Here is a 56938-nt window from a genome sequence, read left to right as displayed (position 1 = left end):
TGGCCGTGCACATCTTCCCGACGCTGAAGTCGCTGCAGAAGGAAGGCGAGTCCGGCCGCCGCAAGATCACCCAGTACTCGCGCGTGGGCGCGGTGCTGCTGTCGGTGGTGCAGGGTGGCAGTATCGCCATGGCGCTGCAGAACCAGGTCGCCCCGGGCGGCGTGCCGGTGGTCTACACCCCGGGCATCGGCTTCGTGCTGACCGCGGTGGTGGCGCTGACCGCCGGCACCATCTTCCTGATGTGGGTCGGCGAGCAGGTCACCGAGCGCGGCATCGGCAACGGCGTGTCGCTGATCATTTTCGCCGGCATCGTCGCCGGCCTGCCGGGCGCGGTGATCCAGACGGTCCAGGCCTACCAGAACGGCAGCCTGAACTTCCTGTCGCTGCTGCTGATCGTGGTGCTGGTGCTGGCCGTCACCTGGTTCGTGGTGTTCGTCGAGCGCGGCCAGCGCCGGATCACGGTCAACTACGCGCGCCGCCAGGGTGGCCGCAGCGCGTACATGAACCAGACCTCGTTCCTGCCGCTCAAGCTCAACATGTCCGGCGTGATCCCGGTGATCTTCGCCTCGAGCATCCTGGCGTTCCCGGCGACCCTGAGCATGTGGTCCGGGCAGGCGACCTCGGCCACCTGGCTGCAGCGCGTGTCCAACGCGCTGGCCCCGGGCGAGCCGCTGCACATGATCGTGTTCGCCGCGCTGATCGCCGGGTTCGCGTTCTTCTACACGGCGCTGGTGTTCAACTCGAACGAGACCGCCGACAACCTGAAGAAGTCCGGCGCGCTGATCCCGGGCATCCGCCCCGGCAAGGCCACCGCCGACTACATCGACGGTGTGCTGACCCGGCTGACCGCCGCGGGCGCCACCTATCTGGTCCTGGTCAGCCTGCTGCCGGAAGTGATGCGCACGCAGATGCAGACTTCGTTCTACTTCGGTGGCACCTCGCTGCTGATCGTGGTGGTCGTGGTGATGGACTTCATCGCCCAGATCCAGGCCCACCTGATGTCTCACCAGTACGAGAGCCTGCTGAAGAAGGCCAACCTCAAGGGCGGTTCGCGGGGTGGCTTCGCCCGGGGTTGACCCGGAGGTTCAAGAATCCAAGCCCGGCGGTCCCATTCCGTCGGCATCCGGCCCCCGAGGCCGGAACCATCCAGAAATGGGCGGCCCGTGCGACGTCTCGCGCGCGGGTGAGACGATGCGGTGCCGCGCTGGAGTAGCGCGGCCGGCGGGACCGGGCAACCGGGGCCGCCAGCAGAGTCCGGCGCCGGAGCATGGGCACACTCCCCATGCCGGGTCCAGGGCCTTCGGGCCATGGGCTTCCAAGTAATCCGAGACATTGATAGAATTCGCAGTTCACTTTTGAACCATCCTGTCGGGCGTGCCCTGGGCGCGTGCCGACCCTCAAGTTTGGAGATCGCGTCATGGCGCGTATTGCAGGCGTCAACCTGCCGACCCAGAAGCACGTCTGGGTGGGATTGCAGAGCATCTATGGCATCGGCCGCACCCGGTCGAAGAAGGTTTGCGAGGCCGCTGGCGTGGCTTCCAACACCAAGATCCGTGACCTGTCCGAGCCGGAAGTCGAGCGCCTGCGCGCCGAGATCGGCAAGTACGTGGTCGAAGGCGACCTGCGTCGCGAAATCGGCATCGCCATCAAGCGGCTGATGGACCTGGGCTGCTACCGCGGCCTGCGCCATCGTCGTGGCCTGCCCCTGCGCGGCCAGCGCACCCGTACCAACGCCCGCACCCGCAAGGGTCCGCGCAAGGCGATCAGGAAGTAAGGGACACCGATCATGGCAAAGCCCGCAGCATCAAAGACCAAGAAGAAGATCAAGCGCGTCGTCACCGACGGCATCGCGCACGTCCATGCTTCTTTCAACAACACCATCGTCACCATCACCGACCGCCAGGGCAACGCGCTGTCGTGGGCGACCTCGGGCGGCGCGGGCTTCCGCGGTTCGCGCAAGTCGACCCCGTTCGCCGCGCAGGTGGCCGCCGAGAAGGCCGGCAAGGCCGCACTCGACTACGGTGTGAAGTCGCTTGAAGTCCGCATCAAGGGCCCGGGCCCGGGCCGTGAATCGGCTGTCCGCTCGCTCAACAACGTGGGCTACAAGATCACCAACATCATCGACGTGACGCCTATCCCGCACAACGGGTGCCGTCCGCCGAAGAAGCGTCGCGTCTAAGGGGGCGATAAGAAATGGCTCGTTATATCGGTCCTACCTGTAAGCTCGCGCGCCGCGAAGGCGCCGACCTTTCCCTCAAGAGCCCGGCGCGTGCGCTGGACTCCAAGTGCAAGCTGGAGCAGAAGCCCGGCCAGCACGGCGCGACCGCGCGCAAGGGCAAGCTGTCCGACTACGCCACCCAGCTGCGCGAGAAGCAGAAGGTCAAGCGCATCTACGGCCTGCTGGAGCGCCAGTTCCGCAACTACTACAAGAAGGCCTCGACCAAGAAGGGCAACACCGGCGAGAACCTGCTGCAGCTGCTGGAAACCCGCCTGGACAACGTCGTCTACCGCATGGGTTTCGCGGTGACCCGTCCGTCCGCGCGCCAGCTGGTCAGCCACCGTGGCGTGCTGGTCAACGGCAAGCCGGTGAACCTGCCGTCCTACCAGGTCAAGGCCGGCGACGCGATCGCCCTGTCCGAGAAGGTGCAGAAGCAGCTTCGCGTCCAGGAGGCCCTGACCGTCGCCGAGCAGCACGACACCACCCCGTCGTGGATCGAGGTCGACGCGAAGAAGTTCGCCGGTGTGTTCAAGGCCGTCCCGGATCGGGCCGACCTGCCGGCCGACATCAACGAAGCGCTGATCGTCGAGCTGTACTCGAAGTAACAGTGGCTGGTCGCCGCGCCCTCCCGGGCGCGGCGCCGCATCCCACACCCCGGCCGGATCGCGTTGCCCCGCCTTCCGGCCGCCCCCGGATGACGGGGCCACACCCCAGAGCCGGCGGTTCCCCTGATCGTCGGCTCATTGCAGGAGAATCCGCAACATGACGGTTACCGCCAACCAGGTCCTGCGTCCCCGCGGACCGCAGATCGAACGCCTCACCGGCAATCGCGCCAAGATCGTGATCGAACCGCTCGAGCGCGGCTACGGCCATACGCTCGGCAACGCGCTGCGCCGCGTCCTGTTGTCCTCGATCCCCGGCTTCGCGATCACCGAGGTCGAGATCGACGGCGTGCTGCACGAATACACCACGGTCGAAGGCCTGCAGGAGGACGTGCTGGAAGTCCTGCTGAACCTGAAGGACGTCGCCATCCGCATGCACAGCGGCGAGAGCGCCACCCTGAGCCTGTCCAAGCAGGGTCCGGGCGTGGTCACCGCCGGCGACATCAAGACCGACCACAACGTCGAGATCCTCAACGTCGACCACGTGATCTGCCACCTCACCAAGGACACGGCGCTGAACATGCGCCTGAAGATCGAGCGCGGCTTCGGCTACCAGCCGGCCACCGCCCGTCGCCGTCCGGACGAGGAAACCCGCACGATCGGCCGCCTGGTGCTGGACGCCTCGTTCTCGCCGGTCCGCCGCGTCGCCTACGCGGTGGAAGCCGCGCGCGTGGAGCAGCGCACCGACCTGGACAAGCTGGTCCTGGACATCGAGACCAACGGCACGATCGACGCCGAGGAAGCCGTGCGCACCGCCGCCGACATCCTCAGCGACCAGCTGTCGGTGTTCGGCGACTTCACCCACCGCGACCGCGGTGCCGCCAAGGCGGCCCCGACCGGCGTGGACCCGGTGCTGCTGCGTCCGATCGACGACCTGGAGCTGACCGTGCGTTCGGCCAACTGCCTCAAGGCCGAGAGCATCTACTACATTGGCGACCTGATCCAGAAGACCGAGGTCGAGCTGCTCAAGACCCCGAACCTGGGCAAGAAGTCGCTGACCGAGATCAAGGAAGTCCTCGCCCAGCGCGGCCTGTCCCTCGGCATGAAGCTGGAGAACTGGCCGCCGGCCGGGATCGCACAGCACGGGATGCTGGGTTAAGAAGTTGCAACACCGTTCCCGCATCCATCGTGATGCGGGAACGCTCCAGCGCCGACGGGCCTGAAGGCCCGCGGCGACTCCCCGGCAAGGGAACGCCGGATCGGACCAGCGCAGTCCACTGCTTCAACGCCTGGATGGCGACAGCGAACCACAACCGCCACACCATTCCACAGGAACCACGACCATGCGTCACCAGAAAGCCGGCCGCAAGTTCAGCCGCACCAGCGCCCACCGCGAAGCGATGTTCAAGAACATGGCCGCCTCGCTGTTCAAGCACGAACTGATCAAGACCACCCTGCCCAAGGCCAAGGAACTGCGCCGCATCGCCGAGCCGCTGATCACCCTGGCCAAGGTCGACAGCGTCGCCAACCGCCGCCTGGCGTTCGCCCGCCTGCGCGACAAGGAAGCCGTCGGCAACCTGTTCACCATGCTGGGCCCGCGCTACCAGGCGCGTCCGGGCGGTTACCTGCGCATCCTCAAGTGCGGCTTCCGCGCCGGCGACAACGCGCCGATGGCGTACGTCGAGCTGGTCGACCGCCCGCAGGCGGCCGAATAAGCATCCGCGTCGCCGCCCAACGGGCGGCAACGTGAACGGAAACCCCGGCTTCGGCCGGGGTTTTTCGTTTCAGGCGGCACGATCGGTTACCGCTGGCGGCACGGATGCGGAATAATCGGCCCGATTCCCCATCGCAACCCGGGTCCACGTCGCCGATGAATCCCTTCCGTTGGAGTTTCCGCGCGCAGTTCCTCGCCGGCTTCCTCGGCTGCGCCGCCCTGATCGGCTATGCGATCTACACGCAGCTGTACCAGGGACTGGAGCCTTGTCCGCTGTGTATCTTCCAGCGCATCGCCTACGCGGCGCTGGCGCTGGTGTTCCTGGCCGGCGGACTGCACGCGCCGCGGTCGCCGGGCGGGCGCCGGTTCTACGGCGTGCTGGTGGCCATCGCCTCGCTGGTGGGCATCGGCATCGCCGGGCGCCACGTATGGCTGCAGACCCTGCCGCACGACCTGGTGCCCGCGTGCGGTCCGCCGCTGTCGTTCCTGCAGGAGACGCACGGCCCGATCGAGCTGGTGCGCAAGGTACTCACCGGCACCGGCGACTGCGGCACCGTCGACTGGACCCTGCTGGGCCTGAGCATGCCGGCGTGGAGCCTGATCGGCTTCGTGCTGCTGGCCGGGTGGGGCCTGCAGGCTGCCTTCCGCCGCCGCAAGGGCCGCAACCGGCTCTGATCCGACTCCCCCAGCGAGCCTCTCCCCCATGAGCACGCCCGAACGCAGCCTCCAACCCGTGAACCTGGCCGACGGCTGGTCGCCCGCCAGCTGGCGCGGGCGGCCGGCCTTGCAGATGCCGCAGTATCCGGATCCATCGGCGCTGGAAGCCGCGCTGGCCGAACTGCGCCAGCTGCCGCCGCTGGTGACTTCGTGGGAGATCTTCGCGCTGAAGAAGCAGATCGCCGAGGCGCAGGAGGGCCAGCGCTTCCTGCTGCAGGGCGGCGACTGCGCCGAGAACTTCAGCGACTGCGAGTCCGGCACCATCTCCAACCGGCTCAAGGTGCTGCTGCAGATGAGCCTGGTGCTGGTCCACGGCCTGCGCCTGCCGGTGGTGCGGGTCGGCCGCTTCGCCGGCCAGTACGCCAAGCCGCGCTCGACCGACCTGGAGACCCGCGGCGAGGTCAGCCTGCCCAGCTACCGCGGCGACGTGGTCAACGGGCCGGAGTTCACCGCGCAGGCGCGCGTGCCCGACCCGCGGCGCATGCTTACCGCCCACGCGCGCTCGGCGATGACCATGAACTTCGTCCGCGCGCTGATCGACGGCGGCTTCGCCGACCTGCACCACCCGGAGTACTGGAGCCTGAGCTGGGTCGGCTGCTCGCCGCTGGCCGAGGACTACCAGAAGATGGTGAACTCGATCGGCGACGCGGTGCGCTTCATGGAGACGCTGGCCGGGGTGGAGGTGCACAACCTCAACCGGATCGACTTCTACACTTCGCATGAGGCACTGCTGCTGCCGTACGAGGAGGCGCTGACCCGGCAGGTGCCGCGGCAGTGGGGCTGGTTCAACCTGTCCACGCACTATCCGTGGATCGGCATGCGCACCGCCGCGCTGGACGGCGCGCACGTGGAGTACTTCCGCGGCATCCGCAACCCGGTGGCGATCAAGGTCGGCCCGTCGGTGCAGCCGGACCAGTTGCTGCGCCTGATCGACGTGCTCAACCCGGACGACGAGCCGGGCCGGCTGACCTTCATCCACCGCATGGGCGCGGCGCAGATCGCCTCGAAGCTGCCGCCGCTGCTGGAGGCGGTGCGCCGAGACGGCCGCCGCGTGCTGTGGGTGTGCGACGCGATGCACGGCAACACCGAGAGCACCGCCAACGGCTACAAGACCCGCCGCTTCGCCAACATCCTGGCCGAAGTGGAGCAGTCCTTTGACCTGCACGCGGCCGCCGGCACGCGCCTGGGCGGCGTGCACCTGGAACTGACCGGCGAGGACGTCACCGAATGCACCGGCGGCGCCCGCGAGCTGACCGAGGTCGACCTCGAGCGCGCCTACCGCTCGACGGTCGATCCACGCCTGAACTACGAGCAGTCGCTGGAGATCGCGATGGCGATCGTGCGCAAGCAGGGCCAGCGCCAGGCGGACGCGCGGGTCTGAGCCGCGGCGCCCCGGGGACGGTCAGCGCCCGGCGTTCCCATCGGCGGCCGCCGGCGGCGTGTCGACGCTGGCGCGGAACGTGGGCGGGTGCCGCGCCCGGGTCAGCTGCTCGTAGGCGTGGCCGATCCGCAGCAGCCGCGCTTCACTCCAGGCCGGTCCGATGAACACCAGGCCCAGGGGCAGGCCGTCGCTGTGGCCCATCGGCACCGTCAGGGCCGGGTAGCCGGCGACCGCGGCCGCGCCGTAGCCGGCGCCCGGGAAGCGGTCGCCCTGCGCGGCATCGATCGGCCAGGCCACGCCGGTGGTCGGCGCCACCAGCACGTCGAACGGACCGTCGCGCAACGCCGCGTCGATGCCTTCCGGGCCGGCCAGACGGCGGGCGCGGGTGCGCGCGGCGATGTAGGCCGGTGCGGCCAGGCCCTGGCGTTCGGCGGCCTGCTCCAGCAGTTCCTGCCCGAACAGCGGCATGGTCCGTGCCGCGTTGCGGCGGTTGTACTCGATCAGTTCGTCCAGGCTCGCGACCGGCGCCTGGCGTTGCCGCAGGTAGCGCTCCAGCGCGGGCCGGAACTCGCTCAGCAGGACCTCGAGCTCGTCCGCGCTCCACTGGCCCTGGGTCGGGATCTGCGCGTCGGCCACGACCGCCCCGGCTTCGCGCATCGCCGCCACGGCGCGCTCGGTGGCCGCCGCCGCCTCCGGTGATATCGCCAACCGGTCGCGCAGCAGTCCGATCCGCACGCCGCGCAGGCTGGCACCACGCAGCTGCTGGGCGTAGTCGAAGGTGGCCAGCACGCGGTTGTCCATCGTCGCCGGGTCGGCGGGGTCGCGGCCGGCGATCGCGGCCAGCACCAGGGCCGCGTCCTCGACGCTGCGCGTCATCGGTCCGGCAGTGTCCTGGCTGGGGGCGATCGGCACGATGCCGCTGCGGCTGACCAGGCCGACGGTCGGCTTCAGCCCGACCAGGCCGTTCACGGCGGCCGGGCACAGGATGCTGCCGTCGGTTTCGGTGCCGACCCCGGCGACGGTGAGGTTGGCGGCCACCGCCACCGCGGTGCCGGAACTGGAGCCGCAGGGCGAGCGGTCGAGCGCGTAGGGGTTGCGGGTCTGGCCACCGACCGAACTCCAGCCCGAGGTCGAGCGGGTCGAGCGGAAGTTGGCCCACTCGCTGAGGTTGGCCTTGCCGAGCACGACCGCGCCGGCTTCGCGCAGCCGCTCCACCAGGAAGGCGTCACCGGCTGGCCGGAAGCCGGCCATGGCCAGCGAGCCGGCGGTGGTGGCCATCGGCGTGGCGTCGATGTTGTCCTTGAGCAGGACCGGGATGCCGTGCAGCGGACCGCGCACGCGGCCGGCGGCGCGCTCGGCGTCCAGCGCCGCCGCCTCGGTGCGGGCTCGCGGGTTGAGTTCGATGATCGAGTTGAGCCTGGGCCCGTTGCGGTCCAGGGCGATGATCCGCGCCAGGTAGGCCTGCACCAGCGCGTGGCTGGTGGTCTCGCCGCGCTCCATGGCGGCCTGCAGGTCGGCGATCCCGGCCTCTGCGTAGGGGAAGGAGGAGGCGGCCGGCGAGGGTGCCTGCGCCGGCGGCGCAGGCAGGGCAGGTTCCTCGCGACGGCAACCCGCTGCGCCCACGCACAGGAGCGCCGCCGTCAGCAGTGCGGCCAGGCGCATGCGTTTCCCCTCGGCGGACGGCCCGAGGCTACCGCCGCCCGTGGCGCTTGGCAACGAGGCCGCCAGGCGCCGCGCGGGGGTGGGCGTCGTCAGGCCGCGCGCGAGGCGCGCTTGCGGTCGCTCTCGGTCAGCATCTTCTTGCGCAGGCGGATCTCCTTCGGGGTGACCTCGACCAGCTCGTCGTCCTCGATGAAGTCCAGGGCCTGCTCCAGCGAGAACTTGATCGCCGGGGTCAGCTTGATCGCGTCGTCCTTGCCCGAAGCGCGCATGTTGGTCAGCGGCTTGGTCTTGATCGCGTTGACGGTCAGGTCGTTGTCCTTGGAATGGATGCCGACCAGCTGGCCCTCGTACACGTTGTCGCCTTCGGCGGCGAACAGGCGGCCGCGCTCCTCCAGCGGGCCCAGCGCATAGGCCGGCGTCGCGCCCGGCGCATTGGCGATCATCACGCCGTTGATGCGCTTGGCGATCGCGCCCTGTTCCTTCGGACCGTAGTGGTCGAACACGTGGAACAGCAGGCCCGAGCCCTGGGTCAGGGTCTTGAACTCGTTCTGGAAGCCGATCAGGCCGCGCGCCGGGATCTCGTAGTCCAGGCGCACGCGGCCCTTGCCGTCCGATTCCATGTTCTTGAGCTGGGCCTTGCGGGTGCCCAGCTTCTCCATCACGCCGCCCTGGTGGATCTCCTCCACGTCGACGACGAGCTGCTCGATCGGCTCCATCAGCTGGCCGTCGATTTCCTTGATGATCACTTCGGGGCGCGACACGGCCAGCTCGTAGCCCTCGCGACGCATGTTCTCGATCAGCACCGACAGGTGCAGCTCGCCGCGGCCGGAGACCAGGAACTTGTCGGCGTCTTCCAGCTGTTCGACCTTCAGCGCGACGTTGTGCACCTTCTCGCGGTCCAGGCGGTCCTTGAGCTGGCGGCTGGTCAGGAACTTGCCGCCCGACAGGTCCTTATTGCCGGCGAACGGCGAGTTGTTGACCTGGAAGGTCATCGAGATGGTCGGTTCGTCGACGGTCAGCGCCGGCAGCGCCTCGGGCGATTCCAGCGCGCAGATGGTGTCGGAGATGGTCAGCTCGGCGATACCGGAGATGGCAACGATGTCGCCGGCCTCGGCGGTGTCCTGCTCGATCCGCTCCAGGCCCATGAAGCCCAGCACCTGCAGTACCTTGCCCTGGCGCTTCTTGCCTTCGCGGTCGATCACCGCCACTGGCATGTTCTTCTTCAGGGTGCCGCGCTGGATGCGGCCGATGCCGATCACGCCGACGAAGCTGTTGTAGTCCAGCTGGCTGATGCGCATCTGGAACGGGCCGTCCAGGTCCACCTCGGGCTTCGGCGCGTGCTGCATGATCGCTTCGTACAGCGGGGTCATGTCGCCCGAGCGTGCTTCCGGGTCGAGCGAGGCATAGCCGTTCAGGGCCGAGGCGTAAACGATCGGGAAGTCCATCTGCTCGGCGGTGGCGCCGAGGCGGTCGAACAGGTCCCAGACCTGCTCGACGACCCAGTCCGGGCGCGAGCCGGGGCGGTCGATCTTGTTGACCACCACGATCGGCTTGAAGCCCATCGCGAACGCCTTCTGGGTCACGAAACGGGTCTGCGGCATCGGCCCGTCCATCGCGTCGACCAAGATCAGCACGGTGTCGACCATCGACAGCACGCGCTCGACCTCGCCGCCGAAGTCGGCGTGGCCGGGGGTGTCGACGATGTTGATGCGGTTGCCCTGCCAGGTGATGGCGGTGTTCTTGGCCAGGATGGTGATGCCGCGTTCCTTTTCCTGGTCGTTGCTGTCCATCACCCGCTCGGCCAGCACCGTACGCTCGGACAGGGTGCCGGACTGCTTCAGGAGCTGGTCGACGAGGGTGGTCTTGCCGTGGTCGACGTGGGCGACGATGGCGATGTTGCGCAGGTTTTCGATGGACATGGCGAATGACGCGCCGTCAGCGCGCAGGGCAGGGAAGAAAGGAAGCCGGTTATTATAGCCGGCCCACACGCCCGCCGGATGAACTCCGTACGGGCCCCGGTCCGGCCCCCGGGGATTCCCCGCCGCCGGCCTCCCATTACCCGCAGGAGCCCGTCCGATGTCCCTGATCGCCACCTTCGATACCGCCCGCGGCCCGATCCGGGTCGAACTGCTGCCCGACAAGGCGCCGCTGACCGTGGCCAACTTCGTCAACCTGGTCCAGCGCGGTTTCTACGACGGCCTGAGCTTCCACCGGGTGATCGCCGATTTCATGGTCCAGGGCGGCTGCCCGGAGGGCTCCGGCCGCGGCGGCCCGGGCTACCGCTTCGAGGACGAGACCAACAACGGCGTCGCCCACGAGCGCGGCGTGCTGTCCATGGCCAATGCCGGCCCGAACACCAACGGCAGCCAGTTCTTCATCACCCACGTGGCCACCCCCTGGCTGGACGGCCGCCATACCGTGTTCGGCAAGGTGGTCGAGGGCCTGGACGTGGTCGACAGCATCGCCCAGGGCGACGCGATCAATTCCGTGAAGATCGAGGGTGATGCCACCCCGGTGCTGGCCGCCAAGGCCGACCGCGTCGCCGAGTGGAACCGTTACCTGAGCGCCTGATCCGGCCTCCGGGCCATGTCCGGCGGGCAGCCCGCCGGACCGGCCAGTGCGGGGTCGCGTGATAAAATCACCGGCCCCCGACCAGGATTTCCCATGCGCATCCTCGGCCTCCTGCTGATCGTCGGCATCGCCGGCGGGCTGTATGCCTGGTGGTCGAAGGACCGCCAGCCGGACCTGCATCCGGACGACCCGCGCGTGGCCACCGGCGAGACCGGCATCGTGATGCTGGCCGCCGAGTGGTGCGGCTACTGCCGCAAGCAGCAGGGCGACTTCGAGCGCGCCGAGGTCCGCTACCGCGTGCTCGACATCGACACGCCGGCCGGCGACCGGGCGATGCGCGCGCTGGGCGCGCGCGGCGTGCCGGTGACCGTGGTCGGCCAGGCCGTGGTCCGCGGCTACGACACGGCGGCATTGGACGAAAGGCTGAGCCCGCTCGGTTACGACGTCTATTAACCTGCGCGGCGCCGCCCGGCCCGTACTTCCTCCCCACGCGACACACCGCACCCACCGAAGGACCCCCTCACCGATGAAGACCCCCGTTCGAGTTGCCGTCACCGGCGCCGCCGGCCAGATCGGCTACGCCCTGCTGTTCCGCATCGCCTCCGGCGAGATGCTCGGCAAGGACCAGCCGGTGATCCTGCAGCTGCTGGAACTGCCGCTGGACAAGGCCCAGGCCGCGCTCAAGGGCGTGATCATGGAGCTGGAGGACTGCGCGTTCCCGCTGCTGGCCGGCATCGTCGGCACCGACGATCCGGAAGTGGCGTTCAAGGACGCCGACGTGGCCATGCTGGTCGGCGCGCGTCCGCGCGGCCCGGGCATGGAGCGCAAGGACCTGCTGCTGGAGAACGCCAAGATCTTCACCGCCCAGGGCGCGGCGCTGAACAAGGTCGCCAGCCGCGACGTGAAGGTGCTGGTGGTCGGCAATCCGGCCAACACCAACGCCTACATCGCGATGAAGTCGGCGCCGGACCTGAAGCCGGAGAACTTCACCGCCATGCTGCGCCTGGACCACAACCGCGCGCTGAGCCAGCTGGCCGGCAAGGCCGGCGTGGCCGTGGGCGAGATCGAGAAGCTGATCGTGTGGGGCAACCACAGCCCGACCATGTACCCGGACTACCGCTTCGCCACCGTCGGCGGCGCCTCGCTGAAGGACAGGATCAACGACGCCGACTGGAACGCCAACGAGTTCATCCCCAAGGTCGGCAAGCGCGGCGCGGCGATCATCGAGGCCCGCGGCCTGTCCTCGGCCGCCTCGGCCGCCAACGCCGCCATCGACCACGTCCGCGACTGGCTGCTGGGCAGCAACGGCAAGTGGGTGACCATGGGCATCCCGTCCGACGGTTCCTACGGCATCCCCGAGGGTGTGATCTTCGGTTTCCCGGTGATCACCGAGAACGGCAGCTACACCCTGGTGCGCGACCTGCCGGTCGACGAGTTCAGCCAGAAGGCGATCGACAAGACCCTGGGCGAGCTGGAAGAGGAGCGCGGCGGCGTCGCCCACCTGCTGGGTTGAGCTGCCGGGTCGACCTGTCGGGTTGATCCGGCCGATCAACCTATTGCTCGCGGAAAGGCCGGGATTTCCCGGCCTTTTCCGTTTCCGGGGGCGGTTTTCGACCAAGGTCGCAGGGCCGCGCGGGAGGGGCGGGACTATGCTCCGGCCATCCCTCGGAGGGGAGCAGCCATGCGCTACGAAGACCTGTACCGGCGTTCGATCGAGCAGCCGGAGGCGTTCTGGGCCGAGGCGGCCACCGCCATCGACTGGAACGTGCCGCCGCAGCGGATCCTGGACTATGCCAATCCGCCGTTCCGCAAGTGGTTCGTCGGCGGCACCACCAACCTGTGCCACAACGCGGTCGACCGGCACCTGGCCGAGCGCGGCGACCAGCTCGCCCTGGTCGGCTGGTCCAGCGAGACCGGCAGCGTCCGCGAACTGACCTTCCGCCAGCTGCACCGCGAGGTGAACACGTTCGCTGCGGCGCTGCAGTCGCTGGGTGTCGACCGGGGCGATCGGGTGGTGGTCTACATGCCGCACACGGTCGACGCGGCCATCGCCATGCTGGCCTGCGCGCGCATCGGCGCGGTGCATTCGGTGGTGTTCGGCGGCTTCGCCTCGCACAACCTGGCCCTGCGCATTGACGACGCGCGGCCGAAGGTGCTGGTCTGCGCCGATGCCGGCAGCCGCGGCGGCAAGGTGATCCCGTTCAAGCCGATGGTCGACGAGGCGCTGGCGCGCGCCGAACACCCGCCGGTGCACGTGCTGGTGGTCAATCGCGGACTGGCCGGCGAGTTGCCGATGCGGCCCGGGCGCGACGTCGAATACGGCCCGCTGCGCGAGGCGCACGCCAAGGCCGAAGTGCCGGTGGAGTGGCTGGAATCCAACGAGCCCAGCTACATCCTCTACACCTCCGGCACCACCGGCAAGCCCAAGGGCGTGCAGCGCGACGTCGGCGGTTACGCGGTGGCGCTGGCGCTGTCGATGTGGTCGATCTACGACATCCGCCCGGGCCAGGTGATGTTCTCCACCTCCGACATCGGCTGGGTGGTCGGCCACTCCTACAACGTCTACGGGCCGCTGATCGCCGGCGCGACCTCGATCCTGTACGAGGGGCTGCCGACCTCGCCGGACCCGGGCATCTGGTGGCGGATCTGCGAGCGCTATGGCGTGCGCACGATGTTCTCCTCGCCCACCGCGGTGCGGGTGCTGAAGAAGCAGGATCCGTCGTGGCTGCAGCGCTACGACCTGTCCAGGCTGCAGTACCTGTTCCTGGCCGGCGAGCCGCTGGACGAGCCGACTGCCGGGTGGATCACCGGCGCGCTGGGCAAGACCGTGATCGACAACTACTGGCAGACCGAGACCGGCTGGCCGGTGCTGACGCTGATGCCCGGGGTGGAGATGCGCCCGGTCAAGCTGGGCTCGCCGGGGCTGCCGTCTCCGGGCTACCGCCTGCGGGTGATCGACGAGGCGACCGGGCAGGACGTCGGTCCGGGCGAGAAGGGCGTGCTGGCGATCCAGCCGCCGCTGCCGCCGGGCTGCCTGACCACGGTGTGGGGCAACGACGAGCGCTTCATCGCCAGCTACTTCGGCCACTTCAAGGAGCTGCTGTACAGCTCGCTGGACTGGGCGATCCGCGACGAGGACGGCTACACCTTCATCCTCGGCCGCACCGACGACGTGATCAACGTCGCCGGCCACCGCCTGGGCACGCGCGAGATCGAGGAATCGGTCTCCAGCCATCCCTCGGTCGCCGAGGCTGCGGTGATCGGCGTGCACGACGAGGTCAAGGGACAGGTGCCGGTGGTGTTCGCCACGCTCAAGCGCAGCGACGGCGATGCGGCCGAGTCGGCCGCGCAGATGATGCGGACCGTGACCGAGCAGCTCGGCGCGGTGGCGCGGCCCTCGCGCGTGTACGTGGTCAACGCGCTGCCGAAGACGCGCTCTGGCAAGCTGCTGCGGCGCTCGCTGCAGGCGCTGGCCGAGCACCGCGACCCGGGCGACCTGTCCACGCTGGACGATCCGAACGCGCTGGAGGAAGTGAGGCGCGCGCTCGAACGCGGTGCCGACGCCGGAGGCTGACCGAGGCTCAGTGGCCGGCGCCGGGCGCCGGCTGCGCGGTGTCCAGGTCGCTGCGCAGCGTCCACACCGGGTCGCGGCCCTCCGGGTCGCGGGCGAGGTGGAAACATGCCGCAGCGCTGATGGCGATGCGGCACGGCCCGGCGGCCTCTCCGCCGGCGGCGAGGGCCGGCACCACGAACAGCCCGCTGGCGTCGATGGTCCTGCGCGCGGGCGTATCGGCCAGGTCGCCGATGTCCCGGATGCTGCCGTCCTCCCAGGACAGCGGATGCCGGAAGTTCACCAGCAGGTCGGCGCGCACGGGCGGCTGCCCGGGGATCGCCAGTGTGCCGCCGACGACGCGCAGGTCGGGCCAGGGCTCGCCATTCTCCGGAAGGTCGCGGTAGAGCGCATGCGGCGTGCCGGCGTGGCTGCCGCCGGCGATGGCGTCCAGCGCCGCGAGCAGGCCGAGGAAGTGCAGCTTGCGCAGCGCCTGCTTCTGCGGATCGCCTTCGATGCCGCCGGCCTCGATCAGTACCGTGCTGGTGCCCCACTGCGCGGTCAGGTCGCCGAAGGCGCGCGGGTTGAAGGTCTCGTCCCAGCGCGCGATGTGGCCGGCGAGATAGGGCTCGAGCGCGATCCGGATCGTGGCGGCCACCTCGATCGCGCGGGCACGGGCCGGGTCGACCTCGTTGGCGGCGCTGGGAGGCGGGGCGAGCAGGGCGATGGCGGTGCCGCGCCCGGAGTCGCCGACGCGGTAGCCGGGGCTCTGGTCGTGCAGGTTGAAGCCGTACGCCGGCCGCACGCGGTCGTGCAGCGCCTTGAGCGCGCGCGCCTCGGGGGTGGCCAGCATGCGCGCGTCGCGGTTGATGTCGATGCCCTGTGTGTTGCGCCGCTGGAAGCGCGCGGCGCCGTCCGGGTTGACCATCGGCAGGAAGTGCAGGGTCGTGTTCGCGCGCAGGCGCGCCGCCACCGGATGGTCCGGGTGTTCGCCGAGGAAGCGGAACAGGTCGGCCAGCACCATCGTGCCGGTGCTCTCGTCGCCGTGCATCTGCGACCACAGCAGCACGCGGGTCTTGCCCCGGCCCCAGCGCACGTGCCGGAGCGGGCGGTCTTCGGCGCTGCGGCCGATGTCCTCGATGTGGAAGCCGGCACTGCGGTCGAGCAGGGGGGTGACGGCCTGCCACCAGTGCTCCGCGTCGAAGTCGCGCGGGTCCAGGCCGGATACGCGCAGCTCGGGGTACAGCGCGTCCATCGCCGGCAACCAGGCCGGGGGAGGCGGAACCGGCGTGGATTCCGCAGCGGGCGCGGCTGCCGTTTCCTGCGCGGCCACGGGCGCGACGCATGCGGCGAGCGCCAGGAGCAGGGCGAGGGTGGTGGGCTTGGGCATGATCGTGCCGGCTCGGAATCGGGTGCCGGGCAGCGTGGTTCCTGTACGCGGGGAAGTCAAAGCCGCGCGACGGGCCGAGCGCCTTCCCGCTCAGTCATGGGCGACGTCGGCGTCGGCTTCCGGTTGCAGGCCGGTGTAGCTGGCGCGCGGGCGGATCAGGCGACCCAGCGCCTGCTGTTCCAGCGCGTGCGCCAGCCAGCCGGCGAGGCGGCCGGCGGCGAACATCGACACGGCGGGGGTGGCCGGCAGGCCATGGGCCAGGCAGATCGCCGCGAGCATGAAGTCCACGTTCGGGCGCCGGCCGGAGGCCGATTCGGCGGCGGCGATCACCGCCTCGAGCAGCCGCATCGCGTCGGCGTCGACCGGGGTGGCGCGCAGCATCGCCAGCAGCGTCGCCGCGCGCGGATCGCCGTCGGGATACAGCGCGTGGCCGAAGCCGGGCAAGTCCTCGCCGCGCTGCCAGCGGGTGGCGATGAAGCGGCCGATGTCGCGCGAGCCGCGCGCGTCCTCGACCAGCGCGTACGCCCGCGCGGTGGCGCCGCCGTGGCGCGGGCCGGACAGTGCGGCCAGGCCCGCGCAGACCGTGGCGTGCAGGTGCGCTCCGGTGGAGGCGACCACGCGCGCGGCGAAGGCCGAGACGTTGAGCTCGTGGTCCGCGCACAGCACCAGCGCCGCGCGCACCAGTTCCGCGAAGCCGGCATCGCCCGGGCGCCACGCCTCGCCGAGCAGGTGGTGGACCGGGCCGGCCGGGCGCCGCGCGACCAGCAGCGCCGCGTTCTGGCGCAGCAGGGTGGCGGCGACCGCGCGGCGGGTGGGCTGGTCGGCCTGGAAGGAGTGGGGCACGTGCAGGGCCAGCAGCGGGATCGCGGCCATCGCCCGGCTCAGCGGCGGCAGTTCGGCGTCGCAGGCCAGCGGCGCCACCCGCGCCGGCCAGTCGCCGGGCGGATCGGCGAACGGGTCCTGGCTGCCGCAGTCCCACAGCAGGCGGGCGATGTCCTCCAGGGTGGCACCCGCCTGCGCCGCGGCCACCGCCGAGCGGCCGCGGTAGTAGGGGCCGTCGGGCCGGATCAGCGAGATCCGCGTCTCCAGCACCGGCAGGCCGCGGTCCAGGCTCTGCGCCGCACCGCGGGCCGGCCCGCGGCCCAGGCGCTTGCGCTGGGCCAGGCGTTCGACGTCCTGGCGCAGGTACAGGCGGCTGCGGTGGTCCCTGCCGGGGCGCGACTCCAGCAGCCCGCGGCTGACATACGCGTACAGCGTGGCCTGGCTGATGCCGAGCAGCTGGCAGGTCTCGCGGGCGGACAGCAGGTCGTCGCTCATGGCGATAGATTGATCGAATTGATCAAGATTGATCAATGGGTGGGATGGTGCCAGATTGGCGCCCGTCGAGGGGCGTACCATCCGCGCACCTCTATCGCGGCGGCCTCTCCCTCCGGGATGTGCGCGCCGGGCCCACGAGGAGTACGTCGAATGAGCAACGCATCCGCAGGCGCCCCCGCTTCTTCGGGAGCAAGGTTCCGCGCCGCGCTGGCCGCCGAATCGCCGCTGCAGGTGATGGGCGCCATCACCGCCTACGCCGGGCTGATGGCCAGGCGCGTCGGCTACAAGGCGCTGTACCTGTCCGGCGGCGGCGTGGCCGCCAACTCGCTGGGCATCCCCGACCTGGGCATCAGCACGATGGAGGACGTCCTCACCGACGCCCGCCGGATCGTCGATGCGACCGGACTGCCGCTGCTGGTGGACATCGATACCGGCTGGGGCGGCGCGTTCAACATCGCCCGCACCATCCGCTCGTTCGAGCGCGTCGGCGTGGCGGCGGTGCACCTGGAGGACCAGGTCGGGCAGAAGCGCTGCGGCCACCGCCCGGGCAAGGAAGTGGTGTCGCGGGAAGAGATGGTGGACCGGGTCAAGGTCGCGGTGGATGCGCGCACCGATCCGGGCTTCGTGATCATGGCCCGCACCGACGCTGCCGCGGTGGAAGGCATCGACGGCGCGATCGACCGCGCCGTGGCCTACGTCGAGGCCGGCGCCGACATGATCTTCCCGGAAGCGATGAAGACCCTGGACGACTACCGCCGGTTCAAGGACGCGGTGAAGGTGCCGATCCTCGCCAACCTGACCGAATTCGGCTCCACCCCCTTCTTCACCACCGACGAACTGCGCGGGGCCGGCGTGGACATCGCGCTGTACTGCTGCGGCGCCTACCGGGCGATGAACAAGGCGGCGCTGCATTTCTACGAGACCGTGCGCCGCGAGGGCACGCAGAGGAACATCGTCGATACCCTGCAGACGCGCGCCGAGCTGTACGACTTCCTGGGCTACCACGCCTACGAGGACAAGCTCGACGCGCTGTTCTCGAAGAAGGACTGACCGCACCCGCGGCGCCCGGCCCGCCGGACGCCGCCCGATCCGGCGCGGAAACGAACGAAGCGGCGGGGCAGCCCCCGCTCCACGAGGAAGGAAAGGCACCATGAGCGAAACCACGCCCACCCCCGGCTTCAAGCCGAAGAAGTCCGTCGCCCTGTCGGGCACCGCCGCCGGCAACACCGCGCTGTGCACCGTCGGTCGCAGCGGCAACGACCTGCACTACCGCGGGTACGACATCCTCGACCTGGCCACCACCAGCGAGTTCGAGGAGATCGCCTACCTGCTGGTGCACGGCAAGCTGCCGACGGTCGCCGAGTTGCGCGGCTACAAGGCCAAGCTCAAGTCGCTGCGCGGCATCCCGGCCGCGGTCAAGGCCGCGCTGGAGGAACTGCCGCCCTCGGCGCACCCGATGGACGTGATGCGCACCGGCGTATCGGTGCTGGGCTGCGTCTCGCCGGAGAAGGACGACCACAACCATCCCGGCGCGCGCGACATCGCCGACAAGCTGATGGCTTGCCTCGGCTCGATGCTGCTGTACTGGTACCACTGGAGCCACAACGGCCGCGCGATCGACGTGGAAACCGACGACGACTCCATCGGCGGCCACTTCCTGCACCTGCTGCACGGCGAGCCGCCGCGCGAGTCGTGGGTGCGGGCGATGCACACCTCGCTGATCCTCTACGCCGAGCACGAGTTCAACGCCTCCACCTTCACCGCGCGGGTGATCGCCGGTACCGGCAGCGACATGCACAGCTGCATCGCCGGCGCGATCGGCGCGCTGCGCGGGCCCAAGCACGGCGGCGCCAACGAGGTCGCCTTCGAGGTGCAGAAGCGCTACGACACCCCGGACGAGGCCGAGGCCGATATCAAGGCACGGGTGGAGCGCAAGGAAGTGGTGATCGGCTTCGGCCACCCGGTCTACACCGTCGGCGACCCGCGCAACCAGGTGATCAAGCAGGTGGCCCGTGACCTGTCGGCCGAGCAGTCGAGCCTGAAGATGTACGACATCGCCGAGCGGCTGGAGACGGTGATGTGGGACATCAAGAAGATGTTCCCCAACCTGGACTGGTTCAGCGCGGTCAGCTACCACATGATGGGCGTGCCCACCGCCATGTTCACCCCGCTTTTCGTGATCGCCCGCACATCGGGCTGGAGCGCCCACGTGATCGAGCAGCGGATTGATGGCAAGATCATCCGGCCCAGCGCCAACTACACCGGTCCGGAGAACCTGGAGTTCGTCCCGATCGACCGGCGCGGGTGACAACCTGATGAAAGCGCTGATGCCTGGGGGGAGCGATGCGCGATGGGATCTACCGCAAGACCAATGCGGGACGCGACGAGATACGTGACCGCGCGCGGCGGCTGGCGCCGCCGCTGCGCACCGTGCTGCTGATGGTGGACGGCCAGCGCTCGCTGGCCCAGCTGCGCGAGGTGATGGCCGGGATGCGGGCGCCGGACGACGCGCTGGAGATGCTGCTGGCCGAAGGCCTGATCGAGGCTGTGCCGACCGGCTTCGACGCGGCCGGGCTGATGGACGCGCTTGCGCCGAGGGCCCCCGCGACGCCGGCCGCACCGGCTCCGGTGGCGGCATCGATACCGGCTGCCGCGCCGGAGCCGGCGCTGGCGAAGCGCTCGGCCCAGTACCTCTATCTCTACGAGCGGATGAGCGATGCGGTGCGCGCCCACCTGGGCCTGCGCGGCTATTTCATGCAGCTGAAAGTGGAGCGCTGCGCCGATGCGGACAGCCTGCAGGCGCTGCTGCCGGAACTGCTCGACGCCCTGGCCAAGGCCAAGGGCGGGAGCTTCGCGTCGGACTGGGAGCGGACGCTGCAGGTGCCGGCCTGACCGGTGCGGCGGCCGGCCGTGGCGGCCGCCATTCGTGGGGCCTCCACGGGAAAGAGAAACGGGCCCGCGATTGTCGCGGGCCCGCCTTTGGCCATGCGTGTCCGGGGCGCGCCGGACCGTCGCGGCGGCCCGGCTTCCGCGCCGCTCAGGTACGGGGTTTGAGCCGCTGCACCCGATAGAAGGTGTGGTCGCCGATGGTCGCCACCTGGTAGGAGTTGCTCCAGCTCGGGCTGGCGATGGCATGGGCGGCGAAATGGCTGGCCCCGGGCACGATCTCCCGGCGCTGGCCGACCGGCAGGGCCCAGTTGCGCTCGGCGCGCAGGGCCACGTCGACCGAACGGTCCCAGGCCTTCATGTTGGCCAGCTGGGTGTTGGGCGAGACGATGGTCGGCGCGAACTGCTTGCGCGCGGTGACCACGTCGCACATCGAGTCGCCCCACAGGCCGCTGTCCAGGCGGCGCAGGGCCACCTCGGCGACGGCTTCCTGGCCGCGCAGGCTCTGGTCGCGGGCTTCCAGGTACACGGTGGTGCTGAGGCACAGCGAGTCGGCGGCCGGCTGCGGCAGAAGCTGCGACAGCCAGAGGATCCATGCCAGTTTCATCTTCTTACTCCTTGCTCCGTCTGCGCGGCGCATCGCGTCGTCCCGGGAAGGGCGAGGCGGTGGCGCCACGGGGCGTCATGGGGAGGCGGCCGTTGTGTCCGGGGGCCGCCCGGGTTGCCGGCGAATCTGGTGAGCCGGCGGGACCCGCCAGGAATGGGCGGGCCGGGGAAGTGGCGCGCAAGATAGGTGCACGTTTCCCAACCGAAACTGAACGCGGCCGCTTGACAGGTGGCGCTGGCACGGGGTGTGAAACCGTGACGGGCGGCAACTTTCCCTTCCTATTCAGGTATTTGATCGGCCTTCGGGTGGCCGTAGGGCGGATTGCCTTGGCGCCGCCCGCTCGAGGTCCCGGTTTGTTGGCTGAGCCGCGCAACGGCACTGCAGCTGCAGAAGCGCCGATTGTGGTCGGCTTCGGTCTGAGCCGCGGCAGGCAAAGCCAAGGCCGCCAGCCTCCTGTTTTGGCGTGGCCGTGGCGACGGCCCGGACCTTCTCGCAACGGGTGAGGTTCGTGGGGCGCGGTATTGCGGTTGTCTCGGCGGCACATCCGTGTGCCGACTCGCCGACGTGGCCATCCATGGCCACTGCCGCAATACCCCCGGCCCGCCACGTCTTCGGGAGCGTCCAGGTCGTAGCTCCGTTCACAGGCGATGAGCAGCGCACGGCCTTTTTGTAGGAGCGGGCATGACCGCAACCCGACGCCGTCGGCCCAGGCGACGCCCCCGTGATTCCGACGCCCGTGTCGCGGTCATGCCCGCTCCTACAGAAGGCAGTGCCGTCTGGGAGGGTCGGGGAGGGGGGCATTGCCGTTGCTCCTCCGATCGAAGCCACGCCCCCAAAGCTCCCGAGGCCGTCGTGCCCAGGGGGTCTGGCGCAAGCAGCACAGGGATGTGCTGCGGTCGCGACTCGGAGGCAGGACGCCGCAGCGGAGCGATGCGCCAGACCCCCTGGGCACGGCGGCCCCCTCCGAAGCCGACGCTTGTGCTTTCACGGCACGGCGCCCCCTCCGGAGCCGACGCTCGTGCTTTTGCTTTCACGGCACGGCCGCCCTCTGCGAAGCCGGCGCCTCTGCCAAATCCGCAAACGGCGCGGCACCCTGCGGGAGCCGGCACTCGTGTTCGCCGTTCACTCTCTAAGTCGTCAGCCTCAGAGGCCGGCCGCCAACCGGCTGCCCTGCGCGATCGCGCGCTTGGCGTCCAGTTCGGCGGCCACGTCCGCGCCGCCGATCACGTGCACGGGGACGTCCACGCCCGCGGCCTGGAGGACGGCCTGCAGCTCGCGCTGCGGTTCCTGGCCGGCGCAGACCACCACGGTGGCGACCGGCAGCCGCTGCTCGGCGCCGTCGATCCGGATCCGCAGGCCGTCGTCGTCCACGCCCAGGTACTCGACCCCGCCGAGCATCTTCACGCCCTTGGCCTTGAGCGTGGCGCGGTGGATCCAGCCGGTGGTCTTGCCCAGCCGGGCTCCGGGCCGGCCGGGGCTGCGCTGCAGCAGCCAGACCTCGCGCGCCGCCGGTTCCGGTCGGGGCACGGCCAGGCCGCCGCGGCCGTCGCCTTCCAGGTCCACGCCCCATTCGGCGCGCCAGCGGACCGGATCCAGGCTGGGCGACGGACCCTCCTGGACCAGGAACTCGGCCACGTCGAAACCGATGCCGCCGGCGCCGACGATCGCGACCCGGCCGGCGGCCGCGACCCGCCCGGTCAGCACGTCGACATAGCTGGCGACCATCGGGTGGTCGGCGCCCGGGAAGTCCACCCGGCGCGGCACGATGCCGGTGGCCAGCACGATCTCGTCGTAGCCGGCCAACTGTTCCGCTCCCACCCGCGTGCCCAGGCGCAGGTCCACGCCGGTTTCCTCGAGCCGGTGCCGGAAGTAGCGCAGGGTCTCGTGGAATTCCTCCTTGCCCGGGATGCGCTTGGCCAGGTTGAACTGGCCGCCGACCTCGGCGGCCGCATCGAACAGGGTCACCCGGTGGCCGCACTGCGCGGCCACGGTGGCGCAGGCCAGCCCGGCCGGGCCGGCGCCGACCACCGCGATCCGCTTCGGCGCAGTGGTCGACAGGTACTCGAGCTCGGTTTCGGCTGCCGCGCGCGGATTGACCAGGCAGCTGGCGACCTTGTTCTCGAACACGTGGTCCAGGCAGGCCTGGTTGCAGGCGATGCAGGTGTTGATGGTGTGCGTGCGGCCCGTGCGGGCCTTGTTCGCCCACTCCGGATCGGCCAGCAGCGGCCGCGCCAGCGAGACCATGTCGGCCTGGCCGCCGGCGAGGATCGCCTCGGCCACGTCGGGCATGTTGATCCGGTTCACCGCCACCAGCGGCAGCGACACGTGCGGCTTCAGCCGCGCGGTGATCCCGGCGAAGGCGCCGCGTGGTACCGAGGTGGCGATGGTCGGCACCCGCGCCTCGTGCCAGCCGATGCCGGAGTTGATGAGGGTCGCGCCGGCCGCCTCCACCGCCCTGGCCTGGGACACGATCTCGTCCCAGGCGTTGCCGTCCTCGACCAGGTCCAGCAGCGAGAGCCGGTAGACCAGGATGAAGTCCGGGCCGCAGGCCTCGCGCACGCGGCGGACGATCTCCACCGCGAAGCGCATGCGCTTTTCGGCGCTGCCGCCCCAGGCGTCGTCGCGGCGGTTGCTGCGTGGCGCGGTGAACTGGTTGATCAGGTAGCCCTCCGAGCCCATCACCTCGACGCCGTCGTAGCCGGCGTCGCGGGCGCGGGCGGCGGCGGCGGCGAAGGCGGCGATCTGGCGCTCGACGCCGCGCGCCGACAGCGCGCGCGGGGTAAACGGGTTGATCGGCGCCTTGAGCTTCGACGGCGCCACCGACAGCGGGTGGTAGCCGTAGCGGCCGGCGTGCAGCAGCTGCAGGCAGATCTTCGCGCCGTGCTCGTGCACCGCGCGGGTGACCTGCCGGTGCGGCGCCACCTCCCACGGCCAGGACAGCTTGCCGCCGAAGGGCTTGAGCCAGCCGACCAGGTTCGGGGAAAAGCCGCCGGTGACGATCAGCCCGGCGCCGCCGGCGGCGCGCTCGGCGAAGTAGGCGGCCAGCTTCGGGAAGTCGCGGGCGCGGTCCTCCAGGCCGGTGTGCATCGAGCCCATCAGCACCCGGTTGCGCAGGGTGGTGAAGCCCAGGTCCAGCGGCGCGAACAGGTGCGGGTAGGGCGTGTCGGTGGCTGGGGCGGCTGCCGTCATCTTGGGGATACGCTGGCGTACGGAATGGGCATCCTCCCGCCAAATCCCGACGACGGCAAGCGTTGCGGCGGCGGGGCTGGCCTCTGCCGGCTAGTCCCAGCCCGCCAGCGCCAGCTTGCCGATGGAGCGGCCGGACTCCAGGCGCCGGTGCGCCTCGCGCAGGTTGGCGGCGTTGATCGGACCCAGCACCTCGGTCAGCGTGGTCCGCAGCTCGCCGGCTTCCACCAGGCTGCCGGCCCGGGCCAGGATCCGGTGCTGGCGGTCCATGTCGGCGGTGCGGAAGCGCGACCGCGCGAACATGAACTCCCAGTGGATGCCAATGCACTTGGCCTTGTACGGGTCGCCGATCCGCAGCGGGCCTGACGGTTCGACGATCAGGCCGACGTGGCCCTGCGGCGCCAGCAATTCGCCGAGTGGGTCCCAGTAGCGGTCGGTGTCGGCCAGGTTGATCGCCGCGTCGACGCTTTCCAGGCCCAGCGCCCGCAGCTGCGGCGCCAGCGGCTGGCGGTGGTCGATCACCTCGTGCGCGCCCAGCCGGCGGCACCAGTCGGTGCTCTCGGCACGCGAGGCGGTGGCGACCACCCGGAAGCCGGCGCGCCGCGCCAGCTGGATGGCGATCGAACCGACGCCGCCGGCGCCGCCGACGACCAGCAGGCTGCGGCCGTTGTCCTCGGCGTCGAAGTCGTAGGGCATCCGCTCGAACAGCAGTTCCCAGGCGGTGATCGTAGTCAGCGGCAACGCCGCGGCCTCGGCGAAGTCGAGCGTGGTCGGCTTGGGCGCGGCCAGGCGTTCGTCGACCAGTTGGTATTGCGCGTTGCAGCCGGGGCGGGTGACGTCGCCGGCGTAATAGACCTCGTCGCCCGGCTGGAACAGCACCACCTCCGCGCCGACCGCCTCGACCACGCCGGCGGCGTCGAAGCCCAGCACCCGCGGTTGTGCTTCCGGCTGCGGCCCTGGGGCGCGCAGCTTGGTGTCGACCGGGTTGACCGACACCGCCTCGATCCGCACCAGCAGGTCGCGCGGGCCGGGCTGCGGACGCGGCAGTTGCACGTCCAGCAGCGACTCGGGATCGTCGATGGGCAGGTAGCGGGTCAAGGCAACGGCTTTCATACGATCCTCCCGTGGGCCTGTCCGCCAGTATGCAGCGGGCCGGGCCCCGGGCCCCGCCGCCGGTTCGCGTCGCGCACGGATTGGCGCAGGAAACGAAAATTGCTGCTTGCGGAGCCCGTCGGAATGGGCAAAAGTGGGACGTGTTCGACGGTTTTCACATGTTATGGTACTGTTAACACCGTCTTCACCTGTTCCCGCCTAGGCTTCCGCGGGACGACGTGTAGAACGGCCGTCAGGGATGTCCGCCGGAAACATCGGTTTTGAGTGGGCATCTGTTGTACCTGAGGCAACACGGTTTCTTCACCCCCGAATCAGCAAGGAGCTAGATGAGATGAACAAGAAACTTCTGACCGCTGCACTGCTCGGCGGCCTCGCCGTAGCGCAGGCTGCTTCCGCGCAGGAGTTCGATGACCGCTGGTACCTGACTGGTTCGGCGGGCTTCAACTTCCAAGACAGCGCCCGCGGTACCCAGGACGTGCCGTTCGCTGCCCTGGGCCTGGGCAAGTTCGTCAGCCCGAACTGGGCAATCGACGGCGAGCTGAACTACCAGAACCCCGGTCTGACCAGCAACCGCCACCTGAACTGGAGCCAGTACGGCATCTCGGTCGACTTCCGCCGCTTCTGGCTGTCGGAAGGCCGCGAGTACAACCCGTACTTCCTGTTCGGCGTCGGCTACCAGCAGTCCGAGGAAGAGTGGGATGCGTTCCCGAACCCGAACTCGCCGCAGCAGCGTGAGGACGGCAACCTGGCTGCCAAGGTCGGTCTCGGCCTGCAGACCACCTTCGACAGCCGCGTCGCCGTGCGTGCAGAGGTCGCCTATCGCGCCGACTTCGACAGCCGCAGCGTCAACGCGCCGAGCGAAGACTGGTTCGGCGACGTCCTCGCCTCGATCGGCCTGGTGATCCCGCTGGGTCCGCCGCCGGCCGCTCCGGTCGCGCCGGCTCCGGTCGCCCCGAGCTGCGCGGATCTGGACGACGACGGCGACGGCGTCAACAACTGCGACGACCGCTGCCCCAACACCCCGGCCGGCACGATCGTCGGTCCGGACGGCTGCCCGGTGCCGGTGTCGATCGACCTGAAGGGCGTGAACTTCGACTTCGACAAGTCGGTCCTGCGTCCGGATGCGCTGACCATCCTGGCCGAAGCCAGCGAGATCCTGCGCCGCTATCCGCAGCTGACGGTCGAAGTGGCCGGCCACACCGACCTGTGCGGTCCGGACGACTACAACCAGAAGCTGTCGGAGCGTCGCGCCAAGGCGGTGTACGACTACCTGACCAGCAATGGCATCCAGTCGTCGCGCCTGCTCGGTCCGGTCGGTTACGGCGAGAGCCGTCCGCTGGAGCCGACCCCGCAGACGCTGCCGGGCTGCAAGAACGAGCGCAACCGCCGTACCGAGCTGAACGTCCAGAACTGATCCGGACGCCAAGCGGCAACACCACAAGGCCCGGCGCATGCCGGGCCTTGTTTTTTCCCGGATCCGGAACGCGCGCGGCGCTTTTCCGCGCGCTGCGTCCTTGAATCGCCGGGTGGTGCTGCCTACACTCGCTGCGACCATCCGTGGGAGTACCACCATGCGCGCTTTCGTCGCCGCCGGCCTGTTCGGCCTGGCCTATGTCCCGGCTGCCGCGATCGCCGCTGCCAACTGCTCCGGTCCGCTGATCCAGGCGCCATTGCCGCTTCCGGCCACGGTCGCCGCACCGGTCGCGATGGAACTGGGCTCGCGCACCTCCCAGCTGGGCATGCCCAGCGGCGTGCTGGCGCCGGTGGTCGACGTCGCCCAGTCGCTGGACCGCGTCCTGCTGCGGTTGCGCATAGAGGGCTGCCGCAACGTCGCCAAGGCGCTGCCGGCCGCGCCGGCCGCGGCCAATCCGAACGATCCGGCCGCCTACCAGCCCAAGACCGAGTTCGACAACACGCCCTGGCGCTTCGACATGACCCAGAACGGCAAGCGCATGACCGCCGACGAGTTCGACGCCTGGATGAAGGCGCGCGGCATCCGCGTGTCGCAGGGCAAGCCGGTCACCGCCCAGCCGGCCGCCGCCGCTCCGGCCACGCCGCCGGCCCAGGACTGAGCAGGCCGCCGATGGGCGGGAAATCTTCCCGTCCAGCCGCTGCATCGACCCGCACCGGTACGGCGCGCGCGCCGGTGCCCCGGCATGGCCTGGCGCGGGTGCTGTCGAAGGCCGGGCTCTGCTCACGCACCGAAGCCGCCACCTGGATACGCGATGGGCGCGTGCGGGTCGATGGCCTCATCGTCCGCGATCCGGAATATCCGCTGCACGATGGCATGCGCCGGGTCAGCGTCGACGGTATTGACGTGCCGCCGCCGGCGCGCCATTACCTGATGCTCAACAAGCCGCGCGGGCTGGTCACCACCGCGCGCGACGAACAGGGTCGCGACACCGTCTACCGCTGCCTGGAAGATGCGGGCCTGCCGTGGCTGGCGCCGGTCGGCCGCCTCGACAAGGCCAGCGAGGGCTTGCTGTTGTTCAGCAACGACCCGCAATGGGCGGCGGCGATTCTGGATCCGGCCAGCGGGCCGGACAAGACCTACCACGTGCAGGTCGACCGGGTGCCCGACGAGGCCCTGCTGGCGTCGTTGCGCGAGGGCGTGGTCGACGGCGGCGAGCGCCTGCGCGCGAAATCCGTGGCGGTGCTGCGCAGCGGCGCGCGCAACGCCTGGCTGGAGATCGTGCTGGACGAGGGACGCAACCGGCAGATCCGGCGCCTGCTGGCCGCGCTGGACGTCGGCGTGCTGCGGCTGGTGCGCGTTGCGATCGGCGGCCTGGCCCTCGGCGCGCTCGGCAAGGGCCAGTGGCGCGCGCTGGACGACGCCGAGCGCGACGCGCTGGCGCCGGCCTCCGGATCCGCGGCAGGGCGATGAACCGGGTGCGGTAAACATGCGCTGGGCCACGGTTTGTCGCCGCGGCGCATGCCTAGACTGCGGCAACGACCGCCGCGAGGGTGCCGCATGTCCCGGATCACGCGACCGCTCCATCTGTTGTTGCTGCCGGCCGCAGTCCTGCTGCTGGCCGCATGCGCGGGCAAGCAGCACGCGAACGCGGCCAGGGCCGAGGCCGAGGAGGTCATCGCGGTCCACGGCCAGGGCCCGCTCGCCTACCGTTTCGACATGACCCAGCACGGCAAGCGGATGAGCGCGGACGACTTCGACGCCTGGATGAAGGCCCACGGCCTGAGCATCGCCAAGGGCGGTCCGGCGTCGAAGCGCGACGACGGCAAGGCGGCCGCCGGCAAGCGCCAGCGCGACTGATCCGCCGCGGTCCCGGCGCACGGCCGGGGCCGGGCCTCAGGCGGAGACCACGCCCAGTTCGCGGCCGATCCGGGTGAAGGCGTCGATTGCGCGGTCCAGGTGCTCGCGGGTGTGCGCCGCGCTCATCTGGGTGCGGATCCGCGCCTGGCCCTGCGGCACCACCGGGAAGAAGAAGCCGATCGCGTAGATGCCTTCCTCGAGCAGGCGCTGGGCGAACTGCTGCGCCAGCGGCGCGTCGTACAGCATCACCGGGCAGATCGGGTGGGTGCCCGGCTTGAGGTCGAAGCCGGCGGCGGTCATGCGCTCGCGGAAGTAGGTGGTGTTCTCCTGCAGGCGCGTGCGCAGTTCGCCGGCCGAGGCCAGCATCTCGAAGGCCCTGGTCCCGGCGGCGACCACGTGCGGCGGCAGCGAGTTGGAGAACAGGTACGGGCGCGAGCGCTGCCGCAGCAGTTCGATCACCTCGGCGCGCGCGGTGGTGAAGCCGCCCAGTGCGCCGCCCATCGCCTTGCCGAGGGTGCCGGTGAAGATGTCGATCCTATCCATCACCCCCTTGACCTCGGCCGAGCCGCGGCCGGCCGCCCCGAGGAAGCCGGTGGCGTGGCATTCGTCGATGTGGACCAGCGCGTCGTACTTCCTGGCCAGCGCGGTGATCTGGTCCAGTGGGGCGATGAAGCCGTCCATCGAGAACACCCCGTCGGTGGTGACCAGGATCGTGCGTGCGCCATCGGCGCGGGCCTGCTGCAGCTGCTGCTCCAGGCCGGCCATGTCGCAGTTGGCGTAGCGGTAGCGCTTGGCCTTGCACAGGCGCACGCCGTCGATGATCGAGGCGTGGTTGAGCGCGTCGGAGACGATCGCGTCGTTCTCGTCCAGCAGCGGCTCGAACAGGCCGCCGTTGGCGTCGAAGCAGGCCGCGTACAGGATCGTGTCCTGGGTGCCGAAGAACTCGGCGATGGTCCGCTCCAGCTGCTTGTGCAGGTCCTGGGTGCCGCAGATGAAGCGCACCGAGGCCATGCCGAAGCCGTGGCTGTCCAGCGCGGCCTTGGCCGCGGCGATCACGTCCGGGTGGTCGGCCAGGCCCAGGTAGTTGTTGGCGCAGAAGTTCAGCACCTTGCGCCCGTCGGCCAGCTCGATCTCGGCCGACTGCGGGCTGGTGATGATCCGTTCGGCCTTGAACAGGCCCTGCTCGCGCAGGCCCTCGAGCTGGGCGGCATAGCGGGCGAGGGCGGCTTCGGACATGGCTCGAATCCTTTTCGGGCACGGGAAAAGCGGCATTTTACCCGTGCCACGGAAGTGGTCGCTGGCTCATGCTTATCGGCTATATGGGGCGCGTCCTTATTCATTTCCCGTGCACAAACTGAATAGGGACTATCTCCGCACCGGCCATCCGGCCATGACGCAGGGGACGCATCAATGCAGCAGCGACGCAATGAAGGGCGTGGTGCCGGCGGGAGGCCGGGAATCTGGCTGACCGGGGCGCTGGCCTGTTCGCTGGCTGCGCCGGTGTTCGCGCAAGGCAAGCCCACCGTGGAGGAACTGCAGCGCCGGCTGGAGGCGCTCGAGCAGCGCTACGGCGGCACCGCGGCGACCACGGCGGACGGCCAGCCGCTGGACTTGGCCACGCTCGACCAGCGCCTGCGCTCGCTGGAGCGCAACCTTGAACTGCAGGAAGAGGCGCGCCAGGCCAAGGCCAAGGAGGCGCCGGTGGTCGTCGCCGGAGCGAGCGGCACCTCGATCAAGTCCGGCGACGGCCAGTACGAGTTCAAGTTCCGCGGCCTGGTCCAGGGCGACGGGCGCTTCTTCAGTGGCGACAACGCTCCCAACGACACCTTCCTGCTGCGGCGCCTGCGCCCCACCTTCGAAGGTTCGCTGGGCAAGCTGGTCGGCTACCGCCTGACCCCGGAGTTCGCCGGCGACAGCGCCACGATCGTGGACGCCTACATCGACCTGAAGTTCAACCCGGCCTTCACCATCCGCGCCGGCAAGGTGAAGGGACCGGTGGGCCTGGAGCGCCTGCAGTCGGGCAATGCCATCGCCCTGATCGAGCGCGCCTTCCCGACCGAACTGGCGCCCAACCGCGACATCGGCGTGCAGGCGCAGGGCGACATCGTGGAAGGCAAGCTCAACTACACCGTGGGCATCTACAACGGCACCCCGGACGGCCGCGATACCGCCACCACCAATCCCGACGACAAGTTCGAGTTCGCCGCACGCCTGTTCTTCGAGCCGGTCAAGGGCATCGGCATCGGCGTCGGCGGCAGCATCGGCGACAAGGAAGGCGTGGGCAACAACTTCCTGCCGCGCTACCGCAGCCAGGGCCAGCAGCAGATCTTCAACTACCGCGCGGCGGTCGCCGCGGCCGGCCAGCACACCCGGATCTCGCCGCAGGGTTACCTTTACCGCGGCCCGTTCGGGCTCCAGGCCGAGTACATCGAGTCGCGTCAGGAACTGACTGTGGGCGCGAACCGCGCCGAACTGAGCAACACCGCCTGGCAGGCCACCGCCAGCTGGGTGCTGACCGGCGAGGAGGCCGGCTACCGCGGCGTGAGGCCGGCCAAGCCGTTCAAGCCCGATGGCGGCTGGGGTGCGTTCGAACTGGTTGGACGCTACGGTGAGCTGGACGTCGACAACGACGCGTTCCCGCTGTTCGCCGACCCGGCGGTGGCCGTGCGCGACGCCAGCGGCTGGACCGTGGGCGTGAACTGGTACCTCAACAGCAACCTCAAGCTGGTACTGAACTACCTGCAGACCGACTTCAACGGCGGTGCCGTCGCCGGTGCCGACCGCGCGAGCGAGAAGGCTGTGTTCACCCGCCTGCAGGCCGCGTTCTGACCCGATCCCACGACGACCCGGAGACATGCACATGAAGACCGACAACCCCCGCAGGTTCGCGCTCCGCCTGGCGGCCGCCGCTTTCGGCCTGGTCGTGGCGATGGGCGCGACGGCCAAGGACGCCAAGCTGCTCAACGTGTCCTACGACCCGACCCGCGAGCTGTACCGCGAGTACAACGCCGCCTTCGCCGAGCACTGGCAGAAGACCAAGGGCCAGAAGGTGACCATCGAGACCTCGCACGGCGGCGCCGCCAAGCAGGCGCGCGCGGTGATCGACGGCCTGGAGGCCGACGTGCTCACCCTGGCGCTGGCCTACGACATCGACGAAGTCGCCGCGCGCGCCAAGCTGTTCCCGGCCAACTGGCAGCAGCGCCTGCCCAACAACAGCTCGCCGTACACCTCGACCATCGTGTTCCTGGTGCGCAAGGGCAACCCGAAGAACATCCGCGACTGGCACGACCTGGTGAAGCCGGGCGTCTCGGTGATCACGCCCAACCCGAAGACCTCCGGCGGCGCGCGCTGGAACTACCTGGCTGCCTGGGCCTACGGCCTGAAGATCTTCAAGGGCGACGAGGAGAAGACCCGCAACTTCGTGACCGCGCTGTTCCGCAACGTGCCGGTGCTGGACACCGGCGCGCGCGGCTCGACCACCACCTTCGCCCAGCGCGGCATCGGCGACGTGCTGCTGGCCTGGGAGAACGAGGCGTTCCTGTCGATCGAGGAACTGGGCCCGGACAAGTTCGACATCATCGTGCCCTCGCTGTCGATCCTGGCCGAGCCGCCGGTGACCCTGGTCGACAAGAACGTGGACAAGCACGGCACCCGCGAAGTCGCCCAGGCCTACCTGGACTACCTGTACTCGCCCGCCGGCCAGCGCCTGGCGGCCAAGCACTACTACCGCCCGCAGCATCCCGAGCACGCCGATCCGGCCGACATCGCCCGCTTCCCCAAGGTGGAACTGGTGAAGCTCAACGACGTGTTCGGCTCCTGGGCGCAGGCGCAGAAGACGCACTTCGCCGACGGCGGGATATTCGACCAGATCCAGGCGAAGAAGTGACCGCGCGTCCCAGGGCAAGGAGAAGGCAGATGGCACGATCGGGCAAGAACCTGTGGCGGACGGTGTTGCTGGGGCTGGCACTGGCGGCAGGGGGCGCCGGCGCCGCCGAAGGCGAGCTGCTGAACGCCTCCTACGACGTCGCCCGCGACGTCTACCGCGACCTCAACCCGGCCTTCGTCGCGCAGCACAAGGCGCAGACCGGCAAGACGGTGAGCATCAACCAGTCGCACGGCGGCTCTAGCAAGCAGGCGCGCGCGGTGATCGACGGCCTGGAGGCCGACGTGGTCACCATGAACAATCCGCTGGACATCGACCAGATCGCCAAGGCCGGGCTGCTGCCGGAGAACTGGTCGGCGCGCCTGCCCAATGGCAGCGCGCCGTCCTGGTCGGCGATCCTGTTCCTGGTGCGCAAGGGCAACCCGAAGCAGATCCGCGACTGGGGCGACCTGGTACGTCCGGGGGTGGCGGTGATCCTGCCCAACCCCAAGACCTCGGGCAACGGCCGCTACAGCTACCTGGCCGGCTGGGAATGGGCCAAGCGTGCGGCCGGTGGCGACGATGCGGCGGGCGAGGCCTATGTGCGCAAGCTGTTCGCCAACGTGCCGGTGCTGGACACCGGCGGCCGCGGCGCGACCACCAGCTTCGTCCAGCGCGGCATCGGCGACGTGCTGCTGACCTTCGAGAACGAGATCGCCCTGCTGCGCGCCGAACTGGGCGCGGCCGACTACGAGGTGGTGGTGCCGTCGCTGACCGTGCGCGCCGACAACCCGGTCGCGGTGGTGGACAAGGTCGCCGCCAAGCACGGCAATACGGCGCTGGCCAATGCCTACCTGCAGTTCCACTATGCGCCGGCCGGCCAGGAGATCTTCGCCAGGAACTACCTGCGCCCGGTCGACGCCGGGGTACTGCAGCGGCATGCTGCGACGTTCCCCAAGCTCAACGCCTTCCTGGTCGACGAGGCTTTCGGCAGTTGGCCGGAGGCGCAGAAGAAGCACTTCGCCGACGGCGGTGTGTTCGACCGGATCTATTCGGCGCGATGACGATGAACAGCACGGCGATCGAACATTCCACCGGACCCACGCCGCCTGCGGGCGGCGTGGCCGCGCGTGGGCGCAGGCGGCGGGTGGTGCCCGGGTTCGGCCTGAGCCTGGGCTACACCATGGCCTGGCTGAGCCTGATCGTGCTGATCCCGCTGGTGGGCGTGTTCGTGTATTCGGCCCAGCTCGGCTGGGCGGAGCTGTGGCGGATCTGGACCGAGCCGCGGGTGCTGGCGGCGTTGAAGATCAGCTTCGGCACCGCGCTGGCGGCGGCCTTGTTCAACGCGGTGATGGGCACGCTGGTGGCCTGGGTGTTCGTGCGCTACCGGTTCCCGGGCCGGCGCCTGTTCGACGCGATGATCGACCTGCCGTTCGCCCTGCCCACCGCGGTGGCCGGCATCGCCCTGACCGCGCTGTACGGTCCCAACGGCTGGCTGGGACAGTGGCTGGAGGCGGCGGGAATCAAGGTGGCGTACACGCCGCTGGGCATCACCGTGGCGCTGGTGTTCATCGGCCTGCCGTTCGTGGTGAGGGTGGTGCAGCCGGTGCTGGCGGAAGTGGAGCACGAGCTGGAGGAGGCGGCGGCCACGCTCGGTGCCGGCCGCTGGTCGACGGTATGGCAGGTGGTGCTGCCGACGCTGTGGCCGGCGGTGCTGGCCGGCTTCGCCCTGGCCTTCGCCCGCGGCGTGGGCGAGTACGGCTCGGTGATCTTCATCGCCGGCAACATCCCGCACGTGTCGGAGATCGCGCCGCTGCTGATCACGATCAAGCTGGAGGAGTTCGACTACGCAGGCGCCACCGCGATCGCGGCGGCGATGCTGCTGCTGTCGTTCGCCCTGCTGCTGCTCATCAACACCCTGCAGTCGCGCCTGGCGCGCGGCGAGCGGCGGGGAGGAGGTTGAGATGGGTGATAGATTGTCGGCCGTCCTCGCCGTCGACGCACTGGAGCCGGTCGTGGAGTCCGTCCCCGCCCGCAGTCACGCCAGGCCGGCATCGCCGACCACCGAGCCGCGCTGGGTCCAGGTGCTGCTGATCCTGGCGGCATTGGCGTTCCTGCTCTCGTTCCTGCTGCTGCCGCTGATCCTGGTGTTCACCGAGGCGCTGCGCGGCGGCGTGGGTGCGTTCTGGGCCGCGATCCGCGAGCCGGACGCACTGGCGGCGGTGAGGCTGACCCTGCTGGTCACCGCGATAGTGGTGCCGCTGAACCTGGTGTTCGGCATCGCCGCGGCCTGGGCGGTGAGCAAGCACGAGTTCCCCGGCAAGCGCTGGCTGGTCAGCCTGATCGACCTGCCGTTCGCGGTCTCGCCGGTGGTGGCGGGCCTGGTGTTCATCCTGATCTTCAGCGCGCACGGCTGGGCCTTCCCGCTGATCGACGAGGGCGTGCGCTTCAGCCTGCCGCTGTGGGGCGAAGTGCACCTGCAGCTGCCGAAGGTCATCTTCGCGCTGCCGGGCATTGTCCTGGCGACGATCTTCGTGACCTTCCCGTTCATCGCCCGCGAACTGATGCCGCTGATGGAACAGCAGGGCACCGACGAGGAGCTGGCCGCGCTGAGCCTGGGCGCCGGCGGCTGGCAGACGTTCTGGCGGGTGACCCTGCCCAACATCCGCTGGGCGCTGCTGTACGGCGTGCTGCTGTGCGGGGCGCGGGCGATGGGCGAGTTCGGCGCGGTGTCGGTGGTGTCGGGCCACATCCGCGGCCGCACCAACACGCTGCCACTGCACGTGGAGATCCTCTACAACGAGTACGCCTACAGCGCCGCGTTCGCCGCGGCTTCGCTGCTGGCGCTGACCGCGCTGGTCACGCTGGTGATCAAGACCTACCTGGAGTGGCGCCACGGCGAATCGCTGGCCGCCAACCGCCGTCACTGAGGAACCGCCATGGGCATCAGGATCGAACACCTGGACAAGCGTTTCGGCGCCTTCGCCGCGCTGGACGACATCAACCTGGATATCCGCGAGGGCGAGCTGCTGGCGCTGCTCGGGCCGTCCGGCTCGGGCAAGACCACGCTGCTGCGGATCATCGCCGGGCTGGAGCACGCCGAGCGCGGGCGCGTGCTGTTCGGCAGCGAGGACGCCTCGCAGCTGAGCGTGCAGGAACGCCGGGTCGGCTTCGTGTTCCAGCACTACGCGCTGTTCCGGCACCTGACCGTGGCCGACAACATCGCCTTCGGCCTTAAGGTGCGTCGCCGCCGTGACCGCTGGCCGGCGGCGAAGATCGCCGCGCGGGTGGAGGAGCTGCTGTCGCTGGTGCAGCTGCAGGGGCTGGGCGGGCGCTACCCGTCGCAGCTGTCGGGCGGCCAGCGCCAGCGCGTGGCGCTGGCGCGCGCGCTGGCGATCGAGCCGCGGGTGCTGCTGCTGGACGAGCCGTTCGGCGCGCTCGACGCGCAGGTGCGGCGCGACCTGCGCGGCTGGCTGCGGCAGCTGCACGAGCAGACCGGACTGACCACCGTGTTCGTCACCCACGACCAGGAGGAGGCGCTGGAACTGGCCGACCGGGTGGCCATCCTCAACGGCGGCCGCATCGAGCAGCTGGCCACCCCGGCGGAGGCCTACGACCGGCCGGCCACGCCGTTCGTCTATTCCTTCGTCGGTGCGGTCAACCGGCTGCGCGGCCGGCGCAGCGGCGACCGCATCGAGGTCGCAGGGCTGGCCCTGCCGGCGTCGGCGACCACGCCCGGCGAGGGCGAGCTGGACCTGTACGTGCGCCCGGAGGACCTGCGGGTGGGCGAGGGCGGCTGGGAGGCCACCGTGGTGGGCAGCCAGCGCAGCGGCCCGCGCCTGCGCGTGCGTGCGCGCCTGCACGGTGAGGAGCACGCGGAAGTCGAGCTGGAACTGCCGGTGGAAGCCCAGGATGCGCATCCGCCGGGCAGCCGGGTCAACCTGATACCGGCGCGCTATGGAGCGTTCCCCTCGGCTTGAGCCCCTTCCCGGTTCAACCGGTGAAGGAGTGGCTGGGGTACCTATGCCCATCGATTGTGCGAGTCGTGCCTCGCGGTGGTGCAAGGTGCCCCGCGGTGGTGCCAAAAAACAGGGGTTCCCGGGAATTTCGCCAAATCGGTCCCAATCCGCTTGACGGGCCGATTTTGGCGGCAGCACTATCGATTCGCGGTTAAGAACTCGTGAGTCGACGGTTACGCTTCCGCTACGCCATCCGCTGGCGAGAGGGAGGCGGGACGCGGCGCGAGGCGAACCGACGCTCGCCCCCACCCAGGAGAACTCCGGATGAAAACTGCCACACTCAGGCTTGCTGCCGTGCTCGCGCTGTCCGCCCTCCCGTTCGCCGCATTCGCCCAGGACGAGGAAGGCTCACCGTTCTCCTGGTCGATCGATGCCACGTCTGATTACGTGTTCCGCGGCGCGTCCCAGACCGACGAGGGGCCGGCGCTGCAGGCCGGCTTCACCTGGACTGCGTCGTCCGGGTTCTATGCCGGCGCCTGGGGTTCCAACGTCGACTTCGGCGATGGCGGCCCGGACGTGGAGCTGGACACCTTCATCGGCTACAACACCGACCTCGGCGACGAGTTCGTCAACCTCGACGTCATGCTCAACCGCTACAACTACCTCGGCGGCAACGGCAGCGACCTGGCCTTCAACGAGCTGTACACCACCCTGACGTTCGGCGGCACGGTCGGCCTGACCGCCACCTACACCAACGATGTCTGGGCGTCGGGCGAGGACGGCTGGTATTTCGGCGCCTCGACCAGCTTCGGGCTGCCGGCGGATTTCACGCTCGACCTCAATGTCGGCAAGAGCCTGTTCGATAGCAGCGTGGCCCGCGACTACACCGACTGGGGCGTGAGCATCAGCAAGGCCTGGGGCAACTTCAGCGCCAAGCTCGGCTACGTCGGCACCGACAACGACGGCACGGTCAACTTCGGCGAACTCGCCAACGACCGCGTGGTCCTGACCCTGAGCTACGGAATGTAGGCCCTGGGGCCCGATCCACGCAGGACGAAACAAGGGCGCCGGATGGCGCCCTTGTCATTGGTGAAGCAGCGCATCCATACCGGCCTTGGCCGCCTGGCGGCCTTGCGCATGCCGGACGGGAGGCGGCGGGCACCCGCGCCGCGGCGCTGCCGTCATATCCGCGTCGTGGCCAGGAACCGTTCGCGGTTCTGTTCGGTGCGCCTGCGCACTTCCTCCAGCGCTTCGCTCTCGCTGGCTTCGAGCATGGACTCGAACAGGCGGTGGAAATGGTCGCGCATCGCATTGCGCGCCGCGGCCGAGTCGCGCACCTTCAGCGCCGCCAGGATCGCGGCATGCTCCTCGGCACGGGAACTCCAGTCGTCGTGGCAGATCCGGGCATAGGCCTGGCGCACGCCCGGCAGTTCGTTGCGCATCCGCCAGATCAGATGCACGCAGTATTCGATCACCGGATTGCCGGTGATGCGGGCGATCGTCAGATGGAAGCGGCGGTCGGATTCGTTGGCTTCCTGGTCGGTGGCGCCGGGATCGGACATCGCCCGGACCAGTTCCTCCAGTTCCTCGACTTCCGCGTCGGTGATGCGGCCGGCCGCCAGGGCCGCCGCCTCGGCTTCGATCACCGCGCGGGCGGCGGTCAGGTCGAAGGCGGTGACGTCGGGAAGCGTTCCCAGCGAATTGACCGGACGCGGGCGGACATAGACGCCCGAACCGGTCTTGATGGCGATCCGGCCCTGGGCTTCCAGGGCGATCTCCGCCTCGCGGATCGTCACCCGGCTGACGCCCAGCCGCTCGGCCAGATCGCGCTCGCCGGGCAGGCGCGAACCCGGCGGGAATTCGCCCGATTCGATCAGGGCAAGGATCTCGGCGGCGACGGATTGGTAGAGACGGTTCTCGGACATCGGCGGGCAAGTGGCTCCGTTGCATTCCGTTCCGGCCGGAGCAGGTCCTGCTCCGGCCTGCGAACAGGCGCGGCCCCGTGGGGCCGCGCCGTCGTATTCAGAATCGGTATCGTACACCCAAATAGTAGCGGGGCCCGTAGGTGTTGTACTCGCGCAGGCTCCCGGAAACCGGCATGTCGTGGTACCGCGGCTCGTCGTTGAGGTTGGAGCCCTCGAACGAGAACGACAGGTTCCTGTTGACCCGGTAGGTGGCGCGGAAATCGAACACGCCGGTATCGCGGATGTAGCGGTTCTGGCTGGGGGCGCCCACGAACTTCTGGTAGTACTCGGTCCGGTACTTGTAGATCGCCTGCAGTTCGACCGGGCCGATCGTGTAGTACAGCGAACCCGAGGCGACCTGCTGGGACAGCCCGAAGATCCCCGCGGGCGGGATGATGCCGGGACTCACCTCGCCGGTCTCCGGATCGAGCTGGTCGCCCAGGCGCAGGTCGTGCGTCTTGAAGTTCGAGTCGGCGTAGTTGTAGCTGAGCTTGAAGCCCAGTCCGTCGAACGGCGCCGGCAGGTACGAGAAGCGGTGGGTGGCGGTCACCTCGAAGCCGGTCAATTCGCTCTTGTCGTCGGTGGTCGCGTCCTGCACCACCGGCACGATCACCTCGTTGCCGTCGATCATGAACGATTCGTCGATCAGCACCGGGATGAAACCGCCGGCGAACTGCTTGTAGTAGACCGCCAGGCCCAGCAGCGAGTCCGGGTTGGGGTACCACTCCAGCGACAGGTCGGCGTTCCACGACAGCAGCGGCTCGGTGCGCGGATTGCCGTTGGCGGTGATGCCGCGGATCGCGTCATCGACCGAATCGAACGAGGTGCCGGGCTCGAGCACGATGGCGCGGCCGGCGCCCAGGCTGCTGGGATCGGGGCGCGACATCGCGCGGTACACGCCGACGCGGAACACCAGGTCGTCCTTCAGCTCGAACGCGGCGTTGGCGCTGGGCAGGAACACCCGCGAGTCGGACTTGATTACGACCGGGTCGAATTCCCCGGTCGGGACCAGGCGGATGGTGCCGTCGGGATTGGCGATCACGTCCAGGTCCCCGGTCAGGCCGACCGAGCGCACCGCCGTGTCCACGTAGCGCACGCCGAAATTGCCGGTGACCGGCAGGCCGAACATTTCGGAGTCGAATTCGCCCAGCAGGTAGGCCGCCCGGACCTTCTCGGTCACGTCGCGGTTGCCGATCGAGCGCGTGTCGGCGTTGAGGCCGGTGTCCTCGACGCCGGTGATGGCCTGGAACAGGCACAGCGGATCGAACTGCGCCCAGCTGGTGATGCTGTTGCCGCTGGCATTGCTCAGGAAGCGGTCCTGCGGGAACTCGCGGCGGCAGGCCAGATTGGCCTCGCGGATCGCGGCGGCGCCGGTGACGTTGATCTCGACCCGGTCGTCCAGGTCCTCGTAGCTCAGTTCGGACAGGCGGATGCCGGACTTGACCGCGGTCAGGAACCCGCTTTCGGTGAAGTAGGCGCCGTCCAGCCGCAGCGCGCGGATCTCGTTCTCGCGGATCAGCTCGTCGCGCCGGGCGCGGGCCGCGGCGCTGAAGTTCTCGTGGCGGTTCAGGTCGTACAGCGGGTTGACGATGATCGCGGGGATGTCGCCGTTGGTGTAGTCGAAGATGTAGTTGACCCGCTGCCCGCTGATCCCCGGAACCGCCACGCCGTAGATGTCGGTCGCGTTGGAGCGCAGGCGGACCTGGCGGTCCATCTCGCTGCGCCAGGTGCGGGAGTAGGACAGGTCGGTCGAGAACAGCCAGGCTTCGTTCGGCCGCCACTCGGTCTTGAGGCCGCCGCCTTCGTACTTCTCGTCGCGGATGCGGTAGGTCGGCGTGGATTCGACCGTGCTGTTGCCGGTGTAGTAGAGCAGCACCCCGTTCTCGTCGACGACGCGATCGTTGATCCCGCGCATGGTCTCGGAGAAATTCAGGTCGGAGCGCTCCTCGGTGTAGGTGCGGCGCGAGCCCTGGTAGTCGAGCGAGATGTCGAGCGTGTCGGTCGGCTTCCACTGCACGGCACCGAACAGCGCGTCGCGCTTGTCGCGTTCGATGAACTGGCGGTAGGTGCGGCTGCCGGGGATCAGGTAGAACGGCGTGCCGTCATGGACCTCGGCGTTGCTCACCTGCCGGCAGTTGGAGGCGGCAGGCACGGTCTGGGTGGCGTCGCACGCGTTCCAGGTGCTGCTGCTGGTGAACAGCTCCTCGGGATTGGTGCCCTCCAGGCTCTGGATGCCCAGCGAGACGCCGAGCTTGCCGGCGCCGCCCAGGTCGAACTGGTCCAGGTAACTGGCCGTGCCGCGCCAGCCCACGCCGGCCGGGTCGTGCAGGCGGTCGTCGTAGTCGGCGTACAGCGCGCGGCCTTCGAGCTGGATCCGGCGCTTGCCGAAGTCCAGCGGCTTGATCGTCTCCATGTTGACGATGCCTGAGACGCCGCCTTCGATGAAGTCGGCGCGCTGGGTCTTGTAGATGGCAACGGTATTGATCAGCTCGGACGGGAACTGGTTGAAGTTGACCGAGCGGTCGCCGCTGCCGTTGGTCGCCTCGCGGCCGTTGAAGGTGGCCGAGCCGAGGAACGGTCCCAGGCCGCGGATCGAGATCTCCGAAGCGCCGCCCTTCTCGCGATGGGTGGAGGCGCCGGTGATGGTCTCGATGGCTTCGCCGATCGACAGCGCGGGCAGGTCGCCGATGTCCTCGGCGGAGATGCCGTCGGACACCACGGACAGTTCGCGCTTGTGTTCGATCGAGGACTGGATCGAGCCGCGGATGCCGGCGACCACGACGCTGTCGAGTTCGGTGACTTCGCCCGCGTCCGGCGTGGGCGCGGTCGCTTGCGCGTCCGCGACTTCCTGCGCCAGTGCCGGGGTCAGGCCCAGCGGCGCGCCGAGGGCGCACAGCAGGGCGGTACGAAGTGCAGATGGACGGACGCGCGCGAGGGGCGTGTCCTGGTGATGGCGCCGCATGTTTCCTCCTCCCAGTGGAATCCCGTCTGTCGCGGGTCGGAGCGAAGGGTTTACCAAGCCGGGGTCAAATGTCAACCAATTGGTATGTACAAATGTCTAGACCTGATTCCAGCTATCTGATCAGCCAATTGGTTTGTGCTTTGCAGCACAACTGGTGCGCGAAGCTGCCGGCATATTGGTATGCAAAACTGGTTGACGGGTGGCGGCGCTTTGCTACTATCCGGCCATCGCGGGCGAGGAGGGGAACAATGCGTCATCGGACATGGGCAGGGCTGGCGGCGCTGCTGCTGGCGTGGGTGGGGGGCGTCGAGCCGGTCTCGGCGCAGGCGGGCGCCAAGCCGCGCCTGGTGCGCAGCCAGGCCGAATACGCCGCGGCCGCGAAATCGCTCCGCCCCGGCGACACGATCGTGCTGGCCGACGGCGAGTGGCGGGACTTCCAGGTCCTGCTGACCGGCAAGGGCGCGGCCGGCAAGCCGATCACGCTGACGGCGCAGACCCCGGGCAAGGTGCTCCTGACCGGGCAGTCCAACCTGCGGATGGCCGGCCAGCACCTGGTGGTGTCCAACCTGGTGTTCCGCGACGGCTGGTCGCCGACCGGGGAGGTCGTCTCGTTCCGGCGCACGCGCAGCGACCGCGCCGTCAACAGCCGGGTCACCGGCGTGGTCATCGACCGCTTCAACAAACCCGACCGCGACCAGTCCGACAACTGGGTGGCCCTGTACGGCCAGCACAACCGCTTCGACCACAACCACCTGGTCGGCAAGACCAACCAGGGCGCGACCCTGGTGGTGGTGCGCGACCCGGAGCAGGGCCTCGACAACCGGCACCGCATCGACCACAACTACTTCGGCCCGCGGCCGAACCTGGGTTCCAACGGCGGCGAGACCATCCGCGTCGGCACCAGCCACGATTCGCTGTCCGACTCGAACACGGTGGTGGAGAACAACTGGTTCGAGGGCTGCGACGGCGAGGTGGAGATCGTCTCCAACAAGTCCGGCGGCAACCTCTACCGCGGCAACGTGTTCTTCCATTCGCGCGGTGCGCTGGTGCTGCGCCACGGTGACGGCAACCGGGTCGAGGACAACGTCTTCATCGGCGGCAACAAGCCGCACACCGGTGGCATCCGCGTCATCAACCGCAACCAGACGGTGCGCAACAACTACCTGGAAGGGCTGGCCGGCGAGGGCTTCTCCTCTGCGCTCACGGTGATGTACGGCGTGCCGGATTCGCCGCTGAACCGCTACGTGCAGGTCGACAACGCGCTGATCGAGAACAACACCATCGTCGACGCGCGCAGCGTGTTCCTCGGCGCCGGCATGGACGAGGAGCGCTCGGCGCGGCCGGTGGACAGCACCATGGCGCGCAACCTGATCGTGAACGGCGACGGTCGCGACCCGCTGCGCGTGCTGGGCGACCTGTCGGGCATCGCGTTCGAAGGCAACGTGCAGAGTCCCGCGGCGTCGCCGGGCTTCGCGCAGGGCGTGCGTGGCGCCACGGTGGAGATGCAGCGTGGCCAATACGGCCTGCTCGCCCCGGTCTCGCTGGCGGGCGTCGGTGCGCGCACCGACCTGCGCCCGATCGCGCGCGCCGGCGTCGGCGTGTCCTGGTATCCGAAGCAGGGCCAGGCCGTGGCGCTGGACAGCGGCGCCCGGCACCGGGTGCCGGCCGGCGAGGACACCCTGACCGACGCCGTCGCCCGGGCCGGTGCGGGCGACCGGCTGGTGCTGGACGCGGGGCGCTACATGGTCAACCAGGTGCTGGCGGTGGACCGGCCGCTGACCGTGCAGGGGCCAGCGCAGGGCGAGGCAGTGATCGCCTTCAGCCGGCCGCGCCTGTTCCAGATCGAGGCCGGCGGCGCGCTGAAGCTGTCCGGACTGACCGTGTCCGGCGAGGCGGCCCCCGACGAGGTGGGCAACGCGGTCATCGCCACCCGGCCGGGCTCGAACGCAGCCAACTACACGCTGGTGCTCGAGGACACGCGGGTGCGCGGCCTGTCGGTCAACCGCGGCTTCGACGTCGTCTCCACCGGCAAGGGCACGATGGCCGACCTGATCGCGTTGCGCCGGGTGACGGTCGAGGACGTCAGCGGCGCGGTGCTGTCGGTCGCTGCCGAGACCGACGACCGCGGCACCTACAATGCCGAACGGGTCGAGATCGAAGCGTCCGTGTTCCGCGGCGTTGGTGGTCCGGCGGTGGAGCTGTACCGGGGCGGCAAGGACGAGAGCACCTTCGGGCCGCGGATCCGCATCGATGGTTCGACCTTCGAGAAGGTCGGCGCGGCCGGCGGCACCGCGCTGCGGCTGCACGGTGTGCAGCATGCCGAGCTAACCGGCAACCGCTTCGTCGACAGCGGCGCTGTCCGCTTTTCGCACGCCGTCGGCGAGCCGGTGCTGGTCGCCACGCGCAACCAGTTCGTCGGCACGCCGCCGATCCAGTCCGACCTGCCGGTCGAGGTGGCGCGGTGATGCGCGGCGCGGTGCTGGCCGCCTGCCTGCTGGCCGGCGCGGGGGCGATGCCGGCGGCGGCCGTGGGCGCCGCCGGTGCGGCGGCCGCGAGTCGCGACGCGGACACCGGCCCGGTGCTGGTGGGCACGGACGAATGGAAGGCGATGGCCGAGGCGGGAGCGCGCTATCCGCTGTTCGCCCGCGAGCGGGCGCGGATCGAGGCGTCGGTACGCGCGGCGATGGACGCGGGCGTGGTGGTGCCGCGGCCGAAGGATCCGGGCGGTGGCTACACCCACGAACAGCACAAGCGCAACTACCTGGCGATCCAGAACGCCGGCGCGCTGTACCGCCTTACCGGCGACCGCGCCTACGCCGACTTCGTGCGCGACACGCTGCTGGAATACGCGCGCCTGTATCCGACCCTGGGCCCGCACCCGGCCGGCCGCGGCGAGATCCCGGGCCGGCTGTTCTGGCAGACCCTCAACGACTCGGTCTGGCTGGTGCATGCGATCCAGGGCTACGACGCCGTGCGCGCGGGCCTGGACCCGGAAGACCGCCGCACCATCGAGGAACAGGTGTTCCGGCGCATGGCGCGGTTCCTGTCGGACGAGACCCCGGCCAACTTCCAGCGCATCCACAACCACGCCACCTGGGCGGTCGCCGCGGTGGGCATGACCGGCTACGTGCTGCGCGACGAGGCGATGGTGGAGAAGGCGCTGCTCGGCCTGTCCAGGGACGGCGAGGCCGGCTTCCTCAGGCAGATCGACCGGCTGTTCTCGCCCGACGGCTATTACGAGGAAGGCCCGTACTACCAGCGCTACGCGCTGGCGCCGTTCGTCGTGTTCGCCAACGTCATTGAGCGCAACGAGCCGCAGCGGCGGATCTTCGAGCGCCGCGACGGAGTGCTGCTGAAGGCGGTCGACACGCTGGCGCAGTCCAGCTACGCGGGTTATTTCATCCCGATCAACGACGCGCTGCTGGACAAGGGGCTGGACACGGCCGAGATGGTCGCCGGCATCGCGATCGCCTACGCCCGCAGCGGCGACGCGAGGCTGCTGTCCATCGCCGAGCGGCAGGGCCGGGTGCTGCTGTCACCCGAAGGCCTGGAGGTGGCCAGGGCGCTGGCGGCCGGGGAGGCGGAGCCGTTCGTGTTCCGACCGCTGATGCTCCGCGACGGTCCGGAGGGCGACCGCGGCGGACTGGCGCTGTTGCGCCGCGGTGGCGCCGACGGCCAGCTGCTGGTGATGAAGAACACCGCCCAGGGCATGGGCCACGGTCACTTCGACAAGCTGAACTGGCTGTTCTACGACAACGGCCGGCGGGTGGTAACCGACTACGGCGCCGCGCGCTTCCTCAACATCGAGGCCAAGGCCGGCGGCATCTACCTGCCGGAGAACACCAGCTGGGCCAAGCAGACCGTGGCCCACAACACCCTGGTGGTGGACGAGCGAAGCCACTTCGGCGGCAACTGGCGTCGCGGCGAGGCGCACGCGCCGACGCTGCTGCTGTTCGAGGCAGGCGAGGGCCTGCAGATCGCCTCGGCGCGGATGGACGGCGCTTACGAGGGCGTGGCATTCACCCGCACCCAGGCGCTGGTCGAGCACGCCGAGCTCGGTTTGCCGGTGGTGGTCGACCTGCTCCGCGTGCACGGCGACCGCGCGGCGCGCTACGACCTGCCGCTGCACTACGCCGGCCAGATCATGAAGGTCGGCTTCGACGCGCGGCGCGAGCTGGGACAGCGCCCGGTGCTGGGCGAAGCGAACGGCTACCAGCACCTGTGGGTGGACGCCGTCGGCGAGCCGTCGGCGCAGACCCGCAGCCTGACCTGGCTGCTGGACGGGCGCTTCTACACCCACCACTTCGGCGCCAGCGCGCCGACCCGCGCGATCCTGGCCGAAAGCGGCGCCAACGATCCGGAGTTCAACCTGCGGCGCGAGCCGGTACTGATCCAGCGCATGGACGGGCAGTCGCAGGCGAGCTTCTTCGCCGTGCTCGAACCGCATGGCGAATACAACGGCAGCGCCGAGTACGTGACCGGCGCCGACAGCCGCATCCGCGAAGTCAGGCACTTCCGCGGCGCGACCGCGGACGTGGTCGCGCTGACCCTCGTGTCCGGCACGGAGCTCGCACTGGGCATCGCCCATTATCCATCCGCGGGTCCGCGCCACCGCGTCGCCGGCGACGGCCACGCCTACGAGTGGACCGGCCCTTACGCCCGCTTCGACCGGCCGGCCACCGCCAGGCGGAACGGCAGCAACACGCAAGCCAAGAACGCGCAAGGAAAGAAACGTCCATGAAGCAGAGATCCGCCGTCCGCTGGACGATCATCGGCCTGATCGCGGTCGCCACTATCATCAACTACATCGACCGCAACGCGCTGGCCGTCATGTGGCCGGCCATCTCGGCCGAGATCGGCGCGACCAAGGAGGACTACGCGCTGCTGGTCACGGTGTTCATGCTGTTCTACGCCGCCGGCCAGTTCGCCTTCGGCAGGCTGTTCGACATCATCGGCGTGCGGCTGGGCTTCGCCGTGTCGATCATCGGCTGGTCGATCTCCATCGCGCTGCACGCGATCAGCCATTCGGTCATGTCGTTCGCGGTCTTCCGCGCCATGCTCGGCGTCAGCGAGGCCGGCGCCTGGCCGGGCGCGGTCAAGGCCAACGCCGAATGGTTCCCGGCGAAGGAGCGCGCGTTCGCCCAGGGCATCTTCAACGCCGGCGCCTCGATCGGCGCGATCGTGTCGGCGCCGCTGATCGCGCTGCTGTTCCTGTGGATCGGCTGGAAGGGCACCTTCGTGCTGATCGGCGCGCTCGGCCTGGTCTGGGTGCTGCCGTGGCTGTTCGTCTACCGCGCCGGACCGGACCGCCATCCGTGGGTCAGCGCGGCCGAGCGCGCGCTGATCCTAGACGCGCCCGTCGGCGAGGCGGCCGTGGCCGCCGCCGCGCGGCCGGCCTACGTGCCGAACCTGCGCCAGATCATGTCGCACCGGCAGAGCTGGGGCATCGTGCTGTCGCGCTTCTTCCTCGATCCGATCTGGTGGCTGTTCGTGTCGTGGCTGCCGATCTACCTGGCCGAGACCTTCGATTTCGACATCAAGCAGATCGGCCTGTTCGCCTGGGTGCCGTTCGTCGGCGCGATGCTCGGCAGCCTCTCCGGCGGCTGGCTCTCCGGCCGGCTGATCGCCGCGGGCTGGAGCGTGCACCGCGCGCGCAAGTGGACCATCACCCTGGGCGGCGTGGTCATGGCGCCGGCGCTGGTGGCCGCGGTGTTCGCCGCCGATCCGATGGTCGCGGTGTTGACCATTGCAGCCGTGCTGTTCGGCTTCCAGGTCGCGATCGGCAACATCCAGACCCTGCCCGGCGACGTGTTCCACGGCGGCTCGGTCGGTTCGCTGGCCGGCATCGGCGGCATGGCGGCGGTGGCCGGGACCCTGATCACCACCTGGCTGGTGCCGGTCATGACCCGCGAGTCCTACGCGCCGATCTTCATCCTGGTGGCGGCGCTGGTGCCGCTGTCGCTGCTTGCCATCTGGCTGGTGGCCGGGCGAATCGAGAAGCTCGATGGCCCGGCCAGCCGCCGATCCCCCTGATTCCGCTCCAACTCCCACAACGAAGGATCCGTTCATGCAATTCCAGAACAAGGTGGCGATCGTCACCGGCGGCGGCCGCGACATCGGCCGTGCGGTATCGCTGCAGCTGGCGGCCGAGGGCGCCAGCGTCTGCATCAACTACGCCAACGACGAGGCCAGCGCCAAGGAGACGCTGCGGCTGGTCGAGGAGGCCGGCGGCCGGGCGATCCTGCACCGCGCCGACGCGACCGAGGCGGCGGCGGTCGCCGGGATGGTCGCCGCCACCCGTGCCGCGTTCGGCGAGCGCATCGACGTGCTGGTCAACCTGGCTGGCGGCATGGTGGCGCGCAAGCCGCTGGCCGAGATCGACGAAGCGTTCTTCCACCGGGTGATGGACCTGAACCTGAAGTCGGTGTTCCTGGCCACCCAGGCGGTGGTGCCGCACATGGGCGAGGGCGCGGCGATCGTCAACTTCGCTTCGCTGGCCGGCCGCGACGGCGGCGGTCCGGGCGCGTCGATCTACGCGACCTCGAAGGGTGCGGTGATGACCTTCACCCGGTCCATGGCCAAGGAGCTGGGACCGCGTGGCATCCGGGTCAACGCGTTGTGCTGCGGCATGATCGCCACCCGCTTCCACGACGACTTCACCAAGCCCGAGGTGCGCCAGGCGGTGGCCAACGCGACTCCGTTGCGCCGCCAGGGCCATGCCGAAGAAGCCGCAGCGGTGGCCGTGTTCCTGGCGTCCCCGGCGTCCGCCTTCATGACCGGCGCGAACGTGGACGTGAACGGAGGGGTGTCCTTCTCCTGAGCCGGAAACGAAGAGCCCGTGCAGGGCACGGGCTCTCCATCCTGGCGAGGGACCGGCGAGGTCCGCCGGCGCCGGCGGCCTAGTACTCAGGTCCAGCTCAGCACGACCTTGCCGGCCTTGCCCTGTTCCATCAGGTCGAAGCCGTGCTGGAACTCGTCGATCGGCAGCTGGTGGGTGAGCACCTTGCCCAGCGGGAAGCCGGACAGCACCAGCTGGGTCATCTTGTACCAGGTCTCGTACATTTTGCGGCCGTAGATGCCCTGCACGGTGAGGCCCTTGAAGATGATCTTGTCCCAGTCGCAGCCGGCGCCCTTGGGCAGGATGCCGAGCAGTGCGATCTTGCCGCCGTGGTACATGCAGTCGAGCATGTCGTTGAACGCGCGCGGGTTGCCGCTCATCTCCAGGCCGACGTCGAAGCCCTCCATGTGCAGGTCGTTCATGACCTCCTTGAGCGACTGGTTGGCGACGTTGACCACGCGGGTGGCGCCCATGTCGGCGGCCAGCTTGAGGCGGAAGTCGTTGACGTCGGTGACGACAACATTTCGCGCGCCGATGTGCTTGCAGATGCCGGCGGCGATGATCCCGATCGGGCCAGCGCCGGTGATCAGCACGTCCTCGCCGACCACGTCGAACTCCAGCGCGCAGTGTGCGGCGTTGCCGTAGGGATCGAAGAACGCGGCCAGTTCCGACGGGATCGGGTCCGGGATCGGCCACAGGTTGGAGGCCGGCATCACGATGTATTCGGCGAAGGCGCCGTCGCGGTTGACGCCGATGCCCACGGTCTGCGGGCACAGGTGCGGGCGGCCGCCGCGGCAGTTGCGGCAGTGGCCGCAGACGATGTGGCCCTCGGCCGAGACGCGCTGGCCGAGCTTGTAGCCGGACACGCCCGGGCCCAGCTCGGCGACGCGGCCGACGAACTCGTGGCCGATCACCAGCCCCGGCCGGATCGTGCGCTGGCTCCACTCGTCCCACAGGTAGATGTGCAGGTCGGTACCGCAGATGGCAGTCTTCTCGACCTTGATCAGGACCTCGTTGGGGCCGGGCACCGGCACCGGCACCTCGTCCAGCCAGATGCCCTTGGCGGCTTCGCGCTTGACCAGCGCCTTCATGGTACGGGCCATCGTCTGGCGCCCTCTGCAGGTGAAAGGCGGACATTATAGGTTGCGGGGGAAACCAACGTCGTCCGGGGCCCCTGCCGAAGGTCATGGCCCGGCCCGCCCGCCCGGCCGCTAGAATCGGGAATCCTTTCAACTGGAACCGTCCCGATGCGCCTTCGCCTGCTCACCGCCCCCGTCCTGGCCGCGCTGGCCGCCGCTCCCGCCGCCTGGGCCGGCGAGGGCATGTGGGTGCCGCAGCAGCTGCCGGAGATCGCCGGACCGTTGAAGCAGGCCGGGCTCAAGCTCTCCCCGCAGCAGCTGGCCGACCTGACTGGCGACCCGATGGGCGCGGTGGTGGCGCTGGGCGGCTGCACTGCTAGCTTCGTCTCCCCGGGCGGCCTGGTGGTGACCAACCACCACTGCGCCTATGGCGCGATCCAGCTCAACTCCACCCCGGAGAACAACCTGATCCGCGACGGCTTCAACGCGCCGACCGCGGCCGACGAGGTCAGCGCCGGCCCGAACGCGCGCGTGTTCGTGCTCGACGAGATCACCGACGTGACCCGGGAAGCCAAGGCCGCCATCGCCGCGGCCGGCGACGACGCGCTGGCCCGGACCAAGGCGCTGGAAGCGTTCGAGAAGCAGCTGATCGCCGGGTGCGAGGCCGAGGCCGGCTTCCGCTGCCGCCTGTACAGCTTCTCCGGCGGCAACACCTACCGGCTGTTCAAGAACCTGGAGATCCGCGACGTGCGCCTGGCCTACGCACCCCCGGGCAGCGTCGGCAAGTTCGGCGGCGACATCGACAACTGGATGTGGCCGCGCCACACCGGCGACTTCGCCTTCTACCGCGCCTACGTCGGCAAGGATGGCAAGCCGGCGGCGTACTCGCCCGACAACGTGCCGTTCAAGCCCAAGCGCTGGCTGAAGATCGCCGACAAGCCGCTGGGCGAGGGCGACTTCGTCATGGTCGCCGGCTACCCCGGCTCGACCAACCGCTACGCGCTGGCGGCCGAGTTCGACAACACCGCGCAGTGGACCTACCCGACCATCGCGCGGCACTTCCGGAACCAGATCGCGCTGGTCGAGGCGGCCGGCAAGGCCAATCCCGAGATCCAGGTCCGCTACGCCAGCAGCATGGCCGGCTGGAACAACACCAGCAAGAACTACACCGGCCAGCTCGAGGGCTTCCAGCGCATCGACGCGGCTGGGCAGAAGCAGGCCGAGGAAGCGGCGGTGCTGGCCTGGCTGAAGGGCCAGGGCGCCAAGGGCACGGCCGCGCTCGACGCGCACGCCAGGCTGATCGCGCTGCTGGAGCAGACCCAGGCCACGCGCGAGCGCGACCTGGCCCTGTCGATGTTCAACAACACCGCCATGCTCGGCGCGGCCAGCCAGCTGTACCGCCTGTCGATCGAGCGCGAGAAGCCGAACGCCGAGCGCGAATCCGGCTACCAGGAGCGCGACCTGCCGGCGATCGAGGGCAGCCTGAAGCAGCTCGAACGCCGCTATGTGCCGGCGATGGACCGCCAGCTGCAGGAGTATTGGCTCAACGAATACCTCAAGTTGCCGGCCGCCCAGCGCGTGGCCGCGGTCGACCAGTGGCTGGGCGGCAACGACGCGGCGGCGGTCAAGCGTGCGCTCGACCGGCTGGCGGGCACGAAGCTGGGCAGCACCGAGGAGCGGCTGAAGTGGTTCGCCGCCGACCGCGCCGCGTTCGAGGCCAGCGACGATCCGGCGATCCGCTACGCGGTGGCGGTGATGCCGACGCTGCTGCAGCTGGAACAGGAGCGCAAGACCCGCGCCGGCGAGAACCTGGCCGCGCGCCCGGTCTATCTGCAGGCGCTGGCCGACTACAAGAAGAGCCAGGGCAAGTTCGTCTACCCGGACGCCAACCTGTCGCTGCGCATCACCTTCGGCAACGTCACCGGCTACGTGCCGCGCGATGGCGTCAAGTACACCCCGTTCACCACCCTGGAGGGCGTGGTCGCCAAGGAGACCGGCGAGGATCCGTTCGACTCGCCCAAGGCACTGCTGGAGGCGGTGGCGGCCCAGCGCCATGGCGGCCTGGCCGACGAGCGCCTGGGCTCGGTGCCGGTGAACTTCCTCGCCGACCTGGACATCACAGGCGGCAATTCCGGTTCGCCGGTGCTCGATGCGCATGGCCGGCTGGTGGGCCTGGCCTTCGACGGCAACTGGGAGTCGGTGGCCTCGAACTGGGTGTTCGATCCGACCATGACCCGGATGATCTCGGTCGACCAGCGCTACATGCGCTGGATCATGCAGGAAGTCTTCCCGGCGCCGCAGCTGCTTAAGGAAATGAACGTCGCGCCGGCGCGCTGAACCCGGCGGAAGTCGCGTTCCGGAAGGGGCGCCGGCCGTTGCCGGCGCCCTTTTCCGTTTCCGGCGTTACCGCTGCCGGTTTGCGCACGCGGCGTCCCCGGCCGGCTCACCGGGCGGGTTATCATGCGCACCCCGCGCCGGTCCGGCCCGGGGACCGTCACGCTGGGGAATACATGCGCATCCTGCTTGCCCGCCATGGTGAAACGCCGTGGAACGCCGAAGGCCGCTACCAGGGCCAGATCGACATTCCGCTTTCGCCGATCGGCGAGTCGCAGGCGCGCGCGCTGGGCGACCGGCTGCGCGAGGTGCCGATCACCCGTGCGGTGGCCTCGCCGCTGGCGCGCGCGCGGCGCACCGCCGAACTGGCGCTGGGCGAGGACCGCGTGCCGCTGCTGGCGCTGGACCCGGACGTGCAGGAGATCGCCCACGGCGAGTGGGAAGGCCTGCTGGCCAGCGAGATCGGCGAGAAGGACCCGGCGCGCCTGCGCGCCTGGCGCGAGGAGCCGGACACGGTGCTGATGCCCGGCGGCGAATCGCTGCGCCAGGTGCTGGACCGCTCCTGGCGCGGCCTGGCTCGCGCCGCCGAGGACCTGGGCGAGGACGACACCCTGCTGCTGGTCGCGCACGACGCGGTCAACCGGGTGCTGCTGTGCCGGATCCTGGGCCTGCCGATCGGCAAGCTGTGGACCTTCCGCCAGGCCCCGACCACGCTCAACCTGCTCGAGGGCCCGGACCTGGAGCGCCTGGAAGTGGTGCGCCTGAACGACTGCGCCCACCACACGCCGTTCTTCGGCGAGGCCAAGCACCGGGCGCTGTGACCGGCCCGGCGAGTACGTCATGAGCGCGGTACCGGCCGCCGACGGCACGCTCCAGGCCTGGCTGGCCTACGTCGAGGCGCAACACCCGAACGCGATCGAGCTGGGCCTGGAGCGCGTGCGCGAGGTCGCCGGCCGCCTGGGCCTGGCGCGTCCCGCCGCGCAGGTCGTCACCGTCGCCGGCACCAACGGCAAGGGTTCGACCGTGGCCTTCGTCGAGGCCATCGCCCGCGCCGGCGGCTGGAAGGTCGGCGCGTACACCTCGCCGCACCTGCTGCGCTACAACGAGCGCGTACGCATCGACGGCGAGGAGGCGTCCGATGCCGCGCTGGTCGAGGCCTTCGCCGCGGTGGAGGCCGCGCGCGGCGGCACCCCGCTGACCTATTTCGAGTACGGCACGCTGGCCGCGCTGTGGCTGTTCCAGCACGCGTCGCTGGACCTGGCGGTGCTGGAGGTGGGCCTGGGCGGGCGGCTGGACGCGGTCAACCTGGTCGACCCCGACGTGGCCGTGGTCACCACCGTCGACATCGACCATACCGACTGGCTCGGCAGCGACCGCGAGGCGATCGGGTACGAGAAGGCCGGCATCGCCCGCGCGTGGAAGCCGCTGGTGCTGGGCGAGGTCGATCCGCCGTCGAGCGTGCTGCGCCACGCCTACGCGATCGGCGCCAACGCGATCCGGCTGGGCAGCGACTTCTTCCACGAGCCGGTGGACGCGGCGCACTGGCGCTGGCGCGAGGTCGGCGCCGAACTGCTGCTGCCGCCACCGCGGCTGGCCGCGCCGGCGCAGCGGGCCAACGCCGCCACCGCGATCGCCGCGCTGCGCGCCTTGCCCGGCGTGCTGCCCGAGGACGCGTTCGCCGAGGGCGTGGCGAACGCGACGCTGGCCGGGCGCCTGCAGCGCTTCGAGCGCGACGGCGTCGAGATCGTGGTCGACGTGGCGCACAACCCGCAGGCGGTGCGCGGGCTGGCCGCATGGCTCGCCGCGTGGCCGCCCGCGGGCGGTACCGCGGCGGTGTTCGCGGCGCTGGCCGACAAGGATGCACCGGCGATGGTCGGGGCGCTGGCCGATGCCGTGTCGCGCTGGCACCTGGCCGGGCTGGACGATCCGGCGCGCGGCCAGGACGTGGACGCCTTCGCCGCGCGGCTGGCCGGCACCGCTGCCGCATCCGCCAGCCGCGACGCACGCGTGGCCGACGCGCTGGCGCGCGCGGTGGTGGCGTCGTCGCCGGGCGATCGCGTGCTGGTGTTCGGTTCTTTCCATACCGCCGCCGCGGCGATCGCGACGCTGCGTTCAGGCCGATGACGGCTCCGGTCCAGCGCGGCGCCCTATAATCGCCGCGGCATTCCCGCCGCGTTGCCGCGAGTCCACGTGGATACCCAGCTGAAACAACGCCTGATCGGCGGCGCCGTGCTGGTCGCACTGGCGGTCATCTTCCTGCCCATGCTGGTCCAGGGCCCGGCGCCGGACAGCGGCGTGGGCAACGTGTCCACGCGCGTGCCCGACGCGCCCGGCGGCGGCTACGAGACGCGCGAGCTGCCGTTGCTGGGTCCGGCGGCGGCACCGGCCACCGGCGCCGCCGCGCTGCCTGCACCGGCGACGACCGCGACCCCGGACGACGGCGCCGCCACGGAGGCCGGTCCCGCACCCGCGCGGCCCGATCCGGCCGTGGCCGCCGGCCAGTGGGCGGTGAGCTTCGGTGCCTACGCCAGCGCCCGCGACGCCGATGCGGTGCTGTCGAGGTTGCGCCAGGCGGGCCTGCAGGGCTTCAGCGAACAGGACACGATCAACGGCCGCCAGGCCTGGCGGGTGCGGGTGGGACCCTATGCCGACCGCGCCCTGGCCGAGGCCGGGCGGCTGCAGGCGGTGCGCATCCGCAACGACGTCAACGCGCAGGTGATCGCGCTCGACGCCGGCGCCGGCGCGCCTGCCACCGGCCCGGCCGCGCAGGCCACTGCCCCGGTTGCGCCCGCCGCGACGGGCGCCAGCCAGGCGACGGCCGCCACCGCGGCCGCGCCGACCAGGACCGAAACGCTGCCGGCCGAAACCCCGGCCAGCCCGCCTGCCGCGCCGCCCAAGGCCACACCGGCACCGGCGACCGACACCGCCGCGCGCCCGGCAGCTGCCGCGGCCAGCCCGCCACCGCCGCCGGCCGCGCCTGCGGCATCCAGCGTCGGCTTCGCAGTGCAGATGGGCGCCTTCGCCAACGCCGCCGACGCCAATGCGCTGCGCGACCGCCTGCGCGCCGCCGGCTTCAGCGCCATCGTCCAGCCGGTGAGCACCGACAAGGGCACCCTGAACCGGGTCCGGGTCGGGCCGGTGTCGACCCGCGCCGAGGCCGAGCAGCTCAAGGCGCGCCTGGCCAGTGGCTTCGGCGCCGGCATGGTGGTCCCGCACCCGTGATCGCCGCCGTCCGCGCACCCGGGGACTGCGGCGCGTGAACACGATCGACCTGGTCCTGCTGGCGGTGCTGGCGGCCTCGGCGCTGCTGGGCCTGGTGCGCGGATTCGTCGGCACCGTCGCCTCGCTGGTGGCGTGGATCGGCGCGGGCTGGTGCGCGTTCCACTACGGCGCCGAACTGGCGTTCTGGTTCAGCGACGACGGCCAGCCCGGCGCGACCGAGCTGCTGGCCGGCTATGCGGTGGCGTTCCTCGCCGTGTTGTTGCTGGTCGGGCTGGTCGGCTGGGCGGTGCGCAAGCTGCTGCACTCGGTCGGCCTGTCCGGCGTGGACCGGGTGCTGGGCCTGGGCCTGGGCCTGGCCCGCGGTGCGCTGGTCGCCTGCATGCTGGTGCTGCTGATGGCCTTCAGCAAGCTGCCGCAGGAGCCGGCCTGGGCGCAGTCGCGCGCGGTGACGGTACTGCTGCCGGGCGCGCAGTGGATGGCGCGCTGGTTGCCTGACTGGGCCGTTCAGGAGCTGGATTTTGGCAACGGCCGGCCGAGCGGCGATAATGTCTTCCTTGATGGCGCCGGCGCCGTGGTCGAAACGATCACCGGGGCACTGCCCGTCCCGGTGGACGAAAACGGAACCTCATCCGGCGCGGAGCCGCCACCCCCGTCCACTCCCGGTCAGTAGGACCGTTGCGGAGACCTTCGGAACATGTGCGGCATCGTCGGAATCGTCGGCAACCAGAACGTTGCCGGTCAGCTCTATGACGGGCTGACCGTCCTCCAGCACCGCGGCCAGGACGCGGCCGGCATCGCCACTGCCGACGGCACCCGCCTGCGCGTGCACAAGGACAACGGCCTGGTCCGCGACGTGTTCAACCCCAAGGCGATGAGCGTGCTGGAAGGCCGGGTGGGCATCGCCCACTGCCGCTATCCGACCGCCGGCTCGGAGGGCATGGACGAGGCGCAGCCGTTCTACGTCAACTCGCCCTACGGCATCGCCCTGGCCCACAACGGCAACCTGATCAACACCGATGCGCTGCGCCAGCAGGTGTTCGCCCAGGACCGGCGCAACATCAACACCGATTCGGACAGCGAAGTGCTGTTGAACGTGTTCGCGCACGAGCTGGATACCCAGCGCACGCTGTCGCCGGAGACCGCGATCCGCGCGGTGGCCGGCGTGCACCGGCGGGTGAAGGGCGGCTACGCGGTGGTCAGCGTGGTGCTCGGCCTGGGCCTGGTCGCGTTCCGCGACCCGCACGGCATCCGTCCGCTGGTGCTGGGCAGGCGCGAGCACAACGAGGGCGCCGAGTACGTCGTCGCCTCCGAGTCGGCGGTGCTGGACATCCTCGGCTTCCAGCGCGTGCGCGACGTGCTGCCCGGCGAGGCGATCGTCATCACCCCGCGCGGCGAGCTGTTCGCCGAGGTCGTCGCCGAGCCTGGCGAGCGCGCACCGTGCATCTTCGAGTACGTGTACTTCGCCCGCCCGGACTCGATGATCGACGAGGTCTCGGTGCACAAGGCGCGCATGCGCATGGGCGTGAAGCTGGGCGAGAAGATCCTGCGCCTGCGCCCGGACCACGACATCGACACCATCATCCCGATCCCGGATACCTCGCGCGACGCGGCGCTGGAGATCTCCAACGTGCTCGGGGTGAAGTACCGCGAGGGCTTCATCAAGAACCGCTACGTCGGGCGCACGTTCATCATGCCGGGGCAGGGCGAGCGGGTGAAGTCGGTGCGGCGCAAGCTCAACCCGATCCACCTGGAGTTCCGCAACCGGGTGGTGCTGCTGGTCGACGACTCGATCGTGCGCGGCACCACCAGCCAGCAGATCGTGCAGATGGCGCGCGATGCCGGCGCACGCAAGGTCTACCTGGCCAGCGCCGCGCCGCCGGTGCGCCACCCGAACATCTACGGCATCGACATGCCTTCGCCCGACGAGCTGATCGCCCATGGCCGCAGCATCGAGGAGATCGAGAAGCTGCTCGGCTGCGACTGGCTGATCTACCAGGACCTGGAGGACCTCGAAGCCGCGGTGCGCGAGGGCAACCCGGAGCTGCATCGCTTCGATTCGTCCTGTTTCGACGGCGAGTACGTCACCGGCATCGAGTCTGGCTACTTCGAGCGCATCCAGCAGCTGCGCTCGGACGAGGCCAAGCGCAAGCGCCGCGCCTCGTAGCGCGTTGCCGCGCCGCGCTCCCACGGGCGCCTTCCGCCATGGACTCGCTGTTCGACGCCGCCCGCCAGTGCCTGGACACCGCCGATCCGGCGGACAAGGCTGCGCTGGCCCGCCGCCATGCCGCCGCCCTGGCGCGCGGCGAGTTGCGCATCCCCGCCGACGCGCCGCCGCCCGAGCCGATCCGCATGCCAGGCCGGCCACCGCGGCCGCGGCTGGTGCATCCGCGTGAACTGCCCCGGCGCGGCCTCGGCAGCGACGAAGGGCGCGCCGCGTTCCTGCACGCCATCGCCCATATCGAGCTCAACGCGATCGACCTGGCCTGGGATGCGGTGTACCGCTTCCGCGGGCTGCCCGAGGCCTTCTACCGCG

The 56938-nt window shown here is 70.1% G+C and carries 48 protein-coding genes (2 of these 48 only partly in view); 37 read left to right on the top strand and 11 right to left on the bottom strand.

All coding sequences use genetic code 11. The annotated features are described in order from the left end of the window. The 8 genes from secY to WQ53_RS03610 all read left to right on the top strand — a co-directional run. Positions 1-1076, top strand: partial view of a preprotein translocase subunit SecY gene (gene secY / locus WQ53_RS03645; protein ID WP_052630517.1) — the 3' portion only. The gene continues 280 nt to the left of window position 1, outside the view; 1076 of the gene's 1356 nt are visible here — the last part of the coding sequence; its start codon lies off the left edge, out of view; its stop codon occupies positions 1074-1076. Between the two features lie 341 nt (positions 1077-1417). Then, positions 1418-1774 carry a 30S ribosomal protein S13 gene (rpsM, locus tag WQ53_RS03640; RefSeq protein WP_052630516.1) on the top strand — a complete coding sequence of 119 codons (357 nt, stop codon included), beginning with the start codon at positions 1418-1420 and terminating at the stop codon, positions 1772-1774. Positions 1775-1786: 12 nt separating this feature from the next. Further along, the gene (rpsK, locus tag WQ53_RS03635) at positions 1787-2179 is read left to right on the top strand and encodes a 30S ribosomal protein S11 (RefSeq protein WP_052630513.1); all 393 of its coding nucleotides are present in this window, start codon (positions 1787-1789) and stop codon (positions 2177-2179) included. A 14-nt stretch (positions 2180-2193) separates the two neighbouring features. After that, positions 2194-2823: a 30S ribosomal protein S4 gene (rpsD, locus tag WQ53_RS03630; RefSeq protein WP_052630511.1), complete on the top strand. Its 630-nt coding sequence runs from the start codon at positions 2194-2196 to the stop codon at positions 2821-2823. A gap of 157 nt (positions 2824-2980) precedes the next feature. After that, positions 2981-3979 carry a DNA-directed RNA polymerase subunit alpha gene (locus tag WQ53_RS03625; RefSeq protein WP_052630509.1) on the top strand — a complete coding sequence of 333 codons (999 nt, stop codon included), beginning with the start codon at positions 2981-2983 and terminating at the stop codon, positions 3977-3979. Positions 3980-4163: 184 nt separating this feature from the next. Next, on the top strand, positions 4164-4535 hold the full coding sequence (gene rplQ, locus WQ53_RS03620) for a 50S ribosomal protein L17 (protein ID WP_052630507.1): 372 nt from the start codon (positions 4164-4166) through the stop codon (positions 4533-4535). A gap of 155 nt (positions 4536-4690) precedes the next feature. Beyond that, positions 4691-5209, top strand: coding sequence for a disulfide bond formation protein B (locus tag WQ53_RS03615; RefSeq protein ID WP_052630505.1), 519 nt, complete (start codon positions 4691-4693; stop codon positions 5207-5209). Positions 5210-5237: 28 nt separating this feature from the next. Beyond that, positions 5238-6632: a class II 3-deoxy-7-phosphoheptulonate synthase gene (locus WQ53_RS03610; RefSeq protein ID WP_052630503.1), complete on the top strand. Its 1395-nt coding sequence runs from the start codon at positions 5238-5240 to the stop codon at positions 6630-6632. A 21-nt stretch (positions 6633-6653) separates the two neighbouring features. Here the strand turns inward: WQ53_RS03610 and WQ53_RS03605 are convergent, their stop codons facing one another. Both WQ53_RS03605 and typA read right to left on the bottom strand, forming a co-directional pair. Beyond that, complete coding sequence (locus WQ53_RS03605; RefSeq protein ID WP_052630500.1) at positions 6654-8294, bottom strand: amidase; 1641 nt, start codon at positions 8292-8294, stop codon at positions 6654-6656. An 89-nt stretch (positions 8295-8383) separates the two neighbouring features. Then, positions 8384-10213, bottom strand: coding sequence for a translational GTPase TypA (typA, locus tag WQ53_RS03600; RefSeq protein ID WP_052630498.1), 1830 nt, complete (start codon positions 10211-10213; stop codon positions 8384-8386). A 157-nt stretch (positions 10214-10370) separates the two neighbouring features. Here typA and WQ53_RS03595 point away from each other — a divergent pair, with 157 nt between their 5' ends. From WQ53_RS03595 to prpE, 4 genes are all read left to right on the top strand, one after another. Beyond that, the gene (locus WQ53_RS03595; RefSeq protein WP_052630496.1) at positions 10371-10865 is read left to right on the top strand and encodes a peptidylprolyl isomerase; all 495 of its coding nucleotides are present in this window, start codon (positions 10371-10373) and stop codon (positions 10863-10865) included. A gap of 93 nt (positions 10866-10958) precedes the next feature. After that, positions 10959-11318, top strand: coding sequence for a glutaredoxin family protein (locus tag WQ53_RS03590; protein ID WP_052630493.1), 360 nt, complete (start codon positions 10959-10961; stop codon positions 11316-11318). 73 nt (positions 11319-11391) lie between these two features. Beyond that, positions 11392-12378: a malate dehydrogenase gene (locus WQ53_RS03585; protein WP_052630491.1), complete on the top strand. Its 987-nt coding sequence runs from the start codon at positions 11392-11394 to the stop codon at positions 12376-12378. A 168-nt stretch (positions 12379-12546) separates the two neighbouring features. Next, positions 12547-14439 (top strand): propionate--CoA ligase, encoded by a 1893-nt coding sequence (gene prpE, locus WQ53_RS03580; protein WP_052630489.1) that lies wholly within the window; start codon positions 12547-12549, stop codon positions 14437-14439. Positions 14440-14446: 7 nt separating this feature from the next. On the opposite strand, the gene WQ53_RS03575 is transcribed toward prpE, so the two are convergent. Beyond that, on the bottom strand, positions 14447-15805 hold the full coding sequence (locus tag WQ53_RS03575; RefSeq protein WP_082112827.1) for a M14 family zinc carboxypeptidase: 1359 nt from the start codon (positions 15803-15805) through the stop codon (positions 14447-14449). A gap of 90 nt (positions 15806-15895) precedes the next feature. Continuing rightward, positions 15896-17122, bottom strand: a complete 1227-nt coding sequence (locus WQ53_RS03570; RefSeq protein ID WP_236685899.1) for a citrate synthase family protein — start codon at positions 17120-17122, stop codon at positions 15896-15898. 150 nt (positions 17123-17272) lie between these two features. Here WQ53_RS03570 and prpB point away from each other — a divergent pair, with 150 nt between their 5' ends. The 3 genes from prpB to WQ53_RS03555 all read left to right on the top strand — a co-directional run bounded on the left by prpB (position 17273) and on the right by WQ53_RS03555 (position 20014). After that, complete coding sequence (gene prpB, locus WQ53_RS03565) at positions 17273-18172, top strand: methylisocitrate lyase (RefSeq protein WP_052630485.1); 900 nt, start codon at positions 17273-17275, stop codon at positions 18170-18172. Positions 18173-18272: 100 nt separating this feature from the next. Then, on the top strand, positions 18273-19430 hold the full coding sequence (prpC, locus tag WQ53_RS03560) for a bifunctional 2-methylcitrate synthase/citrate synthase (RefSeq protein WP_052630483.1): 1158 nt from the start codon (positions 18273-18275) through the stop codon (positions 19428-19430). 35 nt (positions 19431-19465) lie between these two features. Beyond that, positions 19466-20014, top strand: coding sequence for a hypothetical protein (locus WQ53_RS03555; RefSeq protein WP_052630481.1), 549 nt, complete (start codon positions 19466-19468; stop codon positions 20012-20014). Between the two features lie 145 nt (positions 20015-20159). Here the strand turns inward: WQ53_RS03555 and WQ53_RS03550 are convergent, their stop codons facing one another. The 3 genes from WQ53_RS03550 to WQ53_RS03540 all read right to left on the bottom strand — a co-directional run bounded on the left by WQ53_RS03550 (position 20160) and on the right by WQ53_RS03540 (position 24914). Next, complete coding sequence (locus WQ53_RS03550; protein WP_052630479.1) at positions 20160-20615, bottom strand: cell wall hydrolase; 456 nt, start codon at positions 20613-20615, stop codon at positions 20160-20162. A 1143-nt stretch (positions 20616-21758) separates the two neighbouring features. Beyond that, positions 21759-23804, bottom strand: a complete 2046-nt coding sequence (locus tag WQ53_RS03545; protein ID WP_052630477.1) for an NADPH-dependent 2,4-dienoyl-CoA reductase — start codon at positions 23802-23804, stop codon at positions 21759-21761. 90 nt (positions 23805-23894) lie between these two features. Further along, positions 23895-24914 (bottom strand): zinc-binding alcohol dehydrogenase family protein, encoded by a 1020-nt coding sequence (locus WQ53_RS03540; RefSeq protein WP_052630475.1) that lies wholly within the window; start codon positions 24912-24914, stop codon positions 23895-23897. Positions 24915-25245: 331 nt separating this feature from the next. Between WQ53_RS03540 and WQ53_RS03535 the strand changes: the two genes are divergently transcribed. From WQ53_RS03535 to WQ53_RS03520, 4 genes are all read left to right on the top strand, one after another. Continuing rightward, entirely contained in the window at positions 25246-26328 is a 1083-nt protein-coding gene (locus WQ53_RS03535; protein WP_052630472.1) for an OmpA family protein, read from the top strand. A 157-nt stretch (positions 26329-26485) separates the two neighbouring features. Continuing rightward, complete coding sequence (locus tag WQ53_RS03530; RefSeq protein ID WP_052630470.1) at positions 26486-26986, top strand: hypothetical protein; 501 nt, start codon at positions 26486-26488, stop codon at positions 26984-26986. A gap of 11 nt (positions 26987-26997) precedes the next feature. Beyond that, the gene (locus WQ53_RS03525) at positions 26998-27798 is read left to right on the top strand and encodes a pseudouridine synthase (RefSeq protein ID WP_052630468.1); all 801 of its coding nucleotides are present in this window, start codon (positions 26998-27000) and stop codon (positions 27796-27798) included. Positions 27799-27885: 87 nt separating this feature from the next. Next, positions 27886-28185, top strand: a complete 300-nt coding sequence (locus tag WQ53_RS03520) for a hypothetical protein (RefSeq protein WP_052630466.1) — start codon at positions 27886-27888, stop codon at positions 28183-28185. 36 nt (positions 28186-28221) lie between these two features. Here WQ53_RS03520 and kbl read toward each other — a convergent pair whose 3' ends face one another. After that, positions 28222-29421 (bottom strand): glycine C-acetyltransferase, encoded by a 1200-nt coding sequence (kbl, locus tag WQ53_RS03515; protein ID WP_052630464.1) that lies wholly within the window; start codon positions 29419-29421, stop codon positions 28222-28224. 174 nt (positions 29422-29595) lie between these two features. Here kbl and WQ53_RS03510 point away from each other — a divergent pair, with 174 nt between their 5' ends. The 7 genes from WQ53_RS03510 (at position 29596) to WQ53_RS03480 (ending at position 37035) form a co-directional block, all read left to right on the top strand. Beyond that, on the top strand, positions 29596-31014 hold the full coding sequence (locus WQ53_RS03510) for an OprO/OprP family phosphate-selective porin (protein WP_052630462.1): 1419 nt from the start codon (positions 29596-29598) through the stop codon (positions 31012-31014). 31 nt (positions 31015-31045) lie between these two features. After that, complete coding sequence (locus WQ53_RS03505) at positions 31046-32071, top strand: sulfate ABC transporter substrate-binding protein (protein WP_052633906.1); 1026 nt, start codon at positions 31046-31048, stop codon at positions 32069-32071. Positions 32072-32100: 29 nt separating this feature from the next. Continuing rightward, positions 32101-33111: a sulfate ABC transporter substrate-binding protein gene (locus WQ53_RS03500; protein ID WP_052630460.1), complete on the top strand. Its 1011-nt coding sequence runs from the start codon at positions 32101-32103 to the stop codon at positions 33109-33111. Positions 33112-33113: 2 nt separating this feature from the next. Continuing rightward, positions 33114-34010 (top strand): sulfate ABC transporter permease subunit CysT, encoded by an 897-nt coding sequence (cysT, locus tag WQ53_RS03495; RefSeq protein WP_082112826.1) that lies wholly within the window; start codon positions 33114-33116, stop codon positions 34008-34010. Between the two features lies 1 nt (position 34011). Further along, the gene (cysW, locus tag WQ53_RS03490; protein WP_052630457.1) at positions 34012-34977 is read left to right on the top strand and encodes a sulfate ABC transporter permease subunit CysW; all 966 of its coding nucleotides are present in this window, start codon (positions 34012-34014) and stop codon (positions 34975-34977) included. A 9-nt stretch (positions 34978-34986) separates the two neighbouring features. Then, positions 34987-36027 carry a sulfate/molybdate ABC transporter ATP-binding protein gene (locus tag WQ53_RS03485; RefSeq protein ID WP_052630455.1) on the top strand — a complete coding sequence of 347 codons (1041 nt, stop codon included), beginning with the start codon at positions 34987-34989 and terminating at the stop codon, positions 36025-36027. 303 nt (positions 36028-36330) lie between these two features. After that, the gene (locus WQ53_RS03480) at positions 36331-37035 is read left to right on the top strand and encodes a TorF family putative porin (protein ID WP_052630453.1); all 705 of its coding nucleotides are present in this window, start codon (positions 36331-36333) and stop codon (positions 37033-37035) included. Positions 37036-37187: 152 nt separating this feature from the next. Here WQ53_RS03480 and WQ53_RS03475 read toward each other — a convergent pair whose 3' ends face one another. Further along, a complete protein-coding gene (locus tag WQ53_RS03475) occupies positions 37188-37931 on the bottom strand; it encodes a FadR/GntR family transcriptional regulator (RefSeq protein ID WP_052630451.1) in 744 nt (247 codons plus the stop codon). Positions 37932-38028: 97 nt separating this feature from the next. Beyond that, positions 38029-40932, bottom strand: a complete 2904-nt coding sequence (locus WQ53_RS03470) for a TonB-dependent receptor (RefSeq protein WP_052630449.1) — start codon at positions 40930-40932, stop codon at positions 38029-38031. Between the two features lie 248 nt (positions 40933-41180). On the opposite strand from WQ53_RS03470, the gene WQ53_RS03465 reads away from it, so the two are divergent. The 4 genes from WQ53_RS03465 to WQ53_RS03450 are packed head-to-tail and all read left to right on the top strand — an operon-like array spanning position 41181 to position 47752. Further along, a complete protein-coding gene (locus WQ53_RS03465; RefSeq protein WP_052630447.1) occupies positions 41181-43397 on the top strand; it encodes a polysaccharide lyase 6 family protein in 2217 nt (738 codons plus the stop codon). Then, a complete protein-coding gene (locus WQ53_RS03460; protein WP_052630445.1) occupies positions 43397-45673 on the top strand; it encodes an alginate lyase family protein in 2277 nt (758 codons plus the stop codon). Before WQ53_RS03465 ends, WQ53_RS03460 begins: the two co-directional genes overlap by 1 nt. Beyond that, a complete protein-coding gene (locus WQ53_RS03455; RefSeq protein WP_052630443.1) occupies positions 45670-46965 on the top strand; it encodes an MFS transporter in 1296 nt (431 codons plus the stop codon). Before WQ53_RS03460 ends, WQ53_RS03455 begins: the two co-directional genes overlap by 4 nt. Positions 46966-46999: 34 nt before the next feature. Next, positions 47000-47752: an SDR family NAD(P)-dependent oxidoreductase gene (locus WQ53_RS03450; protein ID WP_052630441.1), complete on the top strand. Its 753-nt coding sequence runs from the start codon at positions 47000-47002 to the stop codon at positions 47750-47752. A gap of 86 nt (positions 47753-47838) precedes the next feature. On the opposite strand, the gene tdh is transcribed toward WQ53_RS03450, so the two are convergent. Continuing rightward, entirely contained in the window at positions 47839-48873 is a 1035-nt protein-coding gene (gene tdh, locus WQ53_RS03445) for an L-threonine 3-dehydrogenase (RefSeq protein ID WP_052630439.1), read from the bottom strand. Positions 48874-49017: 144 nt separating this feature from the next. Between tdh and WQ53_RS03440 the strand changes: the two genes are divergently transcribed. The 7 genes from WQ53_RS03440 to WQ53_RS03410 form a co-directional block, all read left to right on the top strand. Further along, positions 49018-51186, top strand: a complete 2169-nt coding sequence (locus tag WQ53_RS03440; RefSeq protein WP_052630437.1) for a S46 family peptidase — start codon at positions 49018-49020, stop codon at positions 51184-51186. A 173-nt stretch (positions 51187-51359) separates the two neighbouring features. Beyond that, on the top strand, positions 51360-52004 hold the full coding sequence (locus tag WQ53_RS03435) for a histidine phosphatase family protein (protein ID WP_052630435.1): 645 nt from the start codon (positions 51360-51362) through the stop codon (positions 52002-52004). A gap of 19 nt (positions 52005-52023) precedes the next feature. Then, on the top strand, positions 52024-53307 hold the full coding sequence (folC, locus tag WQ53_RS03430) for a bifunctional tetrahydrofolate synthase/dihydrofolate synthase (protein ID WP_052630432.1): 1284 nt from the start codon (positions 52024-52026) through the stop codon (positions 53305-53307). Positions 53308-53373: 66 nt separating this feature from the next. After that, positions 53374-54405 carry an SPOR domain-containing protein gene (locus WQ53_RS03425; protein ID WP_052630430.1) on the top strand — a complete coding sequence of 344 codons (1032 nt, stop codon included), beginning with the start codon at positions 53374-53376 and terminating at the stop codon, positions 54403-54405. Positions 54406-54439: 34 nt separating this feature from the next. Then, a complete protein-coding gene (locus tag WQ53_RS03420) occupies positions 54440-55075 on the top strand; it encodes a CvpA family protein (RefSeq protein WP_052630428.1) in 636 nt (211 codons plus the stop codon). Positions 55076-55099: 24 nt separating this feature from the next. Beyond that, on the top strand, positions 55100-56569 hold the full coding sequence (gene purF, locus WQ53_RS03415) for an amidophosphoribosyltransferase (protein WP_052630424.1): 1470 nt from the start codon (positions 55100-55102) through the stop codon (positions 56567-56569). 38 nt (positions 56570-56607) lie between these two features. Next, a protein-coding gene (locus WQ53_RS03410) for a ferritin-like domain-containing protein (RefSeq protein WP_052630423.1) crosses the window boundary here: on the top strand, positions 56608-56938 show its beginning. The gene runs 488 nt beyond the window's last position; the window shows 331 of its 819 coding nt (coding positions 1-331); its start codon is at positions 56608-56610; the stop codon falls past the right edge of the window.

Origin of the sequence: Pseudoxanthomonas suwonensis (assembly GCF_000972865.1) — a bacterium.
In the GTDB taxonomy this organism is placed as follows: Bacteria; Pseudomonadota; Gammaproteobacteria; order Xanthomonadales; family Xanthomonadaceae; genus Pseudoxanthomonas; species Pseudoxanthomonas suwonensis_B.
Note: the sequence above shows the minus strand (reverse complement) of the source record. Positions and strands in the feature narration are given on the sequence as shown.

Excerpts from the sequence above, each read along its gene's own strand:
- folC (WP_052630432.1), top strand. The coding sequence starts at position 52,024 with ATGAGCGCGGTACCGGCCGCCGACGGCACGCTCCAGGCCTGGCTGGCC.
- WQ53_RS03550 (WP_052630479.1), bottom strand. The coding sequence starts at position 20,615 with ATGAAACTGGCATGGATCCTCTGGCTGTCGCAGCTTCTGCCGCAGCCG.
- WQ53_RS03520 (WP_052630466.1), top strand. The coding sequence starts at position 27,886 with ATGTCCCGGATCACGCGACCGCTCCATCTGTTGTTGCTGCCGGCCGCA.
- prpB (WP_052630485.1), top strand. The coding sequence starts at position 17,273 with ATGAGCAACGCATCCGCAGGCGCCCCCGCTTCTTCGGGAGCAAGGTTC.
- WQ53_RS03480 (WP_052630453.1), top strand. The coding sequence starts at position 36,331 with ATGAAAACTGCCACACTCAGGCTTGCTGCCGTGCTCGCGCTGTCCGCC.
- prpE (WP_052630489.1), top strand. The coding sequence starts at position 12,547 with ATGCGCTACGAAGACCTGTACCGGCGTTCGATCGAGCAGCCGGAGGCG.
- WQ53_RS03590 (WP_052630493.1), top strand. The coding sequence starts at position 10,959 with ATGCGCATCCTCGGCCTCCTGCTGATCGTCGGCATCGCCGGCGGGCTG.
- WQ53_RS03595 (WP_052630496.1), top strand. The coding sequence starts at position 10,371 with ATGTCCCTGATCGCCACCTTCGATACCGCCCGCGGCCCGATCCGGGTC.
- WQ53_RS03540 (WP_052630475.1), bottom strand. The coding sequence starts at position 24,914 with ATGAAAGCCGTTGCCTTGACCCGCTACCTGCCCATCGACGATCCCGAG.
- WQ53_RS03535 (WP_052630472.1), top strand. The coding sequence starts at position 25,246 with ATGAACAAGAAACTTCTGACCGCTGCACTGCTCGGCGGCCTCGCCGTA.
- WQ53_RS03615 (WP_052630505.1), top strand. The coding sequence starts at position 4,691 with ATGAATCCCTTCCGTTGGAGTTTCCGCGCGCAGTTCCTCGCCGGCTTC.
- WQ53_RS03525 (WP_052630468.1), top strand. The coding sequence starts at position 26,998 with ATGGGCGGGAAATCTTCCCGTCCAGCCGCTGCATCGACCCGCACCGGT.
- WQ53_RS03470 (WP_052630449.1), bottom strand. The coding sequence starts at position 40,932 with ATGCGGCGCCATCACCAGGACACGCCCCTCGCGCGCGTCCGTCCATCT.
- cysT (WP_082112826.1), top strand. The coding sequence starts at position 33,114 with ATGAACAGCACGGCGATCGAACATTCCACCGGACCCACGCCGCCTGCG.
- cysW (WP_052630457.1), top strand. The coding sequence starts at position 34,012 with ATGGGTGATAGATTGTCGGCCGTCCTCGCCGTCGACGCACTGGAGCCG.
- WQ53_RS03575 (WP_082112827.1), bottom strand. The coding sequence starts at position 15,805 with ATGCCCAAGCCCACCACCCTCGCCCTGCTCCTGGCGCTCGCCGCATGC.
- WQ53_RS03505 (WP_052633906.1), top strand. The coding sequence starts at position 31,046 with ATGAAGACCGACAACCCCCGCAGGTTCGCGCTCCGCCTGGCGGCCGCC.
- WQ53_RS03625 (WP_052630509.1), top strand. The coding sequence starts at position 2,981 with ATGACGGTTACCGCCAACCAGGTCCTGCGTCCCCGCGGACCGCAGATC.
- WQ53_RS03460 (WP_052630445.1), top strand. The coding sequence starts at position 43,397 with ATGCGCGGCGCGGTGCTGGCCGCCTGCCTGCTGGCCGGCGCGGGGGCG.
- WQ53_RS03610 (WP_052630503.1), top strand. The coding sequence starts at position 5,238 with ATGAGCACGCCCGAACGCAGCCTCCAACCCGTGAACCTGGCCGACGGC.
- WQ53_RS03510 (WP_052630462.1), top strand. The coding sequence starts at position 29,596 with ATGCAGCAGCGACGCAATGAAGGGCGTGGTGCCGGCGGGAGGCCGGGA.
- WQ53_RS03440 (WP_052630437.1), top strand. The coding sequence starts at position 49,018 with ATGCGCCTTCGCCTGCTCACCGCCCCCGTCCTGGCCGCGCTGGCCGCC.
- WQ53_RS03555 (WP_052630481.1), top strand. The coding sequence starts at position 19,466 with ATGCGCGATGGGATCTACCGCAAGACCAATGCGGGACGCGACGAGATA.
- rplQ (WP_052630507.1), top strand. The coding sequence starts at position 4,164 with ATGCGTCACCAGAAAGCCGGCCGCAAGTTCAGCCGCACCAGCGCCCAC.
- WQ53_RS03570 (WP_236685899.1), bottom strand. The coding sequence starts at position 17,122 with ATGAGCGACGACCTGCTGTCCGCCCGCGAGACCTGCCAGCTGCTCGGC.
- WQ53_RS03545 (WP_052630477.1), bottom strand. The coding sequence starts at position 23,804 with ATGACGGCAGCCGCCCCAGCCACCGACACGCCCTACCCGCACCTGTTC.
- WQ53_RS03585 (WP_052630491.1), top strand. The coding sequence starts at position 11,392 with ATGAAGACCCCCGTTCGAGTTGCCGTCACCGGCGCCGCCGGCCAGATC.
- WQ53_RS03500 (WP_052630460.1), top strand. The coding sequence starts at position 32,101 with ATGGCACGATCGGGCAAGAACCTGTGGCGGACGGTGTTGCTGGGGCTG.
- WQ53_RS03605 (WP_052630500.1), bottom strand. The coding sequence starts at position 8,294 with ATGCGCCTGGCCGCACTGCTGACGGCGGCGCTCCTGTGCGTGGGCGCA.
- WQ53_RS03455 (WP_052630443.1), top strand. The coding sequence starts at position 45,670 with ATGAAGCAGAGATCCGCCGTCCGCTGGACGATCATCGGCCTGATCGCG.
- tdh (WP_052630439.1), bottom strand. The coding sequence starts at position 48,873 with ATGGCCCGTACCATGAAGGCGCTGGTCAAGCGCGAAGCCGCCAAGGGC.
- prpC (WP_052630483.1), top strand. The coding sequence starts at position 18,273 with ATGAGCGAAACCACGCCCACCCCCGGCTTCAAGCCGAAGAAGTCCGTC.
- WQ53_RS03475 (WP_052630451.1), bottom strand. The coding sequence starts at position 37,931 with ATGTCCGAGAACCGTCTCTACCAATCCGTCGCCGCCGAGATCCTTGCC.
- WQ53_RS03450 (WP_052630441.1), top strand. The coding sequence starts at position 47,000 with ATGCAATTCCAGAACAAGGTGGCGATCGTCACCGGCGGCGGCCGCGAC.
- WQ53_RS03435 (WP_052630435.1), top strand. The coding sequence starts at position 51,360 with ATGCGCATCCTGCTTGCCCGCCATGGTGAAACGCCGTGGAACGCCGAA.
- WQ53_RS03485 (WP_052630455.1), top strand. The coding sequence starts at position 34,987 with ATGGGCATCAGGATCGAACACCTGGACAAGCGTTTCGGCGCCTTCGCC.
- purF (WP_052630424.1), top strand. The coding sequence starts at position 55,100 with ATGTGCGGCATCGTCGGAATCGTCGGCAACCAGAACGTTGCCGGTCAG.
- rpsK (WP_052630513.1), top strand. The coding sequence starts at position 1,787 with ATGGCAAAGCCCGCAGCATCAAAGACCAAGAAGAAGATCAAGCGCGTC.
- WQ53_RS03465 (WP_052630447.1), top strand. The coding sequence starts at position 41,181 with ATGCGTCATCGGACATGGGCAGGGCTGGCGGCGCTGCTGCTGGCGTGG.
- WQ53_RS03530 (WP_052630470.1), top strand. The coding sequence starts at position 26,486 with ATGCGCGCTTTCGTCGCCGCCGGCCTGTTCGGCCTGGCCTATGTCCCG.
- rpsD (WP_052630511.1), top strand. The coding sequence starts at position 2,194 with ATGGCTCGTTATATCGGTCCTACCTGTAAGCTCGCGCGCCGCGAAGGC.
- kbl (WP_052630464.1), bottom strand. The coding sequence starts at position 29,421 with ATGTCCGAAGCCGCCCTCGCCCGCTATGCCGCCCAGCTCGAGGGCCTG.
- typA (WP_052630498.1), bottom strand. The coding sequence starts at position 10,213 with ATGTCCATCGAAAACCTGCGCAACATCGCCATCGTCGCCCACGTCGAC.
- rpsM (WP_052630516.1), top strand. The coding sequence starts at position 1,418 with ATGGCGCGTATTGCAGGCGTCAACCTGCCGACCCAGAAGCACGTCTGG.